The sequence below is a fragment of the Promicromonospora sp. MEB111 genome, assembly GCF_030209445.1.
Classification (GTDB): Bacteria; Actinomycetota; Actinomycetes; order Actinomycetales; family Cellulomonadaceae; genus Promicromonospora.
The window spans coordinates 172507-230177 of record NZ_JARVSD010000001.1 but is presented as its reverse complement, the minus strand read 5'-3'; the positions used below and the strand labels follow the sequence as shown (position 1 = coordinate 230177).

Annotated in this window: 50 protein-coding genes and 3 tRNA genes (1 of these 53 running past the window's edge); 22 read left to right on the top strand and 31 right to left on the bottom strand. The window is 69.9% G+C overall.

All coding sequences use genetic code 11. The annotated features are described in order from the left end of the window. The first annotated feature begins 22 nt into the window (after nt 1-22). On the top strand, nt 23-685 hold the full coding sequence (locus QRN56_RS00990) for a DnaJ family domain-containing protein (RefSeq protein WP_285100593.1): 663 nt from the start codon (nt 23-25) through the stop codon (nt 683-685). A gap of 7 nt (nt 686-692) precedes the next feature. Here QRN56_RS00990 and QRN56_RS00985 read toward each other — a convergent pair whose 3' ends face one another. The 4 genes from QRN56_RS00985 to QRN56_RS00970 all read right to left on the bottom strand — a co-directional run bounded on the left by QRN56_RS00985 (nt 693) and on the right by QRN56_RS00970 (nt 3808). Further along, a complete protein-coding gene (locus QRN56_RS00985) occupies nt 693-986 on the bottom strand; it encodes a hypothetical protein (RefSeq protein ID WP_285100592.1) in 294 nt (97 codons plus the stop codon). Nucleotides 987-1075: 89 nt separating this feature from the next. Next, nucleotides 1076-2320, bottom strand: a complete 1245-nt coding sequence (locus QRN56_RS00980) for an alpha/beta hydrolase (RefSeq protein WP_285100591.1) — start codon at nt 2318-2320, stop codon at nt 1076-1078. After that, the gene (locus QRN56_RS00975) at nt 2317-3252 is read right to left on the bottom strand and encodes an NAD(P)H-binding protein (protein ID WP_285100590.1); all 936 of its coding nucleotides are present in this window, start codon (nt 3250-3252) and stop codon (nt 2317-2319) included. Before QRN56_RS00975 ends, QRN56_RS00980 begins: the two co-directional genes overlap by 4 nt. Before the next feature lie 58 nt (nt 3253-3310). Then, on the bottom strand, nt 3311-3808 hold the full coding sequence (locus tag QRN56_RS00970; protein ID WP_285100652.1) for a low molecular weight protein-tyrosine-phosphatase: 498 nt from the start codon (nt 3806-3808) through the stop codon (nt 3311-3313). 420 nt (nt 3809-4228) lie between these two features. Here QRN56_RS00970 and QRN56_RS00965 point away from each other — a divergent pair, with 420 nt between their 5' ends. After that, nucleotides 4229-5059, top strand: a complete 831-nt coding sequence (locus QRN56_RS00965) for an alpha/beta fold hydrolase (protein WP_285100589.1) — start codon at nt 4229-4231, stop codon at nt 5057-5059. Here the strand turns inward: QRN56_RS00965 and QRN56_RS00960 are convergent. Further along, nucleotides 5049-7055 (bottom strand): hypothetical protein, encoded by a 2007-nt coding sequence (locus tag QRN56_RS00960; protein ID WP_285100588.1) that lies wholly within the window; start codon nt 7053-7055, stop codon nt 5049-5051. The two genes, QRN56_RS00965 and QRN56_RS00960, sit on opposite strands and share 11 nt — an antisense overlap. 229 nt (nt 7056-7284) lie before the next feature. Further along, entirely contained in the window at nt 7285-8133 is an 849-nt protein-coding gene (locus QRN56_RS00955) for a class I SAM-dependent methyltransferase (protein ID WP_285100587.1), read from the bottom strand. 71 nt (nt 8134-8204) lie between these two features. Here QRN56_RS00955 and QRN56_RS00950 point away from each other — a divergent pair, with 71 nt between their 5' ends. Both QRN56_RS00950 and QRN56_RS00945 read left to right on the top strand, forming a co-directional pair. Further along, nucleotides 8205-9431 carry an anhydro-N-acetylmuramic acid kinase gene (locus tag QRN56_RS00950; RefSeq protein ID WP_285100586.1) on the top strand — a complete coding sequence of 409 codons (1227 nt, stop codon included), beginning with the start codon at nt 8205-8207 and terminating at the stop codon, nt 9429-9431. 633 nt (nt 9432-10064) lie between these two features. Beyond that, complete coding sequence (locus QRN56_RS00945; RefSeq protein ID WP_285100585.1) at nt 10065-12353, top strand: hypothetical protein; 2289 nt, start codon at nt 10065-10067, stop codon at nt 12351-12353. Between the two features lie 178 nt (nt 12354-12531). Here the strand turns inward: QRN56_RS00945 and QRN56_RS00940 are convergent. Continuing rightward, nucleotides 12532-12615: transfer RNA gene (locus QRN56_RS00940), tRNA-Leu, on the bottom strand. Nucleotides 12616-12855: 240 nt separating this feature from the next. Here QRN56_RS00940 and QRN56_RS00935 point away from each other — a divergent pair. Genes QRN56_RS00935 through pknB form a run of 7 tightly spaced genes read left to right on the top strand, consistent with a single transcriptional unit; the run spans nt 12856 to nt 22499 of the window. Further along, nucleotides 12856-13572, top strand: a complete 717-nt coding sequence (locus QRN56_RS00935) for an FHA domain-containing protein (protein ID WP_020017306.1) — start codon at nt 12856-12858, stop codon at nt 13570-13572. A 10-nt stretch (nt 13573-13582) separates the two neighbouring features. Beyond that, on the top strand, nt 13583-14074 hold the full coding sequence (locus QRN56_RS00930; protein WP_285100584.1) for an FHA domain-containing protein FhaB/FipA: 492 nt from the start codon (nt 13583-13585) through the stop codon (nt 14072-14074). Nucleotides 14075-14081: 7 nt separating this feature from the next. Then, the gene (locus QRN56_RS00925; protein ID WP_285100583.1) at nt 14082-15605 is read left to right on the top strand and encodes a PP2C family protein-serine/threonine phosphatase; all 1524 of its coding nucleotides are present in this window, start codon (nt 14082-14084) and stop codon (nt 15603-15605) included. Continuing rightward, nucleotides 15602-17107, top strand: a complete 1506-nt coding sequence (locus QRN56_RS00920) for an FtsW/RodA/SpoVE family cell cycle protein (RefSeq protein WP_285100582.1) — start codon at nt 15602-15604, stop codon at nt 17105-17107. Before QRN56_RS00925 ends, QRN56_RS00920 begins: the two co-directional genes overlap by 4 nt. Further along, nucleotides 17104-18639: a peptidoglycan D,D-transpeptidase FtsI family protein gene (locus QRN56_RS00915; RefSeq protein WP_285100581.1), complete on the top strand. Its 1536-nt coding sequence runs from the start codon at nt 17104-17106 to the stop codon at nt 18637-18639. Before QRN56_RS00920 ends, QRN56_RS00915 begins: the two co-directional genes overlap by 4 nt. Next, nucleotides 18636-20471: a serine/threonine-protein kinase gene (locus QRN56_RS00910; RefSeq protein WP_285100580.1), complete on the top strand. Its 1836-nt coding sequence runs from the start codon at nt 18636-18638 to the stop codon at nt 20469-20471. The genes QRN56_RS00915 and QRN56_RS00910 overlap by 4 nt, the downstream gene beginning before the upstream one ends. Then, nucleotides 20472-22499 carry a Stk1 family PASTA domain-containing Ser/Thr kinase gene (gene pknB, locus QRN56_RS00905; protein ID WP_285100579.1) on the top strand — a complete coding sequence of 676 codons (2028 nt, stop codon included), beginning with the start codon at nt 20472-20474 and terminating at the stop codon, nt 22497-22499. A gap of 60 nt (nt 22500-22559) precedes the next feature. Here pknB and QRN56_RS00900 read toward each other — a convergent pair whose 3' ends face one another. The 4 genes from QRN56_RS00900 to QRN56_RS00885 are packed head-to-tail and all read right to left on the bottom strand — an operon-like array spanning nt 22560 to nt 25035. Then, nucleotides 22560-23222 (bottom strand): aminodeoxychorismate/anthranilate synthase component II, encoded by a 663-nt coding sequence (locus tag QRN56_RS00900; RefSeq protein WP_285100578.1) that lies wholly within the window; start codon nt 23220-23222, stop codon nt 22560-22562. A gap of 9 nt (nt 23223-23231) precedes the next feature. Then, the gene (locus QRN56_RS00895) at nt 23232-23390 is read right to left on the bottom strand and encodes a hypothetical protein (RefSeq protein WP_285100577.1); all 159 of its coding nucleotides are present in this window, start codon (nt 23388-23390) and stop codon (nt 23232-23234) included. After that, nucleotides 23390-24223, bottom strand: a complete 834-nt coding sequence (locus tag QRN56_RS00890) for a class E sortase (protein WP_285100576.1) — start codon at nt 24221-24223, stop codon at nt 23390-23392. The genes QRN56_RS00895 and QRN56_RS00890 overlap by 1 nt, the downstream gene beginning before the upstream one ends. Next, nucleotides 24220-25035, bottom strand: coding sequence for a DUF881 domain-containing protein (locus QRN56_RS00885; RefSeq protein ID WP_285100575.1), 816 nt, complete (start codon nt 25033-25035; stop codon nt 24220-24222). Before QRN56_RS00885 ends, QRN56_RS00890 begins: the two co-directional genes overlap by 4 nt. Nucleotides 25036-25179: 144 nt before the next feature. Between QRN56_RS00885 and QRN56_RS00880 the strand changes: the two genes are divergently transcribed. Continuing rightward, nucleotides 25180-25452: a cell division protein CrgA gene (locus QRN56_RS00880; protein ID WP_285100574.1), complete on the top strand. Its 273-nt coding sequence runs from the start codon at nt 25180-25182 to the stop codon at nt 25450-25452. Nucleotides 25453-25575: 123 nt separating this feature from the next. Here the strand turns inward: QRN56_RS00880 and QRN56_RS00875 are convergent, their stop codons facing one another. Both QRN56_RS00875 and QRN56_RS00870 read right to left on the bottom strand, forming a co-directional pair. Further along, on the bottom strand, nt 25576-26457 hold the full coding sequence (locus tag QRN56_RS00875) for a rhomboid family intramembrane serine protease (RefSeq protein ID WP_285100573.1): 882 nt from the start codon (nt 26455-26457) through the stop codon (nt 25576-25578). 82 nt (nt 26458-26539) lie between these two features. After that, nucleotides 26540-27079, bottom strand: coding sequence for a peptidylprolyl isomerase (locus QRN56_RS00870; RefSeq protein ID WP_285100572.1), 540 nt, complete (start codon nt 27077-27079; stop codon nt 26540-26542). 122 nt (nt 27080-27201) lie between these two features. Here QRN56_RS00870 and QRN56_RS00865 point away from each other — a divergent pair, with 122 nt between their 5' ends. Then, nucleotides 27202-28206 (top strand): prolipoprotein diacylglyceryl transferase, encoded by a 1005-nt coding sequence (locus QRN56_RS00865; protein ID WP_285100571.1) that lies wholly within the window; start codon nt 27202-27204, stop codon nt 28204-28206. A gap of 91 nt (nt 28207-28297) precedes the next feature. On the opposite strand, the gene QRN56_RS00860 is transcribed toward QRN56_RS00865, so the two are convergent. From QRN56_RS00860 to gyrB, 7 genes are all read right to left on the bottom strand, one after another. Further along, complete coding sequence (locus QRN56_RS00860; RefSeq protein ID WP_285100570.1) at nt 28298-29500, bottom strand: beta-1,3-glucanase family protein; 1203 nt, start codon at nt 29498-29500, stop codon at nt 28298-28300. Between the two features lie 261 nt (nt 29501-29761). Further along, nucleotides 29762-29834: transfer RNA gene (locus tag QRN56_RS00855), tRNA-Ala, on the bottom strand. Nucleotides 29835-29845: 11 nt separating this feature from the next. After that, nucleotides 29846-29965, bottom strand: coding sequence for a DLW-39 family protein (locus tag QRN56_RS00850; RefSeq protein ID WP_285100569.1), 120 nt, complete (start codon nt 29963-29965; stop codon nt 29846-29848). A gap of 35 nt (nt 29966-30000) precedes the next feature. Then, nucleotides 30001-30074: transfer RNA gene (locus QRN56_RS00845), tRNA-Ile, on the bottom strand. Between the two features lie 138 nt (nt 30075-30212). After that, nucleotides 30213-31463, bottom strand: a complete 1251-nt coding sequence (locus tag QRN56_RS00840) for a DUF3566 domain-containing protein (RefSeq protein WP_285100568.1) — start codon at nt 31461-31463, stop codon at nt 30213-30215. Further along, complete coding sequence (gene gyrA, locus QRN56_RS00835) at nt 31463-34123, bottom strand: DNA gyrase subunit A (protein WP_502928734.1); 2661 nt, start codon at nt 34121-34123, stop codon at nt 31463-31465. Before gyrA ends, QRN56_RS00840 begins: the two co-directional genes overlap by 1 nt. A gap of 110 nt (nt 34124-34233) precedes the next feature. Beyond that, the gene (gyrB, locus tag QRN56_RS00830; protein ID WP_285100567.1) at nt 34234-36324 is read right to left on the bottom strand and encodes a DNA topoisomerase (ATP-hydrolyzing) subunit B; all 2091 of its coding nucleotides are present in this window, start codon (nt 36322-36324) and stop codon (nt 34234-34236) included. 586 nt (nt 36325-36910) lie between these two features. Here gyrB and QRN56_RS00825 point away from each other — a divergent pair. Further along, the gene (locus tag QRN56_RS00825) at nt 36911-37711 is read left to right on the top strand and encodes a hypothetical protein (protein WP_285100566.1); all 801 of its coding nucleotides are present in this window, start codon (nt 36911-36913) and stop codon (nt 37709-37711) included. A gap of 159 nt (nt 37712-37870) precedes the next feature. Here the strand turns inward: QRN56_RS00825 and QRN56_RS00820 are convergent, their stop codons facing one another. From QRN56_RS00820 to dnaA, 5 genes are all read right to left on the bottom strand, one after another. After that, a complete protein-coding gene (locus tag QRN56_RS00820) occupies nt 37871-38386 on the bottom strand; it encodes a DciA family protein (protein ID WP_285100565.1) in 516 nt (171 codons plus the stop codon). Between the two features lie 19 nt (nt 38387-38405). Next, on the bottom strand, nt 38406-39644 hold the full coding sequence (gene recF, locus QRN56_RS00815; protein ID WP_285100564.1) for a DNA replication/repair protein RecF: 1239 nt from the start codon (nt 39642-39644) through the stop codon (nt 38406-38408). 26 nt (nt 39645-39670) lie between these two features. Further along, nucleotides 39671-40624 (bottom strand): phosphogluconate dehydrogenase (NAD(+)-dependent, decarboxylating), encoded by a 954-nt coding sequence (gene gnd / locus QRN56_RS00810; protein WP_350224547.1) that lies wholly within the window; start codon nt 40622-40624, stop codon nt 39671-39673. Between the two features lie 58 nt (nt 40625-40682). Then, the gene (gene dnaN / locus QRN56_RS00805; RefSeq protein ID WP_020017328.1) at nt 40683-41816 is read right to left on the bottom strand and encodes a DNA polymerase III subunit beta; all 1134 of its coding nucleotides are present in this window, start codon (nt 41814-41816) and stop codon (nt 40683-40685) included. Nucleotides 41817-42475: 659 nt separating this feature from the next. Next, entirely contained in the window at nt 42476-43912 is a 1437-nt protein-coding gene (gene dnaA, locus QRN56_RS00800; RefSeq protein WP_285100562.1) for a chromosomal replication initiator protein DnaA, read from the bottom strand. A 432-nt stretch (nt 43913-44344) separates the two neighbouring features. On the opposite strand from dnaA, the gene rpmH reads away from it, so the two are divergent. From rpmH to rsmG, 6 genes are all read left to right on the top strand, one after another. Further along, nucleotides 44345-44482, top strand: coding sequence for a 50S ribosomal protein L34 (rpmH, locus tag QRN56_RS00795; protein WP_010849920.1), 138 nt, complete (start codon nt 44345-44347; stop codon nt 44480-44482). Between the two features lie 3 nt (nt 44483-44485). Next, nucleotides 44486-44863: a ribonuclease P protein component gene (rnpA, locus tag QRN56_RS00790; protein ID WP_285100561.1), complete on the top strand. Its 378-nt coding sequence runs from the start codon at nt 44486-44488 to the stop codon at nt 44861-44863. Beyond that, a complete protein-coding gene (gene yidD / locus QRN56_RS00785; RefSeq protein ID WP_285100560.1) occupies nt 44860-45168 on the top strand; it encodes a membrane protein insertion efficiency factor YidD in 309 nt (102 codons plus the stop codon). Before rnpA ends, yidD begins: the two co-directional genes overlap by 4 nt. 83 nt (nt 45169-45251) lie before the next feature. Beyond that, entirely contained in the window at nt 45252-46484 is a 1233-nt protein-coding gene (gene yidC, locus QRN56_RS00780) for a membrane protein insertase YidC (RefSeq protein ID WP_285100559.1), read from the top strand. An 11-nt stretch (nt 46485-46495) separates the two neighbouring features. Continuing rightward, nucleotides 46496-47050 carry a Jag family protein gene (locus QRN56_RS00775; protein ID WP_285100558.1) on the top strand — a complete coding sequence of 185 codons (555 nt, stop codon included), beginning with the start codon at nt 46496-46498 and terminating at the stop codon, nt 47048-47050. A 112-nt stretch (nt 47051-47162) separates the two neighbouring features. Further along, entirely contained in the window at nt 47163-47834 is a 672-nt protein-coding gene (rsmG, locus tag QRN56_RS00770; RefSeq protein ID WP_285100557.1) for a 16S rRNA (guanine(527)-N(7))-methyltransferase RsmG, read from the top strand. A 113-nt stretch (nt 47835-47947) separates the two neighbouring features. On the opposite strand, the gene QRN56_RS00765 is transcribed toward rsmG, so the two are convergent. Beyond that, complete coding sequence (locus QRN56_RS00765) at nt 47948-48445, bottom strand: hypothetical protein (RefSeq protein ID WP_285100556.1); 498 nt, start codon at nt 48443-48445, stop codon at nt 47948-47950. A 623-nt stretch (nt 48446-49068) separates the two neighbouring features. Here QRN56_RS00765 and QRN56_RS00760 point away from each other — a divergent pair. After that, nucleotides 49069-51138, top strand: coding sequence for an AAA family ATPase (locus tag QRN56_RS00760; RefSeq protein WP_285100555.1), 2070 nt, complete (start codon nt 49069-49071; stop codon nt 51136-51138). A 94-nt stretch (nt 51139-51232) separates the two neighbouring features. After that, the gene (locus tag QRN56_RS00755) at nt 51233-52513 is read left to right on the top strand and encodes a ParB/RepB/Spo0J family partition protein (protein WP_285100554.1); all 1281 of its coding nucleotides are present in this window, start codon (nt 51233-51235) and stop codon (nt 52511-52513) included. 106 nt (nt 52514-52619) lie between these two features. Here QRN56_RS00755 and QRN56_RS00750 read toward each other — a convergent pair whose 3' ends face one another. The 5 genes from QRN56_RS00750 to QRN56_RS00730 form a co-directional block, all read right to left on the bottom strand. Continuing rightward, nucleotides 52620-53645, bottom strand: coding sequence for a D-alanine--D-alanine ligase family protein (locus QRN56_RS00750; protein ID WP_285100553.1), 1026 nt, complete (start codon nt 53643-53645; stop codon nt 52620-52622). 97 nt (nt 53646-53742) lie between these two features. Beyond that, entirely contained in the window at nt 53743-55053 is a 1311-nt protein-coding gene (locus tag QRN56_RS00745; protein ID WP_350224546.1) for an aminotransferase-like domain-containing protein, read from the bottom strand. Between the two features lie 182 nt (nt 55054-55235). Further along, nucleotides 55236-55562 carry a thioredoxin gene (gene trxA / locus QRN56_RS00740; RefSeq protein ID WP_182619852.1) on the bottom strand — a complete coding sequence of 109 codons (327 nt, stop codon included), beginning with the start codon at nt 55560-55562 and terminating at the stop codon, nt 55236-55238. Between the two features lie 67 nt (nt 55563-55629). Then, entirely contained in the window at nt 55630-56625 is a 996-nt protein-coding gene (gene trxB / locus QRN56_RS00735) for a thioredoxin-disulfide reductase (RefSeq protein ID WP_285100552.1), read from the bottom strand. A 227-nt stretch (nt 56626-56852) separates the two neighbouring features. Beyond that, nucleotides 56853-57671: the end of a protein kinase family protein gene (locus tag QRN56_RS00730; RefSeq protein WP_285100551.1), read on the bottom strand. It continues 1053 nt past the right edge of the window; the window shows 819 of its 1872 coding nt (coding positions 1054-1872); the start codon falls outside the window, past its right edge; it ends in the stop codon at nt 56853-56855.

The window sequence follows — 57671 nt, the reverse complement described above, 5'->3', positions numbered from 1 at the left end:
TGAAAGTTGTAACATGCTTGCCATGGCGCCCGGATCGCGCGATGACGCAGACAACGACCCCCTCCGCCGAGCCGCGCAGTACCGCGTGGACCGGGAGGCAGCGGCCGAGCGCGCGGACGGTCCCGGGTCCCCGGTTCCGGACGACGACGAAGCCGGTGACGACAACGCCGGCGAGGGCGACGCCAACGAGTCAGAGGGCAAGCGGCCCGGCAGCATGACCGTCGAGGAGCGCTCGCGCTACGTCGACGTGGTGATCGACCAGGCGATGCGCCGCGGCGAGTTCGACAACCTGCCCCTGCACGGCAAGCCGATCCCGGGCATCAGCGGCAAGCACGACCCCGACTGGTGGGTCAAGGGCCTGATCGAGCGGGAGAACATCACCGGCGTCCTGCCGTCCGCGCAGCTCCGCAAGGACGACGCCGAGCTGGACGCCCGGCTCGACCTCGAGGCCATGGAGGAGCGCGTCCGCGAGATCGTCGCGGAGTTCAACGCGCGTGTCGTGGACGCCCGGCGTCAGCTCCAGGGCGGCCCGCCGATCGTCACGCCCACCCGCGACGTGGACGAGCAGGTGCGCAGGTGGCGGGAGCGCCGGGCGGCGCGCCGGGCCGCGGCGTCGGCACCCTCGACGTCCGCGGCGCGCACACCGCGGACGTCGGCCGACCGGCCGTGGTGGAAGTTCTGGTGACGGCGGGTCAGAACCCGTACGCCGTCACGATGACCACGGCGGTCATCAGCCAGTAGGGCACCGATCCGAGCGCGAACCCCAGTCCCGCGGCGATGGCCATGCGGCCTCGGTGCGCCCCGAACCGGCTGGACACGGCTCCCGCCGCCATCGTGAGACAACCCACGATCGTCACGCCCTCGGCGGCGCCCTGCGAGATGAGCATCCCGAGGATGAGCGCGACCACCCCGACGACGGCCTCGCCGCGCGCTAGGAACGGCCCGCCTCGACGAGCCCGCGGGTGAGTCTCCTGGTGCGTTGTCATGGCGCATCGCCCCTCGTGCCCGACGTCGGCGTGGGCACCTCTTTTCCAGGATCGCACCAGGACCCGTTCTTTGCCAGGGCCCGCCAGGATCAGGCGCGGGGCGCCCCGCCGTCGGCCGGCGCGAGCACGTAGCCGCGGAACCACCTCGCCGTCTCGCGCCAGACCTGCTCCCGGGCAGGCGCCGCCGAGAGGGTCGCGTCGTGCAGCCCGCCGTCGATCCGCACCAGGGTGGTGAGGGAGCCGACGTCGGGCACGCGGCGGGCGATCCCGACCACGTCCAGCACCGAGTCGGTGGACCGCATCTCCTCGGTCCACCGCGTCGGGATGCTGCTGCGGGCACTGAGCAGCACGAGGACCGGTACGTCGATGCCCAGGCCCCGCGCGACCTGGTCCTGTCCGCGGAAGATCGCGGCCAGCCACGCGGGCGTGGCGCGCCAGCCGGCGTCGGGCCGCCAGGCGACGTCGTATTCCCACTCGCCGTCGAACCGCGACGAGATCGAGCGCGCGTACAGGCCGCGGTCCAGGTTGACGAGCTGGCTGCGGGGCACGAGCACCGACTGCACGCGGATGCCGGGCTCCATGAGCTTGCGCCCCGCCTCGCGGGTCTGGAACTCCAGCCACGGCCCGTTCAGCACGAGACCCGCGACCCGTTCCTGGTTGCGCGCCGTCCACAGGCTGAGGGTGAGCCCGCCCGTGGAGTGGCCCATCAGCACGAGCCGGCGGTCGGGGCGGTCGTCGAGGCCGTGCCCCATGACGGCGAGCGCCGCCTCGATCTCCTCGTCGTAGGTGGTGAGGCTGCGGACGTACCCCGGGGTCTGACCCTCGCGCAGGCTGCGCCCGTAGCGCCGCAGGTCGAGCGCGTGGAACCGCACGCCGAGCGACTCCCAGAAGTCCGCGAGGTGGGTCTGGAAGAAGTAGTCGAGCCAGCCGTGCACGTAGAGCACGTCGACGCCGGCGTCGGGCGGTGCGGCTGGCGTCGCGGCCGGGTCCCCGTTCGTGTGCTGCCGTCCGGCGCCCGGCAGGCGCAGGCGGCGGCCGAGCTCCGACAGCTCGTCCCAGAGGCGCGCCACCTGCGGGTTCTCTGCTCCGACCCGCCGGTTCGCCCGGTGATGCTCGGCCCCGCCGGGTTCGGCGCGGCCGTCCTCCGTGGTGCCCGGTCCGGCCGGCTTCCCGGAGCCGGACCGGGCCCGGCGCACCAGCGTCGCCACCACCTCGGTCTCGTCCTCGTCGGGCTCCAGCGGCAGGGTCAGGCGTTCGAAGCCCGGCAGCACGTCGGGCTCCCAGACCGGCTCCGGCGCCGGCCCGTCGTCCAGACCGGGGGAGAGGCTCGTCATCTGACCGACGGTAACCGGAGGTGCGCCCACTCCGCCGGGTAGTCGTCGAGCCAGACCTCGAACGAGCGCGCGGCACGCCCGGCCAGGTGCGCGACGTCGGGGCTCACGTTCGCGAGCACACCCGCCTCGATCGCCTGGCACCGGGTGATCCAGTCCTCCACCTCGGTGGCGGTCGACCGGTAGAACTGGGCGCGCGCCTGCTCCACGGTCTGGGACACGTACCGGATGGTGCGGCCGACGGCCGCCGACAGCGTCGCCGCGATCTCGTCGAAGGTCAGTGCCTCGGGTCCCGTCAGGTGGTAGGCACGGCCCGCGTGCCGGCCCGGGTCCTCGTCGAGCAGGACCGCGGTGGCGACGTCGGCCACGTCGTCGTGCGACACGGTGGCGACCCGGCCGTGGCCGGCCGGCGCACGGAGCAGCGCCTGCTGCCCGGAGCCGGACGACTCGTCGTGCACGGCGAAGGTGAGGGTGCGGTGGAACATGCTGGTGCGCAGCATGGTCCACGTGAGGTCGGTGCCCCGCAGGTACTCCTCGGTCAGCCAGTCGTCGCGGGCGCTGGACGCGATCGCGTCTGGCGCGGCACCGATCGACGAGACGTAGACGACGTGCCGCACGCCCGCGAGCACGGCCGCGTCGATGGCCGCGCGGTGCCTGGAGAGGCGGCCGGGACGCTCCCGGCCCGGCACGAGGAACACGGCGTCCGCCTCGGCGAAAGCGCTGGTCAGTGCCCTGGTGTCCGCGTCAGTGGGGATCGCGACAACCTCCGACTCGGGCAGCGGGGCGCCGTCGGGCAGCCGGGGGGCGGCGCCCCTGCCGGCGACCAGCATGCGCTGGTGACCGCCTGCCGCGGCGACACGGAAGGCGAGCCTGGAACCCAGCCGGCCGTCGGCCCCGGTGAGGACGATCAGCCGGTCCGGCGACGCGGGCGTCATTCCCACACCGTAGACGGCGGACCGCCGACGAGCCGGTCGGGGCGGGGTGAAATGCCGATCAGGCGCCCGAGGGCACGCCCAGCTCCGCCCGGACAAAGTCGACCACGCCGTCCGCCGCCGCCTCGATCTCGGCGAGGCACTCCTCGAAGTCCTCGGGACCCCCGTACCAGGGGTCGGCGATGTCGAGCCGGTGCTCGGGAGCGCCCTCCGCGGCAGGGTCGAACGACCGGTACATCCGGATCGTCGTGTCGGCCCGCGCGCGGCCGGCGAGGTTCCGCAGGGCCTGCGCATGGCGCGTCGTCATCGCGAGGACCAGGTCGCGCGAGCCGACGTCGTCCCTGGTCACCTGGCGTGCGCGGTGGGCGTCGCCGGTGGGGTACCCGTGCTCCGCGAGGACGGCGCGGGCGCGCCGGTCCACCGGGTTGCCGTGCTCCTCGTCGCTCACGCCGGTCGAGTCGACCACCACGGCGTCGCCCAGGCCGGCGGCCTCGAAGCGGTCGCGCAGCACGATCTCGGCCATCGGGGACCTGCAGATGTTTCCGGTGCAGACGGTCATCACGCGGTAGGCAGTCACGCGCACATTCTCCCGTGCCGCTCTCCCCGGCTGTCTCCGGGCGCGGGAAAGCCCGCGGGGCGACATGTGTCAGCCGCGCTGGACGAGGGCACGGCACCCGCGGGCTCCGGTGGTCGCGAGGAAATCGCCACCAGTGTCCCGTTGCGCCTGAGCGATCAGGAAAGCCCCGTGCTGAGCCCCCCGACCGCCGTCGGCGCGAAACGCTTACGCGTCACGCGACTAGCGCGCGACCACCTCATGGGTCCGATGTGAAATCACTTCTCGGATCACCTCCCTTCTCATGTGCCACAGAACCTACGCCGCCCGGCGGCGTACGCACAGGCTTTTTCCTCGCGGCGAAATTCGTGGCCCAGGGCATTCGGCCGAGCGACGACTTTCGGGGGACCGGCCCGTCTGCCCTGCATGACCATCACCACCGTCGACGCGCTGACGACGTCGGCCGACGGCACGCGGATCGCCTTCGACGTCACCGGTCCGGCCCGTGGCCTGGCGCCGGCGGTCGTCGTGATCGACGGTGTCCTGGCCCACCGGGTGCCCGTCACGCTCGCCGTGGCGGCGGAGCTGGGCGACCGGGTGACCACGCTGCGGTACGACCGGCGCGGGCGCGGCGGGAGCGGCGACACCCCGCCGTACAGCGTGGACCGGGAGATCGACGACATCGCCGCGTTGTTGCAGGTCACGGGCCCGGCCGCGCTGCTGGGCATCTCCACGGGCGCGTTCCTGGCGCTGCGCGCGGCCGCCGACCTGGGCTCCGCGGTCACCGGGGTGCTCTGCTACGAGCCGGGCTACGACGTGGCCAGCGGCGAGCCGCCCGCCGATCCCCGGATGATCGCGGGGGTGGAGGCATGCGTGGAGGCGGGTGACCCGGGCAGCGCCGTCGAGCTGTTCCTCGACGTGGTGGGCATGCCGTGCCGGCTGGTGCCGCGGATGCGGGCGTCGGCGTCGTGGGCGGACCTCGAGTCGATGGCGCCGACCATCGCCTACGACGGCCGGGTGCTCGCGGCCGTCGCCCTGGGGCGGCGTGCCCTGATGTGCCGGTGGGACGTGATCACCCAGCCGGTGCTGGTGGCCCACGGCACCGCGAGCGCCGCAGCCGTCGCGGCGGCGGCCGACTCGCTGGTGGCCGTGCTTCCGGCGGCACGCCGGGTGACCGTTCCCGGTCACGGGGCGGACGTGCCGCCGGAAGCGATGGCGGAGACCGTCGCAGGCCTCCTGGGTGTCGTCAGTCCGTGAGCGAGGCGCGGGAGCCGACGACGGGGGACGAGCCGATCAGACTGCCGAGCTGGGACGCACCGGAGCCCGAGCCTGCGAGCGTACGGGCGGACATCGTCCCCTCGTAGCTGTCGTACTTCACGTACTGGTGGTAGACCTGGCCGTCCGACCGGTCGGTGATACGCCAGCGGCCACCCACCCAGACGGACCGCGGGGCCTCGGTGTAGGCACGGAAGAAGCCGCACCCGTCACTGTCGAGCGGGACGCCCCAGGAGATGTGGTCGGGCTGCTCCTGGCCGGCACCGGCGTAGACGTGCCCGTTGCTGCCGACGAACTGCACGGAGATGTCACCGGTGGGGTAGTAGCCCGGCGCGGCGCAGACGCCGACGTCGGCCGTCAGGTAACCGGCGTACTCGTAGGACTCGCTGATCGCGGCGTTGTAGTTCCACAGGCTGAACCACTGGTAGGCCGCGAAGGGCGACGACAGCGAGGACCGGACCCAGAGGTAGGTCCGGTTGCTGGTGTCCTTGCCGGCCATGTTCGACACGACCACGCGGAACTGGTTGAGCTCGTGCGCGGGAGCGGCGGTGAACCGGTACGTCGAGCTGTTCGACCCGATGTTGGTCCAGGTGCCGCTCGCCGGGGTCCAGCGCTGCCACTGGTACTTGAGGCCGCCGCCCGTGGCGGAGACCTTGAGCGTCACGGTCTTGCCGACCGTCGTGTCCACGTAGCGCGTCGGCTGCGTGGTGACGTTCGGCGTGCTGATGCCGACGGGCCACTTCACGGTGACGGTCGCCGAGCTGAGGCGCTTGGCCGGCAGGTAGGCGTACTTGCGGCCGACGATCTCCACCGAGATCTTCTTGCCGTGCTCCTTGGTCGTGAGCTTGTAGGTGCGGCTGGTCGCACCGGCGATCGGCGTGCCGTTGGCGCGCCACTGGTACGTGACCACCGACGGCGTGGGCGACCAGGTGCCGCGGTTCGCGGTGAGGGTCTGGCCCACGCGGACGGTGCCGCTGATCGTCGGCGCGGACGTCCGGGCGAACGGCTTGGAGACGACGGCGGCGGCCGACGTCAGGCTCTTCGTCGTGTAGCCCGCCTTCGAGCCGGTCACCGTGACGGTGAGCTTGTCACCGTGGAGGCGGCTGGGGATCGTGTAGGTGCGGCTGGTGGCGCCGGAGATCGAGCTGCCGTTCGCCTTCCACTGGTACTTCAGTGTGGCCGTCGGGGAGAAGTGGCCGGTCGTGGCGCCGACCAGGCCGCCGACCTTGACCGTGCCGTTGATCTTCGGCGTCGTGGTGACGAAGCTGGCCTTCGCGACCGTCGAGAACGCGCTGTAGGCGGTCTTCGGGGCGTAGCCGGCCTTCGTGCCGGTCACGACGAGGCGCAGGGTCTTGCCCGCGTGCGCGGCCTGCGGGGTGAACGTCGTCGTGGTGGCGACCGTGGTGCCGCTGATCTTCCACTGGTAGGCGAGGGAGGTGCCCTCGGGCCAGGTGCCGGGCCGGGCGGTGAGCTTCGAGGCGACCTTGACCGTGCCGGAGACGGTCGGGGTGCCGGCGGCGAGGTCGCCGAGGGTCACAACACCGGAGGCCGCCGCGACGGGGTCGCTCGTCAGGCCGCCCGCGGTCGCCGCGACGGTGCCGATCAGGTACTGGTCGAGGTAGGCGGGCAGGACGTCGAGCGTCGGGTCGCCGGCACCCTCGACGAGGGTGTCCGTGGCGTCCAGGACCGCGTCGGCGCTGAGGTACCACGCGTAGGCGACGGACTCGGGCTCGGGCGCCCAGGTGCCGCCAGTCTGGTCGAGGGCGATCGTGGTGCCGACCACCGCTGCCCCGCTCACCGCGAGGGTTCCGGTGAAGACGGGCGCGTCGGCCTCCGCGGCGGACGCCGGCACAGCGGCGAACGGCCCGGCGACCAGGGCGAGCGTGGCGAGCGATGCGCCGGCGCGCCAGCGCCGGGCCGTTCTCGGGGTGGGGGCGGCGAGCGCGGGGTGGGCGTCGCCGAAGAGCTTCTGCTTCATAGGGGGTCCTTCGCGATCCGTGACAGGACGGGGCACCGGGGACCGCCGTCGGTCCCGGGCGTCGCGAACGTAACCTGCCTCGAATGCTGCCGGAAGCAACATTGAGCGAGAATCGGCTTAAAACCGTCGAAGTTCACCCCTGGATTCACCCCGCGGTGAATCCTGTCGCCGCCAGGGCCCGTCGAGACATGCGTCCCGACGGGCCCTGGCGATCTCAGGACGGGCGATCTCAGAACGGGCGGCGAGCCGTGACCAGGATCCGCGGCGCCTCGTCCACCAGCACGTTGCCCGTCGCGAAGTGCATGTGCAGCCCGCGCAGCGCCGCCTCGTGACGGGCGACGGCGGCCGGGGTGAGGTCGGCCAGGTCGGGCACCTGCCAGGCCGCGACCCGCAGGTACCACAGCACGGAGGAAAGGTCCTTGAACGTGCGCGTCCCCGCGTACTCCGTGGCCTCGACGATCTCGAGGCCGGAGGCGACGAGGCCGTCGGAGATCACGTCGATCGTCACGCCGTCCGGGTCCCAGCCCAGCGGCACCCGGAGCGCCTGGTTGAGGACGAAGCCGTCGCGCGTGTCCACCTGCTCGGTGAGGAACGTGCCGCCCGGCTCCAGCACGCGGCCCACCTCGTCGGGGTCGATGGTGCTGAACCGGCTGAGCACGGCGCTGTACTGACCGTCGAAGAAGGGCAGCAGCACGTCGCCCGTCCACGACGGCTCCACGCGGCGCACGTCGACTCCGAGCGGCTCCAGGCGCCGTCGGGCGGCGAGGAAGGCCGGGCCGAGCTCCGTGGCGGCCGAACCCTTGGGGAGCGGGCCGAGGCCCGCGAAGAAGTCACCGTCACCGGTGCCGATGTCGAGCACGGCACCTCGGGACTTGAGCACGATCTCGCGGGCCAGCGTGGGGTAGTCCCACTCCGGCGCGTCGATCGTGAGACGGTCGTCGACGGGAGCGTTGTCGAGACCACCCGTGAACAGCGCCGCGGGTGTAGCAGGTGTCGCAGGGGCGTTACGCGCCCATTCGACGTGGTCCTCGAACGGCGCGTCCGGCGCCGGAGCAGGGGCGATCGAGACGTCAAGCATGTGGGAGATTGTGACGCAAACGGGGAGTAAGGGCTAACACTGGTGCAAACACGACCGGAGGCATCGCCGTGATGGTGAATCCCATACCCGCGGCGCACATCTCACCGACGGAATCGCCGTTCTCACTGCGCGTGGTCGGCCTGATGTCCGGCACGTCCCATGACGGGGTCGACGCCGCGGCGTGCGATCTCCGGCTCACCGGCGACACGCTGACGCTCACGCCCCTCGGGCACCTCTCCGCGCCGTACCCGGAGGAGCTCCGGTCGTCGCTGGTGGCGGCGCTCCCGCCGGCCGCCAGCTCCGCGGAGGCAGTGTGCCGGCTCGACACAGGCATCGGCCAGGCCTTCGCCGACGTCGCCGCCCGTGCCGTGGCCGAGCTCTGCGACGGGCGAGCCGACCTCGTGGTCTCCCACGGCCAGACGCTCTTCCACTGGGCGCCCGCGGGCGGCGCCGTTCGGGGCACCCTGCAGATCGGCGAGCCCGCGTGGATCGCCGAGGCGACCGGGCTCCCCGTCGTCTCCGGCCTGCGCACGCGCGACGTCGCCGCGGGCGGGCAGGGCGCCCCGCTGGTCGGCCTGTTCGACGCGCTGTGGCTCGCCGGCCGCCCCGGCGCCGTCGCGCTCAACCTGGGCGGCATCGCGAACGTGACCGTGCTGTCCGAGGCGACGCAGGTCGCCTTCGACACGGGCCCCGCCTGCGCGCTGCTCGACGCCGCGACCCGGCACGTCACGGGCGGACGCCTCGCCTTCGACGCCGACGGCGCCCTCGCCGCCCGCGGCCGCGTGCTCCCCTCGCTGCTGGAGCGGCTGCTCGACGAGCCCTACTACGCACGACCGGCCCCGAAGTCGACGGGCAAGGAGCTGTTCCATCTCTCCTACCTGCTGGACCGCGTCGGACCCACGGAGCCGACGGCGGAGGACCTGCTCGCCACGCTCGTGGCACTCACCGCCCGCACGGTGGCCGACGTCGTGCGGCACACCGCCACCGAGGTCGTCGCCTCGGGCGGCGGGACTCGCAACCCGGTGCTCATGGCGGCGCTTAGGTCCGAACTGCCTGGCGTCGCCGTCCGGACTTCCGACGAGCTGGGCGTGCCGAGCCAGGCCAAGGAGGCGCTGGCGTTCGCGGTACTCGGTTGGCACACGTGGCACGGCCTGCCCGGCGTGCTGCCGGGGGCGACCGGGGCGCGGCACGCGAGCGTGCTGGGGTCGGTGACGGCGGGAGCAGACGGGCAGTACCCGCCGGGGCGGGGTTCGGGCGTGGGGCGGCCGGGGCGGTTGGAGATCTTGCCGCCGGCCTGAGTCGTCGGAACGTCACCGGGTGAAGATGCGCGGGACGCGCTCATTTCGGGGCAAACGCGGCTGCGCGGCGGATACAGTCACGCGACTTGTCGTTCCGCGCATGGATCATGCGCCTCTTTCCTGGAGCGCTCGATGCCGACATCAGATTCTCGGCGATTCCTTTCCTCAGCCCGGCGGGCCTGTGCGTCGCTGGTGACCACCGGGTTGGTGCTCGGGCTCGCCGTGACAACCGCTGGTGCAGCGCCTACTCAGGGTGCGCAGGCGGGCAGCACGGGCGCGATGGTCGAGACGGCCACCGATTCCCTGGACCCGACCTTTGTGCAGGAGGGAATGCCGAGCGCGCAGACTGGGCAGCTTGTCGGCTGGGGCGCCCAAGGTGGCGGGAGCACGACGCGGGCGCTTCCGGAAGGGGTGCACGCCACAGCAATGTCCACCGACGACAGCGAGCTGCTGGTACTTCGGAGCGACGGGCGGGTCGACCTGCATCAATACGACATTGCGCCTGTGCACACGAATCCCCTGCCCGATCCGCCGGAGGGCACCTGGTACACGGCGGTGTCGGCGGGCACAGCGGGCACAGGGCAAATACTTCGGTCCGACGGTGTCGTGGTGAGCGCGTCCGGTCGAGTCATCATGACGCCTCCCGACGGCCTGGCCTACACGGCGCTCTCCGGAGCGCTCGCGCTGCGCTCGGACGGTGTGCTCAGCGACGCCGGGGATCCGGACGCGTCGTGCTCCGACGTACGCGATCCCGGCGCCGGACCGCGTTACACCGCGGTCTCCGCCCGTTCCGGTCTGGGCAACTGGGCCGCGCTACGGAGCGACGGGGCCCTCGTGTACTGCCAGGACGAGGTCGACGGGTCCACAGCGACAGTCGTCGATCCGCCCGCGGACACGCGGTTCGTCGGTGTCGACATGGGGGTGAGCGAGGCGATCGGGGCCACTGCGGATGGTCGGGTCATCTCCACGAACGGCAGCCAGCTCGCGGTAGCGCCGACCGGACGATCGATCATCTCGCTCGCTGCGATGTCGAACGGCCAGGGTGCCGCTGCCCTCGACGACGGGACGATCATCAGCTGGGGTCTCAACAGTCGAGACTCAGAACCGCCCGTGGTCCCCGCCGGACGCGATGTCTTCTCGGCCGTCAGCGGCTACTCCGGCTACGGACAGCACTGGGCGATCGTGGTCGGTGATGCCATCCCGGTCGAAGTCTCCGTCGACATGTCCGTGCCCACCAACCCCTCGGGAGCGGAGCGCCCCACCAGGGTGACCGACGTGATCGCACTGAAGGTCTCGGCTGCGCTCGAAAGCGGGACGCCGGTTCCCGGCTGGGTGACCACGACGGTGACCGCGCCCGACGGGAAGACGCGCATGCTCGAGCCAGAGCGGACACATCAGGGCACGGCCGAGGTGGAGGTCTACCCCTGGGATCACGAGCTGACGGGTGCCTACACACTGAGCACGGCCTTCTCCGAATCGCCGTACGTCACGATCCCCGTCGAGACAACGGTCGACCTCGCGGAGCCGAGTCCCGTCGTAGTGACCACTTCCGGGCCCGCCACGTGGTACGAGAAGTCGACGAGGACGCTTTGCTTCGAGCTGTCCACCACGGACGGTTCGCCACTCTGGTTGCGGTCGACGGACCAGATCAAGATCACCGTGGACGGGCGTCCGGATCTCATCCAATTCGGCGAGTACAACAGGGAGTGCGTCGACCGCCTCGATCTTGACCCCGGGACCTACACGCTGCACTACGACTACGAGGGCTGGAGCGAGGTGGACTCGGTGGCCTGGAGCAGACAGGTGGTCGTCCTTCCTTCGGTCGCGACTCGCATCGAGAGCGACCTGCCGTCGTCGTGGCGCTATGGAGAGATGCCTGACTCCGTCGAGGTCGACGTGTTCTCCGATTCATCCGTGCCGGCCGGCATCACCACACTTGAGTTCGACCAGCTGACTTTCGGGTACGGTTCCCGGCTGGACGGGAGCGGTCACAGTCAGATCAGAATCGATGACGAGGACGAACTGGTTCCAGGCACCTATCCCATGCTCGTGAGGTTTCGGGCGGACGATGACTTCCTCGACTCCCACCTCGAGCGGACGGTCACCGTCAAGCCGGCACCGTTCACGACGGACACTCCGACGATCACCGGAACCCCGCAGGTCGGCTCGACACTGACCGCGACCCCCGGCGCCTGGTCGCCGACACCCACCAGCTTCCGCTACGCGTGGAAAGTCGACGGCGTCGCCGTCACGGGTGCGACGTCGAGCACCTTCAGCGTCCCCGCCTCGGCGGCGGGCAAGAAGGTCACCGTCACGGTCACCGGCCTCAAGCAGTACTACGAGTCGTCGGCGACCAGCGCCCTCACGACCGCCGTCGCCCCCGGGACGTTCACCGCCCCGAAGCCGACGATCAAGGGCACGGCGAAGGTCGGCGCGACGCTGACGGCGACCCGCGGGACGTGGTCGCCGACGCCGTCGTCCGTGAAGTACGTGTGGAAGGCGAACGGAACGACCATCTCCACGCGAACGTCGAGCACGTTCGTGGTGCCGGCGTCGGCGAAGGGGAAGCGGCTGACCGTCACGGTGATCGGCACGCGCACGGGCTACACGACGAGATCGGTCGCGAGCTCCACGACGTTGACGGTCGCCGCGGGGACCTTCACCGCGCCGCGGCCCACGATCACGGGGACCAAGCGGGTCGGGTCGACGCTCACGGTGAGCCGCGGGACGTGGTCGCCCGCGCCGTTGTCGGTGAAGTACGTGTGGAAGGCGGACGGGACGACCATCTCGACGCGGACGAGCAACCGGTTCGTGATCCCGGCGCGGGCCCGGGGCAAGCACCTGACGGTCACGGTGACCGGTTCGCGGGCCGGGTACACGGCCAAGTCGGTGACCAGCACCCGGAATGTGACCATCCGCTGAGCCGCGGGACGGCCCGGAGAGCCGGGGTGGCGGCGTCCTACGACGTCGCCACCCCGGCTTTTCGCGCGCGACCCCAGAAATATCGGGGGAGAAGTACCCATCTCGGACACGTGGCGCGGCCCTGAAGCCGGGAATGACGAAGGCCCCGACTCTCTGAGTCGGGGCCTTCGTAACAACGTGCGCGAGGGGGGAGTTGAACCCCCACGCCCTTTCGGGCACACGGACCTGAACCGTGCGCGTCTGCCTATTCCGCCACTCGCGCGCTGCGTGGATGAGGCTAGCACGGCTCAGAGGGCAGTTCCGAATCCAATAACAGTGAAGTGGTTCACGTCCCGCCGCAGGTCTAGTAGCGTGCGGATCCGCCCACGTCTCTCCTCGCCGCGCCACCTGAGGGAAGATCGGAGAAGATCCGCAGGACATCCACAGTATTGGAGTCTGCGGGGACCTACCGGTCTATACGATCTAGGTAGTCTGCCCGGCGCAGACCCTGGAAGGAGGTGGCATGGGCGCCCTGGACCGCTTCGAGAAGAGCGTGGAGCGCATGATGAACAACGCGTTCGCCAAGGTGGGACGTGGCGAAGTGAAGCCCGTCGAGCTGGCGAGCAGGCTGCGGCGTGAACTGGACGACCGTGCCGCGGTCGTCGGACGCGACCGTACCGTCGCACCGAACGAGTTCACGATCGAGCTCGCTCCCGACGACTTCGCCCAGATCGAGGCGTGGGGTGCACAGACCCTCGCCGACGAGCTCGCGTCCAACATCACGGCGTACGCCGCGACGCAGCACTACGCGTTCGTGGGCCCCGTCAGCGTGACGTTCGACGAGCAGTACGAGCTGGTGCCCGGCCGCTTCACCGTGCGGTCGCGCAGCGTGCAGGGAAGCGTCGCCCCGGCGACCTCCGGCGCGCCGACGGGACGGCACCCGCTCATCGACATCGATGGTCAGCGCTACCTGCTCACCGGACCGGTGACCGTCATCGGGCGCGACGCCGAGGCGGACATCGTGGTGGACGACCCGGGTGTCTCCCGGCGGCACCTCGAGATCCGCGTGACGCCGGACGGCGTCGTGGCGACCGACATGGGCTCCACCAACGGCCTGTACGTCGAGGGCCACCAGGTTCCGGCCGCGACCCTGCTCGATGGCAACACGATGACCATCGGCCGTACCCGCATCATGTTCTGGACCGGCAGTGCGTCCGGTGCGGACAACGAGGACTGGTGAATAAACCGAAATGAGTGAGCTGACGTTCACCCTGCTCCGGCTGGGCTATCTCGTGCTGCTGTGGGTGTTCGTGCTCTCCGCCGTCGCAGTGCTACGGCGCGACCTCGCGGGGCCACGCACGACCAGCGGCCGGCGGCGCCGGCCCGAGCTGGCGGGGCCGGCCCCGACGCCGACCCCCGGCGGCGGTGCGCCCCGCGCGCCCCAGCGCGGTGGCCCGTCGCGGCTCGTCGTGGTGGCCGGCCCGCTTACCGGGACGACCATTCCCCTCACCTCGTCCGGAGTGCTGATCGGGCGTGCGCCGAGCTGCACCCTCGTGCTCGACGACGACTACTCGTCCTCGCGCCACGCGCGGATCTTCCCCCAGGGCGGCCAGTGGTTCGTGGAGGACCTCGGTTCCACGAACGGCACCTACATCGGCGAGGAGCGGGTGCAGGGCGTGCTCCCGCTCGGCCTCGGTGTGGGCGTGCAGATCGGACAGTCCGTCGTCGAGCTCCAGGGATGACCACCACGTGACCGTGACCTTGCGGTATGCCGCGCGCTCCGACGTCGGCCTCGTCCGCTCCAACAACCAGGACTCCGCGTACGCGGGGCCCAACCTCCTCGTCGTGGCCGACGGGATGGGCGGACACGCAGGCGGCGACGTCGCGTCCGCGCTGACCATCGCGGCCCTGGTGGGCCTCGACCGGCCCGACCACAGCTCCGACCAGTCGATGTCCGAGCTGGAACGCTCGATCGACCGCGCCCGGCAGGACCTCGTCGACGCCACCACGGCCGACCCGGACCTGGCCGGCATGGGCACCACCGTCACCGCGCTGCTGAAGTCCGGCAACACGCTTGCCATGGCCCACCTGGGCGACTCGCGCGCGTACCTGCTGCGGGACGGCACCCTCGCGCAGGTCACGGTGGACCACACCTTCGTGCAGCACCTGGTCGACACCGGCCGCATCACGCCGGACGAGGCCGAGAGCCACCCGCAGCGCAACGTCGTCATGCGGGTCCTCGGCGACTTCGACCTGGACCTCACTCCCGACCTGTCGATCCGCGAGGCGGTGCCCGGCGACCGCTGGATGCTCTGCTCCGACGGCCTGTCCGGATTCGTGCCGGACAACGAGATCGCCGAGGTCCTCAGCACCGTCCCCGACCCGTATGACGCCGTCGAGCGGCTCGTCTCGATGTCCATGCGCGCGGGCAGCACCGACAACATCACCGTCGTCGTGGCCGACGTCCTGGACGACGCCGCCGCGGCGGGCACCACGGCCACCGTCACCCCGGAGATCGTCGGCTCGGCCGCCCTCGCGGGCGTGACCGCGGCCGGTGGCGGCGCGCCCTCCGCGAGCGCCACCCCGCACTCCGAGATCGACGGCGACACCGTGACCGGCTTCAGCCGCGGCGGCACGGCGCAGGGCGGACAGCCGGCGCCGGCCGCCGTCGCGGTGGGCGTGCTGTCCGACCCGGCGGCCCAGGACAGCCTGGCCGACACGCTCGAGCAGGCCATGATCGCGGGCGGCACCGACGAGGAGCAGTACCAGCCGGACATCCAGCCCGACGACGACCTGGCCGAGGAGGCCGACGAAGAGGCGCCGACGCGCAAGAAGCGCGTCTGGCTGACCGTGGTCGGTGCCCTGCTGCTCGTCGTGGGCCTCGTCCTGGCGGGCTGGGGCGGCTACCGCTGGACCCAGACCCAGTACTACGTGGGTGAGTCCGACGGCCAGGTCGCGGTGTTCCGCGGCATCCCAGCGACGGCCGGACCCCTGACCTTCTCGACGGCGGTCGAGCTCACGGGCACCCGCGTCGACGAGCTGCCTACCTTCGTCGCGGACCGGGTGAACGAAACCATTCGCGCCACGTCGCTCGAGGACGCCCGCGGGCGCGCCGAGCGGCTGATCGCCGAGGCGGCCGAGGAGACCGAGCCGTCTGCCTCGCCGTCGCCGTCGTCCACCCCGACGCCGACCACGAGCGAGCCGGCGAGCACCTCGTCGCCGAAGTCCACGCCCACCGCCTCCAAGGAGACCGGGACGGGAGGGAACGGATGAGCGTCCTCCAGCCCGAGGAGAAGGCACCGGCCCGCGCCGCCGAGGCGATCCTGCTGGTCGTCGCGCTGGCGCTCGGCATGGGCGGCATGTGGATGGTGGGCTACTCCCTCGAGGACGGCCTGCCCGAGGGGTTCTGGACCTACACGCTCGTCCTGGCCGCGCTGGCCTTCACGGCGCACATCGTGCTGCGGCTGCGTGCGCCCTACGCCGACCAGGTAATCCTGCCGGCCGTCGTGCTGCTGAACAGCGTCAGCATGGCGATGGTGCTCCGGCTCGACCTGTCGCCCAACATCGCCATGGCCGGCGCCAACGCGCCGCGGCACATCATGTGGTCCGCGATCGGCATCATCCTCGGCTGCATCGTCATCTTCGTGATCCGCGACCACCGCAGCCTGCGCCGCCTGACCTACACGGCGATGATCGTCGGCATCGTGCTGGTCGTCCTCCCCCTGGTCCCTGGCCTGGGCAAGGAGATCAACGGCGCGCAGATCTGGATCTTCATCGGCCCGTTCTCGCTGCAGCCGGCCGAGTTCGCCAAGATCGCGTTCGCCGTGTTCTTCGCGGGCTACCTGGTCGCGAACCGCGACACCCTGGCGCTGGCGGGCAAGAAGTTCCTGGGCCTGCAGCTCCCGCGCCTGCGCGACCTCGGCCCCATCCTCATCGTCTGGGCCGTCTCGCTGGCGGTCCTCGTCGGCGAGAAGGACCTCGGTACCTCGCTGCTGTTCTTCGGCCTCTTCGTCGGCATGCTCTACCTGGCCACCGACCGGGTCGGCTGGATCGTCATCGGCCTCACGATGTTCGCCGCGGGCGCCGTCGTCGCCTGGTCGATCTTCAGCCACGTGCAGGGTCGCGTCGATGTGTGGCTCGACCCACTGAACGCTGAGCTCTACGAGCGCGACTTCGGCGGGTCCTACCAGATCGTCCAGGGCATGTTCGGCATGGCGTACGGCGGCATGTTCGGCGCAGGCTGGGGCGAGGGGTTCCCGGACCGGGTGCCGTTCGCCTTCTCGGACTTCGTGTACGCCGCCCTCGGCGAGGAGCTCGGCCTCACCGGCCTGCTGGCGATCCTGCTGATCTACCTGGTGATCGTGCAGCGCGGCCTGCGCCACGCGATCGGCGTGCGTGACGGTTTCGGCAAGCTGCTCGCGGGCGGTCTCGCGTTCGTCATGGCGCTGCAGCTCTTCGTGGTCGTGGGTGGCATCACCCGCATCATCCCGCTCACCGGTCTGACCCTGCCGTTCATGGCCCAGGGCGGATCGTCCCTGCTCGCGAACTGGATAGTCATCGCCCTCATGCTGCGCATCTCCGACGCCGCCCGGCGACCGTCGGCCCTGCCGACCCGCGGCACCCTGGCCGACCCCGCGCCCGCCGTGGTGGGCGGCGGCGCGATCGAGGTGGGCGGGCCCGGCGCGACTCCGGTCCAGGCTGGGACCGACGCCGGTGCGGGCCGCGGGCCGACGCCCAACGAGGCGACCCAGATCGTGCGGGGGGTGGACCTGTGAACGCGACCCTGCGCCGCCTCTCGACGATCGTCATGGTGATGTTCCTGGCCCTCATGGTCTCGACCACCTGGATCCAGTTCGTCCAGGCACAGAGCCTGAACGACGACCCCCGGAACGTCCGCGGCATCTACAGCGCGCTCGGCCGGGACCGTGGACCCATCGTCGTGAGCAACGGCGACCCGATCGTCACGTCCGTCCCCGTGGACGACAACTTCAAGTACCAGCGCACCTACTCCGACGGCGACGGCGGTGCGGCCACCGTGTACGCGCCGGTCACCGGCTACTTCGCCATCAACGGCACGGTCACCGGGATGGAGCGCTACGCGAACAGCTACCTCGCGGGCGAGGACGACTCGCTGTGGCTCGACCGCCTCCAGAACCTCATCACGGGCGAGGAGGCGCAGGGCTCCTCGGTCGAGCTCACGATCGACCCCAAGGTGCAGAAGGCCGCGTGGGACGCGCTGGGCGACAACGTCGGTGCCGCCGTGGCCATCAACCCCAAGACGGGCGCCATCCTCGCGATGGTCTCCAAGCCGTCGTTCGACCCGAACACCCTCGCGGTGCACGACAATGCGGCCGTCACGGCCGCGTCGGAGGAGCTGTTCAACTACAAGCCGCAGGTCAACTCGATCGGCGGCGAGGAGCGGCTCAGCCCCTACGGCCCCACGATCAACCGCACGATCAACGCGATCTACCCGCCGGGCTCCACGTTCAAGCTGCTGACGTCGGCCGCCGCCATCGAGTACGAGGGCATGACCCCGGAGACCCCGATCCCGGCGAAGGACGTCTACCAGCTCCCCGGCACGACCGGTGACGGCGGCAGGGTGCAGAACTTCGACGGCGAGACCTGCAGCCCGACCGGTTCGATGACGCTCAAGGACGCCCTGCGGATCTCGTGCAACACCGCGTTCCTGGAGCTGGCCAACACGGTGGGCAAGGACGGCATGCAGCAGATGTTCCAGGACTTCGGCTTCACCGACTCGCTCGAGATCCCGATGACCACGTCGGTCGGTGTCTACCCGGGCCTCTCCGACACCGCGACGGACGACTCCGACGCCCGCATCGCGCTGTCCGGCATGGGCCAGGGCGACCTTCGCCTGACGCCGCTCCAGGTGGCCATGATGTCCGCGGCCATCGCGAACGACGGCGACCTCATGGAGCCGTACCTCATCCAGAGCGTGCGGGACAGCGACCTCGAGCTCGTGAGCCAGACCAAGCCGAACCGCTACAAGAGCCCGTTCTCCTCGTCCACGGCCGACGCGCTGACCGAGATGATGGTCGCGGTGGTCGAGGACGGCTCCGGCCAGGGCGCACAGATCCCGGGTGTTCAGGTGGCCGGCAAGACCGGTACCGCGGAGGACGACCCGCGGTCGCCCACGCTGTGGTTCACCTCGTTCGCGCCGGCCGACGACCCGCAGGTCGCCGTGGCCGTGGTGCTGGAGAACGAGGGCCAGTCCACCAACGAGACCACGGGTGGCGCCCTCGCCAGCCCGATCGCCGCGCAGATCATGCAGGCGGCGATCTCGAAATGAGACCGGTCGAGGGTCTGTCGCTGGGCGATCGCTACAAGCTGGTGCGGCGTATCGCCATGGGCGGCATGGGCGAGGTCTGGGTAGCGCGCGACGAGAAGCTCGCGCGCGAGATCGCCGTGAAGGTGCTCCGTGAGGAGTACACGGGCAACGAGGACTTCCTCCGCCGCCTGCGCACGGAGGCCCGGAACTCGTCGACCCTCGTCCACCCCAACATCGCGCAGATGTTCGACTACGGCGAGGAGAACGGCGCCGGCTACCTGGTCATGGAGCTGGTCCTGGGTGAGCCGCTCGCCGACCTGCTCGAACGGGAGCCGGTGCTGCAGCCGGCCCGGTTGCTGCCGATCCTGGCGCAGACCGCGCGCGGCCTGCACGCCGCCCACCTCGCCGGCGTGGTGCACCGTGACGTGAAGCCGGGCAACATCCTGCTGGAGCACTCGGGCACCGTGAAGATCACGGACTTCGGTGTCTCGGTGGCCCAGAACCAGGTGCCCATGACCGCCACGGGCATGGTCATGGGCACCGCGCAGTATCTGTCCCCCGAGCAGGCCGTGGGCCAGTCGGCCACGGGCGCCTCGGACATCTACGCGCTCGGCGTGGTCGCCTACGAGGCGACGGCGGGCCGCCGTCCCTTCACCGGCCGGACGCCGGTCGACATCGCGATCGCGCACGTCAACGCGCCGATGCCGCTGCTTCCGACCTCGGTGCACCCCGGGCTGGCCGAGACCATCACGCAGATGCTGGAGAAGGACCCGGCGCAGCGCATCGCCTCGGCCGACCAGCTCGCGCGGCACCTCGACATGCTCGCCGCGGAGATCGCCGAGGACCCGTTCGGCAGCTCGCGCTACGCGCGCCGCTCGCGTCGCGACGGCCAGGCGTCCTCCACGCAGCGCTCCGGCAACGGCCGGTCGAGCGCGCCGCAGCCCGGCCCCTCGCACGCCCGCAGGCAGTCCCCGTTCGGCCCGACCAGCGGCGGGCGGCACACGACCGTGGCCAACGCCCAGTCCGCGCCGCCCCAGCCGTCCCCCGGCCCGGGGGCTCCGGCCGGCGGATTCGGTTCGGGCACGGCGGCCGGCGGCTACGGTTCCGGGAACCCCGCGGGCGGTTACGGCCCGGGCACCCCGGCCGGCGGCTACGGTTCCGGGCCGTTCGGCTCCGGTTCCTACGGTTCCGACTCCGCCGGGTACGGCACGACGTCGGGCACCTACGGGACGGACGCCTACGGACGCCCGTACTCACCGGCTCCGGGCAACCCCGCAGGCGGGCCCGCCTCCGGGGGATACGGCTCGGACTCGGCCGGGTACGGCACCGACTCCGCCGGCTACGGGTCCGACTCGGCCGGGTACGGCACGACGTCGGGCGCCTACGGCTCCGACTCCTACGGCAGGCCGGCCGCACCCGGGTACGTCCCGCCGCCGGCGGGCTCGGCGAACGGGGCCGCACGGGCCTATCCGTCGCGCCGCGACCTGCACTCGACACGCCAGGACGGACGGCGGGTCCCCCAGCAAGGGCGTTCGGGAGGGCACCCTGGGAAGGGACGACGCAGCCTGTCGTCCGACATCCAGGGCTGGGTGAACGGGATCGAGGATCGCCTGGGGATCCGCGTGTCCTGGCCGCTCGTCGCACTGGTCGGGCTGCTGCTCGTGGTCATCCTCATCATGCTGGTCACCGGGGGCGGCGACGACGGCGCTCTGCGGGAGCCGTTGGGTTCCTCCGAAATCTACGCCGAAACGCTGAATCCCCCGGCAGCGGCCGGACTGGCCGCTTCTGGGATGATGCTCCTCAACGAGTCGTATGCCCTGAGGCAGACGGCCACGACATCAAAGGACCTATGAGTGGTGGAGAACACGCCCCGCGTACTCGCCGGCCGTTATGAGGTCGGCGAGCTCGTCGGCCGTGGCGGCATGGCCGAGGTGCACATCGGCCACGACACCCGTCTCGGTCGTACCGTCGCGATCAAGGTGCTCCGTTCCGACCTCGCCCGTGACCCGTCGTTCCTCACCCGGTTCCGGCGCGAGGCGCAGTCGGCTGCCGCGCTGAACCATCCCGCGGTCGTGGCCGTGTACGACACCGGCGAGGACATCCACCAGAACGCCGCCGGCGAGGACGTGCACGTGCCGTTCATCGTCATGGAGTACGTCGAGGGACACACCGTCCGCGACATCCTGACCGACGGCGCGGCGGTGCCGATCGAGGAGGCCGTCGAGATCACGGTCGGCGTGCTGAGCGCGCTGGAGTACTCGCACCACGCGGGCATCGTGCACCGCGACATCAAGCCCGCGAACGTGATGATCACGCCCACGGGCGCGGTCAAGGTGATGGACTTCGGCATCGCCCGGGCCATGGCCGACTCCGCCGCGACGATGACGCAGACCCACGCCGTGATCGGCACGGCGCAGTACCTCTCGCCCGAGCAGGCCCGCGGTGAGCAGGTCGACACCCGCTCCGACCTGTACTCCACCGGCTGCATGCTGTTCGAGCTGCTCACCGGACGCCCGCCGTTCCAGGGCGACTCGCCGGTCGCCGTGGCCTACCAGCACGTGGGCCAGGAGCCGCAGCGCCCGTCGGAGGTCGCCACCGACGTCCCCGAGGTGCTCGACCGCATCACCCTCAAGGCCCTGACCAAGGACCGCGACCACCGGTACAGCACCGCGGCGGAGTTCCGCCGCGACCTGGAGGCCGCGATGCGCGGCGGCCAGGTCACCGCACCCATGGTCGGCGCCGCGATGATGGGTGCGACCCAGGTCGCGGGCCAGCCCGCGTACGGGGCCACGCAGGTCATGACGCCGGGCAACGGCAACTGGGGTCCGGCGACGGCGCAGCAGAGCCCGATCACGCCGGGCAACGGCTACCCCGGCCCGCAGACCCGCAACGGTCAGCGCGAGCCCGAGAAGAAGAGCAAGGCCCTGATGTGGTGGCTGCTCGGGATCGCCCTCGCGGCGGTCGCGGCCATCATCATCGCCATGGTCATCAACGGCGGAGGCGAGGACGAGCCGACGACGGTCGCCGTGCCCACGATCTCGGAGGGGATCAGTGCCGAGGAGGCACGGTCGCAGATCGAGGCCGCCGGTCTGACGTTCCAGTCGGCCATCGACAAGGAGTCCGACCTCGACGAGGGTCAGACCACCGGCCAGACCGACCCGGGCGCCGGCGAGGAGGTCGAGCCGAACTCGACGGTCACCGTCTACGTGGCGGGTGCTCCGGGGCAGGTCACGCTGCCCGAGCTGAAGAACCTCTCCGAGGCTGACGCCCGGGCCAAGCTCGAGGAGCTGAACCTGACGGTCAGCAGCACGGAGTCCGAGAACAGCCCGGACGTCAGCCAGGGCCAGGTCACCAAGAGCGAGCCGGGCGCGGGCCAGACCGCGCAGGAGGGTTCGGACGTCGTCCTGTACCTCTCGACCGGCAACACCACGCTCCCGAACGTCGTCGGGCAGTCCAAGGAGGGCGCCGAGGCACAGCTCGCGAACCTCGGTCTCGGCACCATCCAGTGGGACACCGAGGAGAGCGACGACGTGACCCCGGGTACGGTGTCACGCACCGACCCCGAGGCCGGCGACGTGAAGCAGGGCACCTCGGTGACGGTCTACATCGCAGAGGCGCCGGCACCTACGGAGACGACCGTCCCCGCGGACCTCGTCGGCAAGACGCTCGACGAGGCCCAGGTCGCGTGCACGGGTGCGCAGATCACGTGCCAGCAGGCGTCCGAGGAGGCCTCGGACATCTTCGCCGCCGGCCAGGTGATCCGGTCCGACCCGGCTCCAGGCTCCACCGTCGACGTGGGCTCGTACATCAACCTCGTGATCTCCACCGGCCCGGAGGGCGGCGCGGGAGGCGAGGGCGACGGCGAGGACATCATCCCGTAACGCAGTCGGCCCCTGACCGGAGACCGGTCAGGGGCCGCACCGCGCACATGGCGCCGCAGGTCAGGAGATGACCAGCGGCGCCATTCCTCTTGCCCGCTCCACGGCGCCCTCGAGCCCGCAGGTCTCCAGCCAGTTCGCCAGCAGCCTGTGCCCGCCCTCGGTGAGCACGGACTCGGGGTGGAACTGCACGCCGTGCAGCGGCAGCTCGCGGTGCTGCAGCCCCATGACGATGCCCGACGCCGTCGAGCAGGTCACCTCCAGCTCGTCCGGCACGCTGTCCGGCGTCACCGCCAGCGAGTGGTAGCGGGTCGCGGTGAACGGCGCGGGGAGTCCGGCGAGGACGCCCTGGCCCGAGTGCTCCACGAGGCTCGTCTTGCCGTGCATGAGCTCCGGCGCGTGCGTCACCTTGCCGCCGAACACCTCGGCCAGCGCCTGGTGCCCGAGGCAGACGCCGAGCATCGGGGTACGCGACCGGGCGCAGTCTCGGATCACGTCCTCGGAGGCACCGGCTTCCGCCGGGGTCCCCGGGCCGGGGGAGACGAGCACGCCGTCGTAGGGCACGGGCGCGCCGTCGCCGCCGTCGTACCAGTAGCGGCCGTCGGCGTCGGGGGTGGGCACGGCGTCGTTCCGGACCACCACGGTCCGGGCGCCGATCTGGTCGAGATAACCGACGATCGTGTAGACGAACGAGTCGTAGTTGTCGACGACGAGGATGCGCGTCATGCAGGCATGCTACGCGCCGACGGTGGTGTCGTTGAACGGCATGTAGTCGCTGAGCCACGGGAAGAACTGCGTGAAGCACACCGCGATCACGCCGAACGCCAGCACGAGGCACACGAGGAACTTGAACCACCCGGGGCCGGGAATGGCCCGCCACAGCAGCGCGTACATCAGCTCACCAGCTCCTTCGGCATGCCCTCGCCCACCGGCGACCAGTACTCGAGCTCACCGTGCACGATGTACCGCTCGGTCGCGGAGAACATCGGGTGGCAGGAGGTCAGCGTGATGAACCGCTTGGTCAGCTCGGGCATCGGCTCGTCGGCGGTCACGCCGGGGACCGGGGCGATGACCTCGACGTTCTGCGGGTAGACGATCTGCGACTCGGTCACCTTGTACACGTACCAGGTGTCCTTGGTACGGACGACCAGCGGATCACCGGGCTTGAGCTCGGCGATCTGGTTGAACGGCTTGCCGTAGGTGGTGCGGTGCGCGGCGACCGCGAAGTTGCCGAGGTCGCCCGGCATGGCGGTGCCCACGTAGTGGCCGATGCCGATGGTGTCGAGCACCGTCGCCTTGTCCGTGCCCTCGGCGATCGGCTTGACGTAGTTGTCGCCGAACCGCGGGATGTACATCTGCGCGAAGAGCGTGCCGGCGTCCGGTGGCTCCGCCATGACCGGCGGCGGGCCGTGGTTCTCGGTAGCGGTCTCGGGACCGGTTGGAGCGGCCTCCCAGTCCATCTCGGCGATGATCTCGCTCTGGGCGCGCGCGCCCTCGACGTCCGTCCACCAGAGCTGCCACACCACGAACAGCCCGAGCACCAGACCCGCGGTCACGAGAAGCTCGCCCATCACGCCGATCAGCCAGGCGACGGGCCGCATGGGGGATCCCGCCGACTGGGGGCGCCGCGCGTTGCGCGGACCCATCCCGGACGGACCGCGCTGATACGCGATGGGGAACACCTCCTGCGGCAGGGGTACGTTGTGGCCGGCCTGCGCGTGGGTCATCCAAAGACCTCCGTACCATCGGGAACCGTCGCGTACTGCAGACCGCCGCCGTCGTACGCGGGGAGGTCCAGGTGGTCGCTACGTCGCACGTCCCAGCCCAGGTGTACCCAGTCCACGTACTCGAGGTACGTCTGCACACCCTCGGACTCGTCGAGCGACGCCTCCATCTTCTCCGGGTCTCCGACTGCCGTCACCTTGTACGGTGGTGAGAAGACCTTGCCGTGCAGCAGGAGGATGTTCCCGGAGCACCGGAACGCCGACGTCGACGTCACGCGCTCGCCCTGCAGGGTCATCGCCTCGGCCCCGCCGGCCCAGAGCGCGTTGATGACGTGCTGCAGGTCCTGCTGGTGCACCACGAGGTCGTCCGGCTGCGGCTCGGCGCCACCGGGACCCGCCCCGACCGCCGTCGACGGCGCGTCGTCGAGCGTCACGGTGAGACCACCGCCCTCGACCGGTTCGGATCCCGACACCACGCCCTCGCGGCGCACCAGGTCGTCGTCCAGCGTCGGGACGGTCGTGCCGGCACGCGCGCTCAGTGCCTCGATCTCGCGGTCCAGCTCGGTGCTGCGCTCGGTGAGGTCGGTGACGCGGTCGGTCTCGGTGTCCACGAGCTGCGCGAGGTCCTGCGGGTCGCGGTTGCCGGCGCCGCCGCCGTCGGCCAGCCGGGCGCTGGCGCTGAACATCAGGCCGGCCAGCACGGCGACCGCCCCCACGCTGAGCCACGAACGCCACCGTGCGTGGGTCAGGGCACCAAGAAAGCCTCCGGCACCGCCCTTGGACGACGGCGCGGGCGTCGGCTCCGGTCCGGTCACATGCGTCCCTCCTGCAACATTCGACCAACCCGCGGACGCGTCTGGTCACGACTCGGGCTGTCGACCACTACGCTAGTCCACGAGCAAGCAGACGTCGGCTCGGCACACCCGTCGGGCAGACCCCCCAGGACAGGAGCCCGCCTCGTGCCCGAGTCGAAGTCCCGCAACAAGAAGAAGGCCACGCCCAAGGCTGACAAGGCCGAGGCCAAGGTCGCGCTGCCCGGTGAGGCGGTCAACCCGCGTTGGCTCGCCCCCGTCATGGTCGGCCTCATGGTCCTCGGCCTCGCCTGGATCGTGACGTACTACCTGACCAGCGCAGACCTCGCCCTGCCGATCCCGCAGATCGGCCAGTGGAACCTCGCGGTCGGCTTCGGCCTGATCATCGTGGGCTTCGGGCTCACCACCCGCTGGCGCTGAGGAACGGTGGCTCCGCGGCCGCGCCGAGGCGGCCGCGGAGCTGTGTACCCATTTATCCACAGCTGTGGGTAAAGCTGGGGAAAAGAGTGTGGCGCTACACCACCAGCTAGCTCTTCCGCCTGTTCACAGGACGCCGACGGAGCTGTAGCGCCATACCGCCAGCGCGGTCAGGACGGCGATACCGGCCACCGGGACGACCCACGCGACGAGCGCGCGCCGGTCCTTGGGCGCGTACGCATAGGCGGTCGCCACCAGCGCACCTGTGACGAGACCGCCGAGGTGTGCCTGCCACGAGATGTTCGGCACGAAGAACCCGATGGCGCCGTTGATCGCGAGCAGGACGAGCACCTGACCCATGCTGCGGCCCAGGCGGCGCATCACGGGGAGCATCGCCCCGAACAGCCCGAACACCATGCCGGACGCGCCGACGACCGGCGTCACCCAGGCGTCCGACGTGAACGGGTCGCCGGCCAGGAGCAGCACGCCGACCGACCCGCCCACGGCGGACAGCAGGCACAGGACCGCGAACCGGGCCCGGCCGAGCAGCGGCTCGAGGAACTGGCCCGTGATCCACAGCGCGTACATGTTGAACAGGATGTGCAGCGGCGACGTGGAGTGCAGGAACGATGCCGTGAGGAACCGCCACGGTTCCATCGCGCCGCCCCAGGGCCAGAACCACAGCGCCTGCGTCCACTCACCCCTCGTCACCAGCTGCAGCAGCCAGCTCACGACGCAGATGCCGATGATCGTCAGCGTGACGACCGGCCGACCGTGGGTGGAGGCGGCCGTCGCCGTGCCACCGAAGACCGTCCGGACACGCGGCGCGGCACGACTCGACTCCCGGACGCAGTCGACGCACTGGATGCCGACCGCGGCCGGCCGCTGGCATTCCGGGCACGCCGGCCGACCACAGCGCTGGCAGCGCACGTAGCTCACCCGGTCCGGGTGACGCGGGCAGACGGGAGCCTCGGCCTCGGTCGGCTCCTCGGCGGCCGGGTCGTTCATCGCGATACGTCCTCAGTCCCCTCGGTCCTCAGTGCTCAGGTCGTACGTGTCCGGTCCAGGGCGGCGCGGGCGCCGCGGCGGGTCAGGGCTCGATGGTGACGGACTCGATGACGATGTCCTCGACGGGACGGTCGCCGGGACGCGTGCGCGTCTTGCCGACCTTGTCGACGACCTCGCGCGACGCGTCGTCCGCGACCTTGCCGAAGATCGTGTGCTTGCCGTTCAGCCACGGGGTCTCCGCGGTGGTGAGGAAGAACTGGGAGCCGTTGGTGCCCTCGATCTCGCCGGTGACCGGGTTCCGGCGCTTGCCGGCGTTGGCCATCGCGAGGATGTACTTCTCGTTGAACTGGAGCTCAGGGTGGATCTCGTCGTTGAACGTGTACCCCGGGCCGCCGGTTCCCGTCCCGAGCGGGCAGCCGCCCTGGATCATGAAGTCGTCGATGACGCGGTGGAAGATCAGGCCGTCGTAGAACGGGTCCTTGCGCTCCTCGCCCGTGCGCGGGTCCGTCCAGGCCTTCTCACCCGTCGCCAGGCCGACGAAGTTCTCGACAGTCTTGGGCGCGTGGTTCGGGAAGAGCTCGATGCGGATGTCACCGGAGGTGGTGTGCAGGATTGCGAACATGCATCAATCCTCCCACGGAGCGGCCCGTAGATGCTGCACCGGCGCCTCCCGCCCTCGCCAGTAACGGCAGGCGATGGCAGAGTGGCACCTTGAGGAGTATTGAACAGTTCGGGGGGAGTTACATGACCCGCAAGAAGGTGACCGACTACGTGGACACGAGCAAGATCGACACCGAGAAGGTCAAGGAGAGGGCCGCGGAGGCCACAGCTCTGCTTTCCGACGTCAGCTCCAAGGCCGCGTCGCAGGCCGGGTCCATCGCGGCCCAGGCCAAGGACCGGGCCTCGAACGCGAAGGACTGGGCCCAGCCCCGCGTGAACGACTTCATCGCGTGGCTCACACCGCGCGCCGAGAAGGCCTGGCAGGACAGCCTGCAGGCGGCCGCGCCCCAGGTCGAGAAGGTGGCGGGCAAGGCCGCGCCCCTCATCGACTCCGCGCACGACAAGCTCGTGGACGACCTGCTCCCGAAGATGGTCTCCGCGTTCAACGCCGCGGCGGCCAATGCCGCGGCGGCTCAGGGCAAGACCTCGCTCGCCGAGACCGTCACGGACGCGGCGGACAAGGCCAGCAGGAAGAGCTCCAAGAAGGGCTGGCTCATCGCGCTGGCCGCGGGCGGCGCGGCCGTCGCGGGCTACGTCTTCTGGAAGCGCGCGCAGCCGCAGACCGACCCGTGGGCCGAGCCCTGGGAGCAGAGCTCGGGAGCCGACTACTCCGACGGCGCCGCCAAGCACTCCTCCGGCGTCGGCTCGGCGGCAGGCTCCGCGCTCGCCAAGGGCAAGGAGGCGGGGGCCAAGGCCGCACAGACGGCCAAGGACCTCGGCGCCCGGGCCTACTCGGCCGCGAGCCCCGCGTTCGAGGCAGCGAAGGAGAAGGCCGGTCCGGTGCTCGAGAAGGCCGCCCCGGTGATCGACGCCGCCAAGGAGAAGGCTGCTCCCGTCATCGACGCCGCGAAGTCCACGGCACAGAAGGCGAGCGGCGCGGTGTCCGACGCCGCGCAGAAGGCCGGCTCCGACAGCCCCGAGAAGCCGGCCAAGGCAGCGGAACCGAAGGACGCCAAGCCGGCTCCGCCCGCCAAGGACGAGCCGATCGTGGACCAGGTTCCGCCGGGGGAGAGCAAGCAGGGCAGCTGACCCCAGCCCGTCTCACGGACACCAGGAGGGCCCGGCCGACACGGCCGGGCCCTCCTGTCCTGTTGTGGATGCCGCGACCAGCGTGCCGGGCTCAGCCGCCGATCGGCGTGGCGGCCCCCGCGAACGGGTCGAGCTGGATGAAAGCCTCGGTCGGGTCACCGTCGTGCACCAGCGATTCCTGCGCAACGACGTCGTCGAACGCGAACGCGTACGCCTTGCCGTCCGCCATCTGCTCGTGGATGTACTTGGCGTAGTAGTTCGTCACCGAGTCCTGGTAGAAGCCGGCCGGATCCTGGGTCGGCTGGGTGCTGCTGTCGAGCAGCGAGGACCGGTTGAACCCTGCGCACAGCGTGCGCGCGATGGCGCCGATGTCGTTGTTCGGCGCGGCCAGGTCGCCCGCGCAGCCGAAGATCGACTCGCCCGAGGGCTTCGGGAACGTGGTGACGACGGCGCCCGACGTGTCGGTGAACGTCATCGTGTCGCCCGAGACGGTCCCGAGGAACTTCTTGTCCGGCTGGTCGCCGTACGGCACGACGGTGAGGGTCTCGCTCGAGTACTTGCTCCAGACCCGGTCGACGTAGTCGGACAGGATGTTCGCGTCGATCTGGCCCGTGCCGACGCCGTGGCCGGGGGAGAGCACCCGGAGCACGGATCCGTCAGGGCCGGTCTGCGCGAGACCGTCCCAGCCGTCCTGCTGCGAGAGCGACGAGACGACGTGGTCCCAGCCGTCAGGCTTGAGCATCCCCGTATGCAGCAGCTCGCCGCTCGAGGAGCGCAGGCCCGTCTGGTACGGCGCGGAGAAGAAGTCCACCTGGGTGCTGTTGATCCACAGGCCGGAGTCGTTGAGCGTGTACTCCGTCCAGTTGAACAGGATGTCGCGGTTGGGGTCGCTCGGGTTCTGCACGGCCGGCTGCACGAGCTGCCCGTCGTTGACGATCTTGAGGTCGAGCTTGCTCCCGTAGGAGAAGTACACGCGGCCCGACAGCTTGGGCATCTGGATGGTGACGTCCTGCCCGTTCGCCGGACCCGCGATCGACGCGTCCGGCGCCGGCTCGGGGACGCTCCCGGCGTCCGGCCACGGGTGGAACGTCCCCTGGGCGTCGGCGTAGCCGAGCTGGCCGCCGGTCTCGCCCAGGACGTAGACGAACACCTGGTCACCACGACCTGAGTCGTTGGTGATGGTGAGCGGGATGGTGTCGGGTACTGCGGTGGCTGTCGGCGTGGCGACCACGGCAGCCGACAGGGCTGCTGTCACTGCGGCGGCGGTGCCGATGAGCTTCCTGGTCAGGGACACGCTGTCCTCCTCGGATCACGAGGGGCCGAACAGGTGGGTGGTGCTGCCCCTCGCGCTCGACGATATGGAAGGAGTCCTGCCATGTCAGTAGCCGGAGGCGGATCGGGGGTGAAAAAATCACCGGACCGGCCGAACGTACGGGTATCCCACAAGGCGCGCGTACGTGATCCCTCGGACGTGCGGCGCCCGACCACGGAGCGCGGGCCTGACCGACCCCGGGAACGACAAAAGCCCGGACGAATCCGGGCTTCGGTCATGGGGTGGAGCCAGGGGGACTCGAACCCCCAACCCCCTGCTTGCAAAGCAGGTGCGCTACCAATTGCGCCATGGCCCCGTGAGGGCCGCTCAGTCGATCGAGTCGGTGACCTCGGACCAGAGATCGCGGCCGGCCGCGTCCTCACTCAGCTTGCGCCAGAGGATGTAGCCGGCGCCGGCCGCCAGCAGCACTATCAGCAGCTTCTTCACGAGTTCCTCCTGAGGAGCCTCTGCAGGTCCGGGAGTGGGGCTAGGAGGACTTGAACCTCCGACCTCTTCCTTATCAGGGAAGCGCTCTAACCGTCTGAGCTATAGCCCCGGAGAGCGTTGCGCACGCTCTTGCGACACTGGAGATTACCCCAGGTAGGGACGATGTCCCAAACCGAAATGATGGTCCGCGGTGTGACGTGCGCCGAGTCGTGCGCGATGACGCACGAGAACGCTCCGGCAGCGCTGGTCAGTCGTCGGTCAGCGTCATGTGCACGCCGCCGACGAGTGCTGCCGTGATGTTGTACAGGAACGCCATGATCGTCGCGATCGCCGTCAGCAGCACGATGTTGCAGATGCTGATCAGGGTCGCCAGGGAGATGACGCGGGGGAACTCCACGAACTGCGTGAGGTTCACGTTGCTCTGCGGGCCCACGGCGTCCTCCACGAAGCTCTGCACCGTGGTGAAGACACCGAGGCTGTTGAGCACCGACCAGAACACCGCCGTGGCCACCACGGTCATGATCGCGACCGCGACGGCCAGCAGGAACGCCAGCTTCATGACGGACCACGGGTCGACCCGGGAGATCGCGAGCCGCACGCGGCGCGGGCCGGCCGGGGCCGGACGCGGCACCTCGGGCGTGGGGGCCGACGCCGGCTGTGCGGGCTGGCCCTGCGCCCCCTCGGCGGGTGTACCGACCGGAGCGGCGGTGCCGCGCACGCCGCCCGCGGTGTAGTGCATCTCGGGCCGCGGCTTGGGCTCGTTCTGAGCCGCCGTCTGCCCCTCGTCGTCAGGCATGATCGAGGACACCTTCTTCGCCGCGCTACGGGCCGCGTCGAGGGCGGCCTGGGCAGCCTTCATCGCGCCGGCCTTCACGCCGTCCGCCGCTCCCGTCGGAGCGGCCGCCGGGGCGCTCCCCGGCGTGCCGGGCGCCGGGACCCGGTTCCACGACTTCGCGTCCGGCTCAGCCGCGGGTGCGCTCTGCGACGCCGCGGTGTCGGTCTTCGTCGAGGCCCGCCCGATCGCCGAGACGAGGCCCGCGGAGTCCTTGGACCCGCCGTTCGACTCCGCGGCGGGCTTCTGCTCCTTGCCCTGCTTGCCCGCCTCGTAGGCGGACCGCCAGACCCCACCCGTGGTGGGGACGGCCGCGGCGGAGTCGTCCGCGGCGGCCGGCTTCGGCGTCTTGCTCTCCGGCGTGGGCTGGTCCGCCTTCGCCGCGGGGGAGGCGACCACGACGGGCTCGGACAGCTTCTCGCCGCCCGTGGCCTGACCGTTGCCGGCAGCGGCGCCGTTCGACGCGCTGCCGCCGTCGGCAGGCTTGTCCGCGGCCGAACCGTTCGACGCGGAGGTCGTCTCCGAGCCGGCCCCTGCCGGCTCCGCGCCGGAGGTCTCGGCCGCGGCCTTGTCCTCCGTCACGGCCTTACGGTCCCGGGTGATCTCCAGGTCCTCTTCGAGCGAAGGCGTCGCGATGCGCACGTGCCCGTTCTTGTCACTCGTCATCAGCTGTCCTCGCGTCCGGTGCTGTCCTGCTCAGGGGTGCTCGGAACTTCGTCGGGGGTCGGATTCGCTTCCACGGTAACCCGCTCGGCAGGTTCGCCGTCGGAGTTCTCGTCGGTGGCACCCACCGCATCGCCCGCGTCCTCACGCTCCGCGTTGCGCGCGACGGCGATGATCCTGTCCCCCTTGTCCGGCTTTGCGAAGGTTACCCCCTGGGTGTTCCGGCCGGTGAGGTTAACTTCCGCGACGGCCGAGCGCACGATCTTCCCGCGCTCCATGATGACCAGCACCTCGTCGTCCGCATGGGTCACGAGCGCACCCACGAGGTCGCCGCGCGCCTCCACCAGGTTGGCGACCTTGATGCCGAGGCCACCGCGGCCCTGGATCCGGTACTCCGAGATCCGGGTGCGCTTGGCGAACCCGCCCTCGGTGACGACGAACAGGTCGGCGCCGTCGATGACCACGTCGGCCGACAGCAGCTCGTCCTCCTCGCGGAACTTCATGCCGGTGACGCCGGACGTCGCGCGGCCGAGCGGACGGATCGACTCGTCGTCCGCGTGGAAGCGGATCGACTGGCCCTTGCGCGACACCAGGATGAGGTCGTCATCGGCGTTCACGAGGCGGGCCGAGACCAGCTCGTCCGCGGCGCCGTCGGCGTCCTCCCGCAGGTTGATCGCGATGAGACCGCCGGAACGCGGCGAGTTGTACTCGCTCAGGCGGGTCTTCTTCACCAGCCCGCGACGAGTGGCGAGCACCAGGTAGTCCGCGGCCTCGTAGTCGGGGATGTCGAGCACCTGGGCGATCTTCTCGCCCGGCTGGAAGGCCAGCAGGTTGGCGACGTGCTGCCCCTTCGCGTCCCGGCCGCCCTCGGGCAGCTCGTAGCCCTTGGCCCGGTAGACCCGGCCGAGGTTGGTGAAGAACAGCATCCAGTGGTGGGTCGTCGTCGTGAAGAAGTGGTCCACGATGTCGTCCTCGCGCAGCTGCGCGCCGCGCACCCCCTTGCCGCCGCGCTTCTGCGAGCGGTAGTTGTCCGTCCGCGTCCGCTTGGCGTAGCCGCCGCGCGTGATCGTGACGACCACGTCCTCCTCGGGGATGAGGTCCTCCATGGACATGTCGCCGTCGTACGGGAGGATCGTGGTGCGGCGCTCGTCGCCCCAGCGCTCGGTGACCTCGTCGAGCTCCTCGCCCACGATGGTCCGCTGACGCTCCGGCTTGGCGAGGATGTCGAGGTAGTCGTTGATCTCGGTCTGCAGCTTGGCGTGCTCGTCGAGGATCTTCTGCCGCTCGAGGGCGGCCAGACGGCGCAGCTGCATCGAGAGGATCGCGTTCGCCTGCTGCTCGTCGATGGTGAGCAGGTCCATCAGGCCGGTGCGCGCCTCGTCGACGTCGGGGGAGCGGCGGATCAGCGCGATGACCTCGTCGAGCGCGTCGAGGGCCTTGAGGTAGCCCTCGTAGATGTGGATCTGGTCCTGCGCCTCCTTGAGGAGGTACTCGGTGCGGCGGCGCACGACCTCGATCTGGTGCGTGGTCCAGTGCCGCACGAACGCGTCGATGCTGAGGGTGCGGGGCACCTCGTCGACCAGCGCAAGCATGTTCGCGCTGAAGTTCTCCTGCAGCGGCGTGTGCTTGTAGAGGTTGTTCAGCACGACCTTGGCCACGGCGTCGCGCTTGAGCACGATCACCAGGCGCTGGCCGGTGCGGCCCGACGTCTCGTCGCGGATGTCGGCGATGCCGTTGATGCGGCCGTCGTTGACGAGGTCCGCGATCTTCGACGCCAGGTTGTCCGGGTTGACCATGTACGGCAGCTCGGTGACGACCAGGCAGATCCGGTTCTGGATCTCCTCGACGCTCACCACCGCGCGCATCGTGATGGAGCCGCGGCCCGTGCGGTAGGCGTCCTCGATGCCCTTGTGGCCCAGGATCTGGGCTCCGGAGGGGAAGTCCGGGCCCTTGATGCGCTGCAGGAGCGCCTCGAGCAGCTCCTCGCGCGACGCGTCGGGGTGGGCGAGGTGCCACCGGACGCCCTCGGCCACCTCGCGCAGGTTGTGCGGCGGGATGTTGGTGGCCATGCCGACTGCGATGCCCGCCGAGCCGTTGACCAGCAGGTTCGGGATACGCGCCGGGAGGACGACGGGCTCCTGGGTGCGGCCGTCGTAGTTCGGCCTGAAGTCGACGGTGCCCTTCTCGATGTCGCGCACCATCTCCAGCGCGAGGGGCGCCATCTTGCACTCGGTGTACCGCGGGGCCGCCGCGGGGTCGTTGCCCGGCGAGCCGAAGTTGCCCTGCCCGGCGACCAGCGGGTAGCGCAGCACCCAGTCCTGCACCAGGCGCACCAGGGTGTCGTAGATCGCGGTGTCACCGTGCGGGTGGTACTTGCCCATGACGTCGCCCACGACGCGCGAGCACTTGGAGAACGCGCGGTCGGGCCGGTACCCGCCGTCGTACATCGCGTAGATGACGCGGCGGTGCACCGGCTTGAGGCCGTCCCGCACGTCGGGCAGCGCGCGGCCCACGATCACGCTCATCGCGTAGTCGAGGTACGACCGCTGCATCTCCAGCTGCAGGTCGACCTGCTCGACACGACCGTGGTGGACCGCTACGCGCGCGTCCTCCACCGGAATGCCGTCGTCGGAGTTCTCCACGCCGGGGGTCTCGTCCGTCACCGTCTGTACTTCCTTTCCACGCCGCTGGGCGTGTCACTTCGTCTCGTGGGCCACCGTCTCGACGCGGGACGCCGCAAGGCCCTCTCGGGCACTGCTGCGGCGACCCCAGGTCAGATGTCGAGGAACCGCACGTCCTTGGCGTTGCGCTGGATGAAGGTGCGGCGGGACTCGACGTCCTCGCCCATGAGCACCGAGAAGATCTCGTCGGCCGCGGCCGCGTCGTCCATGGTGACCTGCAGCAGCGTCCGGTGGTCCGGGTCCATCGTGGTGTCCCAGAGCTCGGAGTAGTCCATCTCGCCGAGACCCTTGTAGCGCTGGATGCCGTTGTCCTTGGGGATCCGCTTGCCCTGCGCGGCGCCGGCCTCCAGGAACGCGTCGCGCTCCCGGTCCGAGTACACGTAGTCGTGCGGGGCGTTGCTCCACTTGATCCGGTACAGCGGCGGCTGCGCGAGGTACACGTGGCCGTGCTCGATCAGGGGTCGCATGTACCGGAACAGCAGCGTGAGCAGCAGGGTGCAGATGTGCTGGCCGTCGACGTCGGCATCGGCCATGAGCACGATCTTGTGGTACTTCAGCTTCGAGATGTCGAAGTCCTCGCCGATGCCCGTGCCGAAGGACGTGATCAGCGCCTGGACCTCGGCGTTGGACAGCGCCTTGTCCAGGCGGGCCCGCTCGACGTTCAGGATCTTGCCGCGCAGCGGCAGGATCGCCTGGTTGTGCGGGTTGCGGCCACGCACCGCCGAGCCGCCGGCCGAGTCTCCCTCGACGATGTAGATCTCGCACTCGTCGGGGAACCGCGACTGGCAGTCCTTGAGCTTGCCCGGCATGCCGCCGCCGTTGAGGATGCCCTTGCGGCGGGTGGCCTCGCGCGCCTTGCGCGCCGCGATCCGTGCCTGCGAGGCCTGGATCGCCTTGCGGATGACGTCGCGGGCCTCGTTCGGGTGCGCGTCGAACCAGTCGACGAGCTGCTCGCGGACCACGCGCTGCACGAAGGTCTTGGCCTCCGTGTTCCCGAGCTTGGTCTTGGTCTGGCCCTCGAACTGGGGCTCGCCGAGCTTGACGGAGATGACGGCGGTCAGCCCCTCGCGGATGTCGTCACCCGTGAGGTTCTCGTCCTTCTCCTTGATGATCCCCTTGTCGCGCGCGTAGCTGTTGACCAGTGTGGTCATCGCCGCGCGGAAACCCTCCTCGTGCGTACCGCCCTCGGTGGTGGAGATCGTGTTGGCGAACGTGTGGACCGACTCGCTGTAGGCGCTGGTCCACTGGAGTGCGACCTCGACCGAGATCTTGCGCTCGGTGTCCTCGCTCTCGAACGAGATGACGTCGGGGTGGATCAGCTCCACCCGCTTCGCCGAGTTGAGGTGGTGCACGTAGTCCATGAGGCCGTCGTCGTACTTGAACGTGACGGTGCGCCAGGAGTCCGCGCCCTGGGCCGCGTCCTGGGACGTGCCCTCGGCGTCGGGCTGGCCGTCGGCTCCCGCGACCTCCTCGACGCCGTCGGCCGCCGCCTCGGGCTCCGCGCCCGTGACCTCGTCCGTCGCGGACGAGTGACCCGCCCGCTCGTCGGTGAGCGTGATCTTCAGGCCCTTGTTGAGGAAGGCGTACTGCTGGAACCGGGCACGCAGCGTCTCGAAGTCGTACTCGGTCGTCTCGAAGATCGACCCGTCGGCCCAGAACGTCTGCGTGGTTCCGGTGTGCTCGTCGGGGCCGAGCGGCTCGAGCTGCTCGACGCCGGTGATCGGGTTACCGCCGTCGGTGTACTCCTGACGCCAGTTGAACCCGTCGCGGCGTACCTCGGAGACGAACCGCGTGCTCAGCGCGTTCACCACGGACATGCCGACGCCGTGGAGGCCACCGGAGACGGCGTACCCGCCGCCGCCGAACTTGCCTCCGGCATGCAGGATCGTCATCACGACCTCAAGCGTTGGCTTGCCCTCGGTCGGGTGCATGGCGACCGGAATGCCTCGACCGTCGTCGGAGACTCGCACTCCGCCGTCGGCCAGAAGGTGCACGTCGATCTCGGTGGCGTGGCCTGCGAGGGCCTCGTCCACAGCGTTATCCACAATCTCGTACACAAGGTGGTGGAGCCCACGCTCACCGGTCGATCCGATATACATGCCCGGTCGCTTACGAACGGCCTCGAGACCTTCCAGGACTGTGATGTTCCCGGCGTCGTAGCCGCCGTCGATTCGCTCTGTCACGGGCGGGGTTGCTCCTCGTCTTTCAGGCACACGATGTGCACGACGACGGACGTACCAGCTGCTGCGCGAGCGGCTCGGACCAGGTGAGGTCCATGCCGTGCTCGGGTGCCAGGTACTGTCCGACGGCTCGTCGGTGCTCAGCGTTCCGGGCCCTCAGGACGTTCCTGGGAACCCGGCGCGGTTGACCCCCTCATACTACCTTCTGAGCGGCGAAAACCCGGGATCCTGGGGTGTTTGTAGCCACTCCTCCACAACCTTTCTCCACAGGGTGATTCCTGGGGCCCTGAAGGGGTTCCCGAACGGCCTCCGAAGCCTCGATCCGACCCTCGTCGGGGGTGCGGGCCGGGGGTCCGATCCGACCCTCGCGCGGTCGTCGTCGACGACCTCGACGACGCCGCTCCGGACGACTCGTCGAGAACGCACTCCGGCATGCGATTCCCCTTCGGTTCGTCATGTCGCCGTCTGTTGAAGGTCAGAAAATTTGCACGCAGAAGGTGACATTTCGTTGATTTGTCGTTTTCTGCTCTAATAGCGCCGACCGGTCACATGCGCGCGCACGCGCACTCTCACTTCGAAGGGCAACAGAGTGAAGAAGCTTCTCGCCGGCGGAACTCTCGCCATCCTGGCATTCGGCGGCATGATTGCCAGCGCCGCACCCGCCTCCGCACACACGCCGAGCGTCTCCGCCGACTGCGGTTTCGTGAACGTTGATCTCAAGTACTACAACGGGGCCAAGGTCACCGTCGTTATCGACGGCCAGACGGTCGAGGACACCGAGTTCTCCAACGGCTTCCAGAAGCTCTACCCGGACCTCGCGCTCGACAAGGCGCACGAGTGGACCGTCACCGTCGACGCCTATGACGGCCAGGGCGGCACGCAGTACGACTGGACGGAGTCCGGTTCGATCGGTGTCTGCCAGACGCCCCCGCCCGCCGAGGTCGTCACCCCCGTGATCCCCGAGGCCGTGGCCGGTTGCGCCGCCAGCCTGGACGACGTGGTCATCCCGGAGAGCACCGAGGCGATCACCTACACCAAGACCGAGGCCGGCATCGTCGCCACGCTCACCTCGGAGGAGTACACGTTCCCCGAGGAGCTCGGTGCCTACCAGCTCCAGGAGGACGGTTCGGCCCTGCTGCCGACCGAGCTCATCGTGATCGAGGAAGAGTGCGCCGAGCCGGAGCCCTCGCCGTCCGTCGAGCCCAGCGAGGAGGCCTCCGTGCCGCCCGCCGCCGAGCCCTCCGCCTCGCCCAGCCCCGCGGCTGAGGAGCCCGCGGAGCTCGCCGCGACCGGTGCGACCGTCGGTGGCGCCATCGCGTTCGCCGCGCTGCTCGCCATCGGTGGCGTCGCCCTGGTCTGGGCCCGCAAGCGCATGCAGCAGAACGCGTGAGCAGGTAGCTCCTGGCTGACGCTGCGGCGCAGCTGAGCGACGAAGGGCTCCCCGGCTTCGGCCGGGGAGCCCTTCGTGCGTGTACGGCCGTTCTGGACCGTGTACGAGCCGTGTGCGGAGTACTGCCGGCGGGCGCATGCCCCTGTGGACCGTGGGTCGTCAGCCCCAGGTGTCCCGGGGGCCGGGGCCGCGCACGGACCGAGGGCCGCGCCGGAATCCGGGTCCGGCCGGGCCGAGCACCGTGACCTCCTCGACGACGCCCTCCCCGATCTCCTCCGCCATGCGCCGGATCAGGGTCGGTACCAGCAGCCGGAGCTGGGTCGCCCAGGCCGTCGAGTCGGCGCGCACCACGAGAACCTTGTCCTCGAACGTCTCGGGCGTGCAGTGGTCGGCGATCTCCGAGCCCACCACCTCGCGCCAGCGGCCCACGACGCCGCCCACCGACACCTCCTCGGTCCAGCCCTTCTCGCGCAGCAGGCGGCCGACGACCGCCCCGAGTAGCTGTGGGTCCCGTGCACCGGGCCCTGAACCGCTCGACCGGGGCTCGGCCAGGGGAGACCGGCGCGAGGGGGATCCGGGCCGCAGTCCGCGGGCTCGGGCCGCGGCCTTGGCACGGTTGAGGGCGGCCCGAGCGACCTCCGACGGCGGCGTCAGAGGGGGCTCGGAGTTATCCACAGGCCCCTGTGGAGATTCGTCAGTCACGGGTCACCGTCCCGGGTTCCACGTGAAACCGTACGCCGTCCAGAGCCGGCGGGATGTCCTCCGGCACGGCCGCCGTGACGAGCACCTGACGGGCGGGGAGCACCAGGTCCGCGAGTCGTTCCCGGCGCCGGACGTCGAGCTCCGCGAACACGTCGTCGAGGATGAGCACCGGATCGGCGTCGGTGCCCAGATCGGGGTCCCAGAAAGCGGGTGAATCCGCCGAATTCTGCGGATCCCCGCCCAGCAGACGGAACGATGCGAGTCGCAGCGCGAGCGCGAAGGACCACGACTCGCCATGGCTTGCGTACCCCTTGGCGGGCAGTCCGCCGAGCGTCAGCACGAGGTCGTCCCGGTGCGGGCCGACCAGGCTGACACCGCGCTCCAGCTCCTGCGGCCGGGCCTCGACGAGGGCCTCGAGGAGCAGGTCACGGAGGCGGCCGACGTCCGAAAAGTTATCCCCAGAGGCTGTGGACAACTCCGGTGGATTGTCCGTCGAGAGGGCCGGCAGCGATGACCGGTAGGCGATCTCCGCGTCGCCGTCGGCATCACTCACCTGCTCGTACGCGGCAGCGACCGCGGGACGCAGCGCGTCCACCAGCTGCACCCGCAGGGAGAGGATCTCCGCGCCGAGCTCGGCCAGTCGTGCGTCCCACACGTCGAGCGTCGCCAGCTCGGCGGCCGCCGAGCTCTCGGACCGCGCCGAACCGCCGGAGCGTCGTGCCGACCGCGCCGACTTGAGCAGGGCCGAACGCTGCCGCAGGACCCGTTCGTAGTCGGACAGCACGGCCGACACCCGCGGCATCATCAGGACAAGAAGCTGGTCCATGAACCGCCGCCGACCGTCCGGGTCGCCCTTCACCAGGGCAAGGTCCTCGGGTGCGAAGAGCACCGTTCGCAGGATCCCCAGCACGTCCCGCGCCCGCACCGGCTGGCCCCGGTTGATCCGGGCGCGGTTCGCCTTGCCCTGGGTGATCTCCAGCTCGATCGTGCTGGCGCGGTCGCCCCGTACGATCCGCGTCCGCACCACGGCTCGCTCGGCGCCCGACCGCACCAGCGGCGCGTCCGTGGCGACCCGGTGCGAACCGAGGGTCGCGACATAGCCGATGGCCTCGACCAGGTTGGTCTTGCCGCGGCCGTTGCGCCCGACGAACGCGTTGACCCCGGGTTCGAGCTCCAGGTCGGCCGACGCGTACGACCGGAAGTCCAGCAGGGAGAGGTGGGAGACGTACATCGGTAGGAGATCGTACGTCCCGGCCGCTACTCCGCCGACTTCACCGCGTGCCCGCCGAACTGCTGGCGGAGCGCGGCCACGGCCTTCATGGCCGGCGACTGCTCCTGGCGCGAGGCGAACCGCGCGAACAGGGCGGCGGAGATCACGGGGAGCGGCACGGCGAGGTCGATGCCCTCGTCCACGGTCCACCGGCCCTCGCCGGAGTCGTCGACCCAGTCGTCCAGCAGCGCGAGCTTCGGGTCCTCCTCCAGCGCCTTGACCATGAGGTCCAGCAGCCAGGAGCGCACCACGGTGCCGCGGCTCCAGGCCCGCACCGTGCCGTGCACATCGGTGATGAGGTCGGACTTGGCCGCGAGCAGCTCGTAGCCCTCGGCGTAGGCCTGCATCAGGCCGTACTCGATGCCGTTGTGGACCATCTTGGCGTAGTGGCCGGCGCCGACGCCGCCGGCGTGCACGAAGCCCTCCTCGCGCGGTCCCTCGGGGCGCAGCGCGTCGAAGACGGGCAGCACGCTCTCCACGTCCGCGGCCGCGCCGCCGACCATCAGGCCGTACCCGTTCTCCAGGCCCCAGACGCCGCCGCTCACGCCGACGTCGAGGTAGCCGATCCCGTTCTTCGCGAGCTCCGCGGCCCGCTCCTGGTCCTCGACGTAGTGCGAGTTGCCGCCCTCGATGACGATGTCGCCCTCGGACAGGATCTCGCCCAGCTGGTCGAGCACGCCACGGGTGGGCTCACCCGCGGGAACCATCACCCAGACGACACGCTTGTCCTCGGGGAGCGCGGCGGCGAGGTCGGCGAGCGTCGCGACGTCGGACACCTCGGGACGCGGGTCGAACCCGGTGACCTCGATGCCCCCCTTGCGCAGACGGGCCCGCATGTTGTTGCCCATCTTCCCCAGGCCGACCAGGCCGATGTGGGTAACCATGTGCGTGAAATCCTCCTGGGTCGTTCGACGGGGTCGCTCGTGGCGGCCGTCCTTGATGCGAGCTGACGATGGGTTGCGGGCGTGCGCCGTCGATCAGGACGGAGCGTCGAACCCGTCAGCCGGTGAAGCGGATCGGTACCAGCAGGTACCGGTAGGCGGAGTCGTCCTCGCCGTCCAGGCTGCCCTGACCGGTGAACTCGACCGGCTTGTTCGGGTGCGTGAAGGACAGCCGGACGAAGTCCGTGCCCAGCGCGCCCAGGCCGTCGAGCAGGAACTGCGGGTTGAACGCCACCGCGATGTCCTCGCCGACCAGGACTGCCTCCAGCGCCTCGGACGCCTGCGCGTCGTCGCCCTGGCCGGCGTCGAGCACGACCTGGCCCTCGCTGAACGAGAGCCGGATCGGCGTGTTGCGCTCCGCGACCAGGCTCACGCGCTTCGCCGCCTCGATCAGCGGGGCGGTGGCGACGACGGCGTGGATGGGCGTGCTGTCCGGGAACAGGCGCCGGACGGCGGGGTAGTCGCCGTCGACGAGCTGGGAGGTGGTCTGCCGGCCGCCGGCCTCGAAGCCGACGAGGTCGAGGCCCTGGCCTGTGGACAGACCGACGTTCACGAGACCGCCGCCCGAGCCGAGCGACTTGGCGACGTCGTTGAGCGTGCGTGCCCGCACGAGCGCGACGGCGGAGAAGCCCGGCGTGGCCGGGGTCCACGTCAGCTCGCGGAGCGCGAGGCGGTAGCGGTCCGTGGACAGGAGGGTGATGCGCTCGCCCTCGATCTCGACCCGCACGCCGGTCAGCAGGGGGAGCGTGTCGTCGCGGCTGGCGGCGACGGTCACCTGGGCGACGGCGTGGGTGAACGCGTCACCCGACACGGTGCCGCTCACCTCGGGCAGCCCGGGCAGCGCCGGGTACTCGTCCACAGGCATGGTGAGGAGTGTGAATCGGCTGGCGCCACAGGTGACGATGACCTTGTTGCCCTCGAGCGCCACGTCCACAGGCTTGTTCGGCAGCGCTCGCGAGATCTCGGCGAGCAGTCGGCCGGAGACCAGCACTGTGCCCGGCTCCGCTACCTCGGCGGGGATCTCGGAGCGCGCGGAGGTCTCGTAGTCGAAGCTCGCGAGGTTGATGACGCCCTGCGCGTCGGCCTCGATCCGGACTCCGGCAAGCACCGGTGCCGGCGGGCGCGTGGGGAGCGTACGAGCGGTCCATGTCACGGCATCGGCGAGAACGTCGCGCTCGACCCTGAACTTCATGCCGTTACATCTCCTCTTGTTCCTGGGCTGTCGAGGGAAACCCTACGCGAGTTGGAGACCTCACGGCACTCGATAGGTCCTGGCTGTGGATGGACTTCTCGGAGAGTCTCGTACTAGTGTTCGAACGGGCAGTCGAAGCGCTCGACCGGCTTATGAAGGCGTGTGGATTCCCCCTGATAGATAACTGTCGTAGTAGTAGTCGGTGTTGTGGAAACTGGGGAAATCGTGTCTTTCCGCAGGTCAGAGGCCATTTCCTCCTGTGGAGGAGCTGTGGGGTGATCTGTGTATGAACTGGGGACCGCTGTGGACGGCCAGTTTTTACACACAGGCTGTCCACCGATCGGGGTCTCGTCGCCCACAGAAAACAGGCCTTCGTCCACACCCGTCCACAGGCTTGTCCCCAGGTGTGTATCGGCTGGTCAGCGCAGCGCACTAGGTTCTGCACAGGTTGTGTCCACAGCGCTGGGGACAAGCGAAGCAGAGTCAAGGGAATCAGCCGATCTTCATGTGGACAGTCCTGTGGAGGTGCGTATACGCAACACCCCTGTGCACCGGTTCGGCTGTGCACAGGGGTGTTGAAAGGTGTGGAAGTGGGATCTATGCCCGGATTTTCGGGCTGCACGAGGGTGGGGAGGACGGCACGTGTGAGGTGCGGCTCGTCAGCCGCGCTGCTGCTGCTTGATCCGGCTCGTGAGCTCGGTGACCTGGTTGTAGGTCGAGCGGCGCTCCGCCATCTGGCCGGCGATCTTCTTGTTCGCGTGCATGACCGTGGTGTGGTCACGGCCGCCGAACTGCTGGCCGATCTTGGGCAGCGACAGGTCGGTGAGCTCGCGGCAGAGGTACATGGCGATCTGCCGGGCGGTGACGAGCACGCGCGAGCGTGACGAGCCGCACAGGTCGTCGATGGTGAGGCCGAAGTAGGCAGCCGTCTGCGCGATCACGACGGCGGGGGTGATCTCCGCGGTGTCGTCGTCGTCGGTGATGAGGTCCTTGAGGACGATCTCGGCGAGTGCCAGGTCGACCTGCTGCCGGTTGAGGTTGGCGAACGCGGTGACGCGGATGAGCGCCCCCTCGAGCTCACGGATGTTCGTCGAGATCCGGGAACCGATGTAGGAGAGGACGTCGGCCGGGACGTCGAGGTGCTCGCTCGCGGCCTTCTTGCGCATGATGGCGATACGCGTCTCGAGGTCCGGAGGCTGGACGTCGGTGATGAGGCCCCACTCGAAGCGGGAGCGCAGCCGGTCCTCGAACCCGTTGAGCTGCTTGGGCGGGACGTCGGACGTGATCACGACCTGCTTGTTCGCGTTGTGGAGCGCGTTGAAGGTGTGGAAGAACTCCTCCATCGTCTGTTCCTTGCCCTGCAGGAACTGGATGTCGTCGATGAGGAGCACGTCGACGTCGCGGTACCGGCGCTGGAACGCGCCTGCCTTGCCCTCGCCGATGCTGTTGATGAAGTCGTTGGTGAACTCCTCGGAGTTCACGTACCGCACGCGGATGTGTGGATAGAGGTTGTGGACGTAGTGCCCGATGGCGTGCAGCAGGTGGGTCTTGCCCAGTCCCGAGTCGCCGTAGATGAAGAGCGGGTTGTACGCCTTGGCCGGAGCCTCGGCCACGGCGACGGCCGCGGCGTGCGCGAACCGGTTGGACGAGCCGATGACGAACGTCTCGAAGATGTACTTCGGGTTCAGCCGGGTGGGCTCGGCCGACGGCTTGGGCGCGGGCTGCGGCGCGATCGGCATCTGTGCCTGCTCGGGCTCCGGGGGCTCGTGCTCGAGGGAGAGGGCCGCCGGGCCGGAGATCTGGGACGGGCCGGCGAGCGCGCTGCTGCTCAGCTCGGGGTCCACGGTGATGCCGAAGCGGACGTCGCGCCCCAGGACCGACGACATCGCGGAGACCAGGTCGTCGCGGACCGCCGTCTCCAGATAGGTCCGCGTCTGCTCGTGGGGGACGGCGATGAAGACCATGTCGTCCAGCACTGCCATCGGCTTGGCGAGACGGATGAAGGCGAGCTGCCGGGGGCTCATGTCGGGCCGGGCCTCGAGCGCTGTCAGGGTCTGCGCCCAGACATCGCCGATGTTCTCGTCCGGGTTGGCCACTGGCTTTCCTTAGTCTCGTGCGTGGGGTGGTGCGCGACGCTGGGGGTGTGTTGGAGTCTGCCATGATGAGGCACCGTCCACACAGTTGTCCACAGGTTGTGGATGGCGCGGATCATGCCTGGGTAAGTGGTACGTAGCCAGGCAGGACGGCCCGGCGGGGAAGGTCGGCGAGGCGCGCGGTGTGGCGCGTCCGACACGCATGATCCTGCCGTTCTGGTTTGACCCGGGGGCTCCCGGCGGCGTAACGTCAGACAGCCGTTCCAGGTATTTCTGCGCGCCCATACACGGATTCGAGCCACGTCCTCCGACGTCGGCCAGGACCAGTGGGCCAGGCCCCGGGTCGGCTCGGTCGATCGAAGTACTGAACGGCCACCTTTCACTGCATCGTCGAGGACAGACGGTGTGCCTACCCCGACGTTCTTGGAGTACCTCGTGAGCAAGCGGACCTTCCAGCCGAACAACCGCCGTCGTGCGAAGACCCACGGCTTCCGGCTGCGCATGCGCACCCGTGCCGGCCGCGCCATCCTGGCAGCTCGCCGGCGTAAGGGTCGCGCCGAGCTCTCAGCCTGAGCCATGTTGCCCGCGGCGCACCGTTTGCGCCGTTCCGTCGACTTCGAGCGGACGGTGCGCCGCGGCACGCGCGCAGGTCGATCGACCTTGGTGGTTCACCTCCTGGTCCAGGACGAAAACGTCCCGGACCAAGGATCGGGAACTCCACAGGTCGGTTTTGTCGTTTCCAAGGCTGTGGGTAACTCCGTGCAGCGCAACCTGGTGAAGCGTCGGCTCCGTGCCGCCGCGTTCGGCCAGCTCTCCATGCTGCCCAGCTCCGCTCGTGCGGTGGTGCGCGCGCTGCCGCCGTCGGCAGACGCGACCTACGCGGACCTCGACCGCGACCTCGACTCGTGCTTGCGGCGTGCTGTCGCGCGCGTTTCCGGAGACGGGAAGAGATGACCACCATCCCCGCACCCGAGGGTGAGGCGCCGACGCGTGAGCCTTCGCTGATCGGCCGGCTCCCGGTGACCCTCCTTGTGGGGATGGTCCGGTTCTACCAGGCGTTCATCAGCCCGATGAGCCCCCCGAGCTGCAAGTACTACCCGTCCTGCTCGCAGTACGCCCTGATCGCGCTGCGTCGCCACGGTGCGCTGCGCGGGCTCGGTCTCGCGCTGTGGCGCCTGCTGCGGTGCAACCCGTGGAGTCTCGGCGGCGTCGACGACGTGCCGCCCGCGCGCGGCACGCACACTCACGCCGAGAGCTGACCTGCCTCGGCTCGTGCCGCCGTACACGACCCCCTCGCACCTACCGCAGACTTCGCGTCACCAACTCTGGAGCTTCTTGACCGATGGACTTCTTCGCCTTCCTCTACCCCATCGAGTGGGTCGTGGCCTGGATCATGTACGGGTCACACTGGCTGTTCACCTCTCTCGGGATGTCCAGCGGCCCCGGGACCGCGTGGGTGCTGTCGATCGTCGCGCTGGTGATCGTGATCCGTGTGGCACTGATCCCGCTCTTCTTCAAGCAGATCAAGGCCTCGCGCGGGATGCAGATGATCCAGCCAGAGCTGCAGGCGATCCAGAAGAAGTACAAGGGCAAGACGGACCCGGCGTCCCGCGAGAACATGACGCGCGAGACCATGGAGCTGTACCGGAAGCACGGGACCAACCCGTTCGCCTCCTGCATGCCGATCCTGCTGCAGTCGCCGATCTTCTTCGCCCTGTTCCGGGTGCTCAACGGCCTGGAGCCGATCTCGACCGGTGCCCAGGACCCGATCGGCCCCATCACGCGTGAGGTCGCCAGCGACATCGAGTCGTCGACACTGTTCGGCGCCCAGCTCAGCGACGTCTTCCTGCAGACGGACTCGATGACCTCGCGCATCGTGGTCATCGTGCTGATCGTCGCGATGAGCGTCACGACGTTCACCACGCAGCGCCAGCTGACGATGAAGAACATGCCGCCGTCGGCGCTCGAGGGCCCGATGGCGCAGACGCAGAAGCTGATGCTCTACATGCTGCCGATCGTCTTCGCGATCTCCGGCGTGAACTTCCCGGTCGGTGTGCTGATCTACTGGACCGTGACGAACCTCTGGTCCATGGGCCAGCAGTACTACACGATCAAGCGGATGCCGACGCCTGGTTCCGTCGCGGAGAAGCAGATGAAGGAGCGGCAGGCTGCGAAGGCCGCGCGCAAGGCTGCTCGGAACGGCGGGGTCATCGAGGAGGACGTCCCGGTGGTCGAGGAGCCGAAGAGCGGTCAGCGCGTCCAGCCCAAGCGGAAGAACCGGCAGAAGGGCGGGGCCCGTCCGGAGCCCACGCGGCCGGCGCTCGCTCAGTCCGCTCCGCAGGACGCGGCCGACGCCCCGGCCGATGCGCCGACCGACGGATCGACCGATGGATCGACCGGCAAGCAGCAGGCCGCCACGCCGAAGCAGTCGAGCACGTCCAAGCAGTCCGGTACGCCGAAGCAGTCCGGATCGCCCAAGCAGTCCAGCACTCAGCCCGGATCGAAGCCCAAGCAGTCCGGCACCGCGCCCGGGGCGACCCCGGCGTCGTCGGGCAAGCGCAAGCAGAAGAAGTAGGAGGAGACGCGATGAACGCGAGCACAGGTACGGCCGCACCCGATCCCGCGGCCACGGTCGCGGATCCGGAGGACCGCACCAAGCGCCTCGAGGAGGAGGGCGAGATCGCCGCCGACTACCTCGAGGAGTTCCTCGACATCGCCGACCTCGACGGCGACATCGACCTGGACATCAAGCACGACCGCGCGGCGGTCGAGGTGGTCGCCGACGACCCCGAGTCGCTCGCGCACCTGATCGGTCGTGAGGGCGAGGTGCTCGACGCGATGCAGGAGCTCACCCGCCTGGCGGTGCAGACCCGGACGGGGGACCGGAGCCGGCTGATGCTCGACATCGGCGGCTACCGGGCGGCACGTCGTGTCGAGCTCACCCGAATCGCCGAGCGGGCCGTCGAGCAGGTGCAGGAGTCCGGTGCCGAGGTCGAGCTCGAGCCGCTGAACGCGTTCGAGCGCAAGGTCGTGCACGACGCCGTCGCCGCGGCGGGCCTGGTGAGCGACTCACGCGGAGTCGAGCCGGAGCGGTACGTCGTGGTCCAGCCGGCGGGGGCGGCGGCCGCGGTCACCGACTGAGCCGGTGGGTTTCGGCCGAGGGCCGGTGTGCGTCCCGAGGACGTGCACCGGCCCTCGGTGTGTTTGGCTTCTTTCGACAGCAAGTGGAGGACGGGACGTGGAAGGTTCTGACGTGGCAGGGGATGCCGGCGCGACCGATGCCGAGGTGTTCGACGGCGAGACGCTCGGCGCCAGTGAGGCGGTCAAGACGTACCTGGGCGACGCCTACGACGGTGTGGTGCGCTTCGCGGAGCTGCTCCGTGACCAGGGAGAGCTGCGCGGACTGATCGGACCCCGTGAGGTACCGCGCATCTGGGAGCGGCACATCCTCAACTCCGCGGCGGTCGTCCCGTACCTTCCCGCAACCGGATCGGTCGCCGACATCGGGTCGGGGGCCGGGCTGCCCGGCATCGTGATCGCGGTGATGCGGCCCGAGCTCCAGGTGATCCTGGTCGAGCCGATGGAGCGACGGACGACGTGGCTGGCCGAGGTCGTCGCCGAGCTCGGACTGACGAACGTCGAGATCAAGCGTGGGCGAGCCGAGGAGTACCACGATGCCTTCGAGGCGGACGCCGTCACCTCGCGGGCTGTCGCCGCACTGTCGAAGCTGGTCCGGATGAGCATGCCTCTCGTCCGGGTGGGTGGCGAGCTGGTGATCCTCAAGGGGCGCAACGTAGCTCAGGAGGTCGAGCCTGCGCGAAAGGTGCTGAGGAGGTACGCCACGTGGGATCCGGAGATTCTCGAGGGGACCACCGTGGAGGGCGTCGAGTCCACGACGATCGTCCGGGTGCGTCGCGGGAAGTAGATCTCCCGGCATTCATGTTTCACGTGGAACGGGAGCGATCGCCACTGGCGATCGCTCCCGTTCCTGGTTCTCGGATGCCCCCGCGCTCAGCGCGTCGGGCTGGCCGGCGGGTCTCAGCAGCCGCCACAGTTGTAGTAGAGGATGTCCCAGTGGTTGCCCTCGTCGGTGTAGAGGTTCCCGGCGCCGGAGCGGTACTGGTAGCCCCAGCCGGAGATGTACCCGACGTACGTGAAGTTGTTGCTGATGTAGCTGTCAATGCAGGTGCTCTGCCGGGTGTCGAGCTTGTAGCCGTTCCAGTGGCTGTAGGTGCCGCTCGAGTGTCCGGTCTCGGTGCCGCCGGTGATCGTGATGGCACATCCGCTGGCCGAGCGGAACGTCTTGATCCCGTCGATCGTGGTCTGCCGGACCTGCTCGAAGGAAGTACAGGTGGCAACGTTGCGGTTGCTGCATCCGCCGCTCGACGTCCAGGAGATGCCAGCCGCGCTGAGCTGGGCGGTCGCCTGTGCATGAGTGAGGAACGTCGCGGCGCTGGCGGGGGCCGCGAAGGCGAGTACGAGCGCCGCTGTGAACGCGGTGATCAGTGCGGTGGCTCGGGTGATGGGTCCGGACAAGACGCCTCCCTGCGTGGAGTCAGACGTACCTGGGCGATTCGAGGATAGATGGAGACGGGACCGGTCTGGGCATACCAGTTCTGACATAGCGGCGACGGGTCGGCGGGGATGGCGACCCGGGTGGACGCCGTTCTTGGGGTGGGCCCGTTTCACGTGAAACAGGGGAACCGATGTGGAACGGAGCGAAGCGCGTGCCGTTCTCGGCAGAGGAAGTTGCCATGGCGTCGGACGCGTTTCACGTGAAACCGAGCTGTAGCGATCCGGGCGACAGCGAGCCCGCCATGGGCGGTACGCGGGGGCGCCGACTGTCGCATCGATGCCCGGATGTATCGGGCTCTCAACCTGACGTGGCGCACCATGCGCAATGCGGCCGGTCGACCACGATCTGATCCCGCCCGCGACGGCGTTTCGGCACGCTCGAACAGGCACCCGACCGTAGCGTTACACGGGTGTGCTTCTTCAGACGAAAGTCCAAGCGAGCGGCGGCGGCTGCGGCTCTGGCGGCGTCCGCCGCCAAGGCAGATACGCCCGACTCGTCCGCTTCGGAATCGGCGGTGGCGGTCCCGGACGACGCCACGCCGGTGGACTCCGTGTCGCGAGCGGCGCCGTCAGCTTCGCCCTCTGTGGCAGGGCTGACCGATGGGCCGCCGGTCGGGTTTGAACCGGCGGCGGAACATGCACCCGACACGATGTCCGCCGAGCACCCGGCCGAGGACCCGGCGGTTGTTGGAGCGGCCGTCGCGGGAGATGCTCCCGGCCGGGTCGCGGACGAGTCTCCGGAAGGATCGCCAGGCGTCGCCGCCCCGACCGGGACTGCGAGTGCAGACCTGGACAGCGCCGGGAGCGATGCCCCGGACGCCCGCGCAGAAGCTGCATCGGAGGCAGCGACAGAGGCACACCCCGCGGCGCAGGTCTCGACCACCACCGCGGCCGGCGACGGAGCTTCGTCAGACACCTCCAGTACATCGGTCGAAGAAGTGCGGGACAGGCAGGCCGGCGCCGAGCCGTCCAGCGAGGCGATTCGTGCTCCGGCGGCTTCGACGTCCACCGTGGACGAGCTGGAAGAACGCCCGGGGGAGGGCACGAGCGTGCCGTCGTCCCAGGACATGGCACCGCCGCCGGCCGAGATCGTGAGCGGTCGTCCGCGCGACGAGGTCTGGGGGCAGGACAAGCCAGACCCCGAGGGAAAGAACGTGGCTGAGCTCAGCCAGCTGATCGAGTCCGTAACGAGGTCGGCCTTGGCCGGCGACGAAAAAGCCACCGAGGTGGCAGAGGTTCTGGAGATCCACGAGATGACGGAAGTGCTGGAGCCGACGCCGGATCACATCGACGGGCGGCCCTTGTCGGAGGTGGCGGCCGACGATCCTGATCTGATGGAGGAGCTGCCCTCGCGCCGCCCGATCCCGGCAGATGCGATCAAGCGGGCAACTGAGGCACTCGACGCGGCAGTGAATGCCGCCCCGGCGGTGATCAGCTCGACCACCATGACCGTCGACGACGAGATGGTGGACTTCGTCGATGCCGAATTCACACATTTCGACGGAGAAACCGCCCCGGAGGCCAAGCCAGAAGCCGGGGCCAGCGATTACAGTGTCCGCGTGACGGATCCGATTCCTGTGCAGAGCCTCTCCGCTCCCGGTGTTTCACGTGAAACGACCGGGTCCGTGCAGACGCCCAATGGCACTCAGCAGCCCACGGGCGGCCCGCACGGTGGCGATGACGAGCGGCGATCGGCCCTCATCGCGACCGTCCCGGCCGTTGACGATACGACTCCTGTCGCCGCCGAGCTCGCAATGGACGCTCGCCGACGCATCGAGCTCCAGGGGCGGAAGTTCCCGCGCCCGCCGAAGACCCGCATCATCACGGTCGCCAACCAGAAGGGTGGCGTCGGCAAGACGACCACCACGGTCAACATCGCGGCCGGGCTCGCGCAGTCCGGCCTGAACGTCCTCGTGATCGACAACGACCCCCAGGGCAACGCCTCGACGGCGCTCGGGATCGAGCACCGGGCGGGGACGCCCTCGGTCTACGAGATCCTCGTCGAGGGCGAGCCCCTCGCGAACACGATTCAGCAGTGCCCGGACATCCCCAACCTCTGGGGCGTCCCCGCGACGATCGACCTGTCGGGTTCCGAGATCGAGCTGATCTCCCTTGTTTCACGTGAAACGCGACTCCGCAAGGCGCTCGACAAGTACCTGGCCGACAGGGTCGCCGCGGGAGAGGAGCGCATCGACTACGTGCTCATCGACTGCCCGCCGAGCCTTGGTCTCCTGACCGTGAACGCGTTCGTCGCGGGCCGCGAGGTCTTCATCCCCGTACAGTGCGAGTACTACGCGCTCGAGGGCCTGAGCCAGCTGCTGAAGACGATCGACCTGATTCGCTCCCACCTCAACCCGGAGCTCCGGGTCTCGTCCATCCTGCTGACGATGTATGACGGACGGACCAACCTGGCGCAGCAGGTGGCGGGGGAGGTGCGGTCGCACTTTCCTGCCGAGACATTCAAGACGACGATCCCGCGTTCGGTCCGGATCTCCGAGGCGCCGAGCTACGGCCAGACGGTGATGACCTACGACGCGACATCCACGGGGGCACTCGCGTATCTTCAGGCGTCCCGAGAACTGGCCGAGCGCGGTCAGGGCGGATCGAGCCCGCGCCGTGCGATGAAGGCGGAGCCGGTCGGAGCGCAGGACTGATGCTCGGCAGTGACGAACGAGATGCGTTGCATCCCGTGTATGAGATGAAGCCCGTCCGAGCTCAGCGCCGGACCGGAACCGACGAGGAGACATGATGACTGCGAAGCGACGCGGGCTCGGGCGGGGCCTGGGCGCCCTGATCCCGACGGGTCCGGAGCTGGACGAGCGGGCTTCCGCAGCTGGGGAGTCGGACGGCGCGGACAGCGTGCTGGGCGGCTCGGTCGCAACCGTCGTCGAGGAGCGTCCTGCTCCTGATGTGGCTCTGACGGACGATGTGTCGGTGAGCACCGCCTCGGCCGACACGATCACGGAGCAGGCTCCCGAGCAGGTCACGGACAAGAAGTCCGCGCCCAAGAACACGGGGCCTCGTCCTAGCACGGTGAAGTGGGACTCCGCGATCGCCAGCGGGCGGCTGTCGGTCGCCAACGAGGCGAGTGAGGGCAGCGGGGCGTCGGCACTGGACGACGCGTTCTTCAGCCGGGAGGAGAGCGCACCCGAAGCCGTTTCACGTGAAACACCGGATCTGGTCCCAGTGCCGGGTGCGCGGTTCGCAGAGCTCCCCGTCACCGCTATCCGGCCCAACACCTGGCAGCCGCGCACGGTCTTCGACGAGGGCGACCTCGACGAGCTGGTCGACTCGATCAAGGAGATCGGTGTTCTCCAGCCGATCGTCGTCCGCCCGGACAAGGACCACCCGGGCGAGTACGAGCTCATCATGGGCGAGCGCCGCTGGCGTGCGACGCAGGCCGCTGAGCTGGAGACCATCCCGGCGATCGTTCGCGACACCGACGACGGCGACATGCTCCGGGACGCGCTGCTGGAGAACCTGCACCGCTCGAACCTGAACCCGCTCGAGGAGGCCGCCGCCTACCGGCAGCTGCTCGACGACTTCGACTGCACGCACGAGGAGCTGGCGAATCGGATCGCGCGCAGTCGCCCGCAGATCTCCAACACCCTGCGCCTCCTGCGGCTGCCCCCGCTGGTGCAGCGCCGCGTTGCCGCGGGCGTGCTCTCGGCCGGCCATGCGCGTGCCCTTCTCGGCCTGAGCGACGGCGCAGAGATCGAGCGGCTCGCACAGCGGATCGTGTCGGAAGGTCTCTCGGTCCGGGCGACCGAGGAGATCGTGATGCTCACGGAGTCTGACGGCAACGGCACCAAGGCGCGCAAGGCGCCGCGGGCCGGGACGCGCAGCGAGGCGGTGGACGAGCTGGCGACCCGGCTCTCCGACCGCTTCGAGACGCGGGTCAAGGTGGCGCTCGGCAAGAACAAGGGCCGTATGACCGTCGAGTTCGCCTCGGTCGAGGACCTCAACCGCATCCTCAACGTCATGGCGCCCGAGGAGCGCGGTCTGCTCCGGCCGTCGTCCGACGACTGAAACGGACGCGAACCGCAGGCGAACGGCTCCGGGCCGGCACCCCACGAGGGATGCCGGCCCGGAGCCGTTCGCGTCAGCACCGTGCACCGCGCGCGGTGTTCGCGATCTAGCGCGCCGCCACCAGAGCCCGGTCGACGATCGCTCGGTACAGCGCCGACAGTTCGTGCCCGCTCGCGGCGACCGCCTGGGGCAGAAGCGACATCTCCGTCATACCTGGCGCGACATTCACCTCGAGCACGTGCGCGGTGCCGGACCGGTCGAGAATCATGTCGGTGCGCGAGATATGCCGTAGGTGCAGAGCGCGGTGTGCGCGCACCGCGACGTCCGACACCAGCTCCGCCTGCTCCGGGGTGAGCCGGGCGGGCGCGAAGAACTCGGTCTCGCCGGCCACGTAGCGTGCGGCGTAGTCGTACCCGCCGTCGGCCACGATCTCCACCGCGGGGAGGGCTTCGGGACCGTCGGCACCCTCGATCACGCTGACCGCGAGCTCCACACCGTCGATCGCCCGCTCGACCAGCGCCGTCTCGCCGTACGCGAAGCACTCCACCATCGCCCGGGGCAGGTCCTCGGCGCGGGTCACGACGGTGACACCGAGCGCGGAGCCACCCTCGGTGGGCTTGACCACCAGGGGAAGACCGATGCGCCGCAGGATCGTGTCGAGCACCGGTCGCGCGCCGAGATCCCGGAACAGGCTCTGGGGGAGCGTCACGTAGTCGGGCGTCGCGAGCCCGGCGTCGAGCAGCGCGGCCTTGGAGATCGGCTTGTTCCAGACGACGCGGCTCGCGCGCGGGCCCGTGCCGACGTAGGGCAGTCCGGCCATGTCGAGCACGTCGCGAACGGAGCCGTCCTCACCGGAGGCGCCGTGCAGCAGCGGCCAGACGACGTCGGGCCGGGTCGTGCGCAGGAACGACAGGAGGTCGGCGTCGACGTCGTGCAGCAGGACCTCCAGGCCGGTGGCGCGCAGCGCCTCGGCGACCCGGCGCCCGGAGCGCAGGGAGACGTCCCGCTCGTGCGACAGTCCGCCGGCGAGGACGACCACCAGGGGCGAGCGGCGCCCGGCGTCGTGCGGCTCGGGGGCGAGCGGCGCGCCTGGCGCGGCCGGCTCGGTCGGGACAGGGGTGGGACTGGTCATCGAGGACTCACTCGGTCGGGAGGGGAGAACGGTCAGCTGCCATCGTGTCAGACCCCCAGATCACCGGGGTGACCTGCGGGTCTGACACGGGAGAGGCTCACGCCAGGTCGGGAGCGGGGCCTTCGACGTCGTCCGTGTCGGTGCCGGGCTGTGCGGCGGTGCCGAAGATCTGCACCAGCTCGGACTCGCCGTTGACGACGCCGGCCAGCCGCCGCACACCCTCCCGGATGCGTTCCGGGGTGGGGAAGCAGAACGACAGGCGCATGTGGTCGGAGCCGCTGCCGTCGTAGTAGAAGGCGGTGCCCGGGACGTACGCGACGCGGGCGGTGACGGCGCGGGGCAGCATCGCCCGCGCGTCGAGGCCCTCCGGGAGCCGCACCCACACGAAGAAACCGCCCTTCGGCACGTTCCACGACGCGCTGGGCAGGTACTCGCCGAGCGCCCCCACGAGGGCGTCGCGTCGTTCGCGGTACGTCTCGCGGTACGCCTTGATCTGGGCCTTCCAGTCGCACGTCTCCAGGTACGTCGCCACGGCGAGCTGGGAGGCGTTCGACGGGGACAGGACCGCGGACTCGCTGGCGAGCACGAGCTTGTCGCGTACCGCGTGCGGTGCGATGACGAAGCCGACGCGGTAACCCGGGGCGAAGGTCTTGGAGAACGAGCCGAGGTACAGCACGCCGTCGGTGTCGTAGGAGCGCAGCGCGGGCATCGGCTCGGTGTCGAACCCGAGCAGTCCGTACGGGTTGTCCTCCACCACGAGCACGCCGTGCCGGCGACAGATCTCCAGGATCTGAGGGCGTCGCTCGGCGGAGAGCGAGACGCCGGCCGGGTTCTGGAAGGTCGGGACGGTGTAGAGGAACTTCACGCGGCGGCCCTCGGCCGCCAGGCGGGTCAGCGTGGCGTCGAGCTCCGCCGGGACCAGGCCGTCCGCGTCGAGCGGCACCTGGACGACGTCGGCCTGGTACGACCGGAAGACCCCCAGCGCACCCACGTACGACGGCGCCTCCGCGATCACCACGTCGCCCGGGTCCACGAAGATGCGGGTCACGAGGTCGAGCGCGGACTGCGAGCCGGTGGTGACCACGACGTCGTCGGGATGGGCGGAGACGCCTTCGAGGGCGACGACCTGGGTGATGTGCTCGCGGAGCACCTCCTCGCCCTGGCCCGAGCCGTACTGGAGCGCCGTCGTGCCCTTGGTGGCGATGAGGCGCTGCATCGTGTCGGCGATGACGTCGAGCGGCAGGCCCTCGAGGTACGGCATCCCGCCCGCCAGTGACACGACCTCGGGGCGGTTGGCCACCGAGAAGAGCGCTCGGATCTCCGAGGCGCGCATGCCGTGCGCTCGCGCCGCGTACGAACCGAACCACGGGTCGAGGCGGTTACCGGCAGTCTCGGGAAGCTCGTTCACGCACGCCAGTCTCGCACGCACCGTGTGCTCGACCCAGTACCCGTTCGTAGCGAAACGGTGAGACTCCGCGGCCCCCCGGCGGGGGCCGGGCTTCGCACCAGGGTGAACGAAGAGCGCGTGCCCGGTGCCGCACCCGGTTTCGGGTGGGCCGGACACGCGCTCGGTGATGCGGCGGCGGGCGGTCAGCCCGCGAGGACCTCGTCGATCTCCTCGGTCAGCGCGCGCTTCGGACGGGCGCCGATGATCGACTTCACGACCTCGCCGCCCTTGTAGACGTTGAGCGTCGGGATCGAGACGATGCCGTAGTCCATCGCGGTCTGACGGTTCTCGTCGGTGTCGATCTTGACGATCTTGATCTTGCCCTCGTACTCGTCGGAAAGCTCCTCGAGGATGGGCGCGACCATGCGACACGGGCCGCACCAGGTAGCCCAGAAGTCGACGAAGACAGGAATGTCAGAGTCGAGGACCTCGGTCTTGAAGGTGTCGTCGGTGACCTTGATGGTGCTCATCCAGCATCTCCTTGTTCATGGCCCCGCGGGGGCCGAGTGGGGCGGGCCGGTGGTAGCCGGCCGGAGATCAGTCGTTCAGCGAGTCGAGGAACGCCTGGGCGTCGAGCGCCGCGGAGCAGCCCGAGCCGGCGGCCGTGATCGCCTGGCGGTAGGTGTGGTCGACGGCGTCGCCGCAGGCGAAGACGCCGGAAAGGTTGGTGCGGGTGCTCCGGCCCTCCACGAGGATGTAGCCGTTCTCGTCGAGGTCGACCTGGCCCTTGACCAGGTCGGTGCGGGGCTCGTGACCGATCGCGACAAACAGGCCCGTCGCGTCCAGGTCCCGGACCTCGCCGGTGACGGTGTCGCGCAGGCTGAGCCCGGAGACCTTGTTGTCACCCGTGATGCCGGCGATCTCGCTGTTCCACGCGAACTCGATCTTCGGGTCCGCGGTGGCGCGCTCCGCCATGATCTTCGAGGCGCGCAGGTCGTCGCGGCGGTGCACCACGGTCACCTTCGAGGCGAACCGGGTCAGGAACGTCGCCTCCTCCATCGCGGAGTCGCCACCGCCGACGACGGCGATGTCCTGGTCGCGGAAGAAGAAACCGTCACAGGTGGCGCACCACGAGACGCCGCGGCCGGAGAGCCGCTTCTCGTCGGGCAGGCCCAGCTCGCGGTACGCCGAACCGGTCGACAGGATCACGGAGCGGGCGCGGTAGGTGTCGCCGCCGCCCGTCACGATCGTCTTGACGTCGCCGGTCAGCTCGACCTGCTCCGCGTCGTCCCAGACGACCTTGGCGCCGAACTTCTCGGCCTGCTCCCGCATGGCCTCCATCAGGTCAGGGCCCTGGATGCCGGCGGGGAAGCCGGGGAAGTTCTCGACCTCGGTGGTGTTCATCAGCGCGCCGCCCGCGGTGACCGAACCCGCGATGACCACGGGCGCGAAGCCGGCACGAGCCGCGTAGATGGCCGCGGTGTAGCCCGCGGGGCCGGACCCGACGATGACGACGTCGAGCACGGGGGCGTCGGTCGTGCCGGCGGCCGGAGCGGTGGTCTGTTCGGTCAAGGTGTTCTCCTCGAGTTCCATGGGCACACGCAACAACACGCGAGCGGGTCCCAGTGTTCCAGCCCGCGCCCGGCACGGCTCGGTCGTGGACGTGAATCTCACCACACTGCATCGACATTCGTCGATGCGTCCGGTATCCGAGCCGATCCTGTCACGAAAGAACGCCGGCGGGAACGAACCATCGACATGATGTGGTTCGGACCCGCCGGCGTTCCGTAGTGCTCGTGGTCGTCGGTGACGACCGTTGGTCAGCTCAGCACGACCTCGCTCAGCTCGAGCCGGAAACCGTCGGAGACCTGCGGCAGCTCGGTGACCCAGATCGTGAACGAGTCGCTCACGACGGGCTCCGGGAGCTCGAAGGTGGTGGTCTCCGCGAAGGTGCCCTCGGCGAGCACCTCGCCGCCCTCGCCGCCCTTGAGGATCTGCACCTTGCCACCGGGGGTGTTGGTGAGCAGCTCGATCTTGGAGACCGACGCCGGCTCGCGGAGCCGCAGCTCCATGCCGAGGAAGTCCTTGAACCCACCGAACGCCGCCCGCTGGTAGGTCGTCGTGAAGTAGAACGTCGCCGGGTCAGTGTCGAAGGCCCGCTCGACCGCCTCGGGGTGGTCCAGCGTGCTGCCCTCCCAGTCGAGCTCACCCAGGAGCGTCCCGGAGTCGATCACCGGACGCGCCTCGGTCTCGGTGGGCGCCGACGGCTCGCTGCTGCCTCCGTCCGCGCCCGCGGAGGTGGAGACCGTCGGCGACGGCGTCGCGTCGGCGATCACGTCCGGGGTCGGCGAGAGGACGGCGTTGATGGCCCAGATGAGGCCCGCCACGACGGCCACGCCGACGAGGCCGAGCACGATCGGCGTCGGGTTGACGCCGCCGCGCTTGGGCGCGGGCTGGGTGGCGAACCCGCCGTCCTGCTCGTAGTAGCCGCCGGTGTTGGGGTCGTAGCCGCCCGGCGCGTAGGACTGCGGGGGGTATTGCTGCGGCTGCTGCTGCGCGTACTGCGCCTGGTCGTAGCCGGGCTGGGCCTGTGCGACGGGCTGGCCGTACTGGTCGTAGCCCGCCGGCGGGTAGCCGGC

Excerpts from the sequence above, each read along its gene's own strand:
- QRN56_RS00900 (WP_285100578.1), bottom strand. The coding sequence starts at position 23,222 with ATGACGCGCATCCTCGTCGTCGACAACTACGACTCGTTCGTCTACACG.
- QRN56_RS00945 (WP_285100585.1), top strand. The coding sequence starts at position 10,065 with ATGACGCCTCCCGACGGCCTGGCCTACACGGCGCTCTCCGGAGCGCTC.
- QRN56_RS00970 (WP_285100652.1), bottom strand. The coding sequence starts at position 3,808 with ATGACCGTCTGCACCGGAAACATCTGCAGGTCCCCGATGGCCGAGATC.
- QRN56_RS00985 (WP_285100592.1), bottom strand. The coding sequence starts at position 986 with ATGACAACGCACCAGGAGACTCACCCGCGGGCTCGTCGAGGCGGGCCG.
- QRN56_RS00750 (WP_285100553.1), bottom strand. The coding sequence starts at position 53,645 with ATGACCAGTCCCACCCCTGTCCCGACCGAGCCGGCCGCGCCAGGCGCG.
- QRN56_RS00930 (WP_285100584.1), top strand. The coding sequence starts at position 13,583 with ATGAGTGAGCTGACGTTCACCCTGCTCCGGCTGGGCTATCTCGTGCTG.
- QRN56_RS00890 (WP_285100576.1), bottom strand. The coding sequence starts at position 24,223 with ATGACCCACGCGCAGGCCGGCCACAACGTACCCCTGCCGCAGGAGGTG.
- recF (WP_285100564.1), bottom strand. The coding sequence starts at position 39,644 with ATGTACGTCTCCCACCTCTCCCTGCTGGACTTCCGGTCGTACGCGTCG.
- QRN56_RS00895 (WP_285100577.1), bottom strand. The coding sequence starts at position 23,390 with ATGTACGCGCTGCTGTGGCGGGCCATTCCCGGCCCCGGGTGGTTCAAG.
- QRN56_RS00865 (WP_285100571.1), top strand. The coding sequence starts at position 27,202 with ATGACCCGCAAGAAGGTGACCGACTACGTGGACACGAGCAAGATCGAC.
- QRN56_RS00955 (WP_285100587.1), bottom strand. The coding sequence starts at position 8,133 with ATGCTTGACGTCTCGATCGCCCCTGCTCCGGCGCCGGACGCGCCGTTC.
- rnpA (WP_285100561.1), top strand. The coding sequence starts at position 44,486 with ATGTTGCCCGCGGCGCACCGTTTGCGCCGTTCCGTCGACTTCGAGCGG.
- trxA (WP_182619852.1), bottom strand. The coding sequence starts at position 55,562 with ATGAGCACCATCAAGGTCACCGACGACACCTTCAAGACCGAGGTCCTC.
- QRN56_RS00950 (WP_285100586.1), top strand. The coding sequence starts at position 8,205 with ATGGTGAATCCCATACCCGCGGCGCACATCTCACCGACGGAATCGCCG.
- yidC (WP_285100559.1), top strand. The coding sequence starts at position 45,252 with ATGGACTTCTTCGCCTTCCTCTACCCCATCGAGTGGGTCGTGGCCTGG.
- trxB (WP_285100552.1), bottom strand. The coding sequence starts at position 56,625 with ATGGAACTCGAGGAGAACACCTTGACCGAACAGACCACCGCTCCGGCC.
- QRN56_RS00975 (WP_285100590.1), bottom strand. The coding sequence starts at position 3,252 with ATGACGCCCGCGTCGCCGGACCGGCTGATCGTCCTCACCGGGGCCGAC.
- QRN56_RS00990 (WP_285100593.1), top strand. The coding sequence starts at position 23 with ATGGCGCCCGGATCGCGCGATGACGCAGACAACGACCCCCTCCGCCGA.
- yidD (WP_285100560.1), top strand. The coding sequence starts at position 44,860 with ATGACCACCATCCCCGCACCCGAGGGTGAGGCGCCGACGCGTGAGCCT.
- QRN56_RS00980 (WP_285100591.1), bottom strand. The coding sequence starts at position 2,320 with ATGACGAGCCTCTCCCCCGGTCTGGACGACGGGCCGGCGCCGGAGCCG.
- dnaN (WP_020017328.1), bottom strand. The coding sequence starts at position 41,816 with ATGAAGTTCAGGGTCGAGCGCGACGTTCTCGCCGATGCCGTGACATGG.
- QRN56_RS00910 (WP_285100580.1), top strand. The coding sequence starts at position 18,636 with ATGAGACCGGTCGAGGGTCTGTCGCTGGGCGATCGCTACAAGCTGGTG.
- QRN56_RS00935 (WP_020017306.1), top strand. The coding sequence starts at position 12,856 with ATGGGCGCCCTGGACCGCTTCGAGAAGAGCGTGGAGCGCATGATGAAC.
- QRN56_RS00755 (WP_285100554.1), top strand. The coding sequence starts at position 51,233 with ATGACTGCGAAGCGACGCGGGCTCGGGCGGGGCCTGGGCGCCCTGATC.
- QRN56_RS00840 (WP_285100568.1), bottom strand. The coding sequence starts at position 31,463 with ATGACGAGTGACAAGAACGGGCACGTGCGCATCGCGACGCCTTCGCTC.
- QRN56_RS00960 (WP_285100588.1), bottom strand. The coding sequence starts at position 7,055 with ATGAAGCAGAAGCTCTTCGGCGACGCCCACCCCGCGCTCGCCGCCCCC.
- QRN56_RS00775 (WP_285100558.1), top strand. The coding sequence starts at position 46,496 with ATGAACGCGAGCACAGGTACGGCCGCACCCGATCCCGCGGCCACGGTC.
- QRN56_RS00965 (WP_285100589.1), top strand. The coding sequence starts at position 4,229 with ATGACCATCACCACCGTCGACGCGCTGACGACGTCGGCCGACGGCACG.
- QRN56_RS00920 (WP_285100582.1), top strand. The coding sequence starts at position 15,602 with ATGAGCGTCCTCCAGCCCGAGGAGAAGGCACCGGCCCGCGCCGCCGAG.
- QRN56_RS00875 (WP_285100573.1), bottom strand. The coding sequence starts at position 26,457 with ATGAACGACCCGGCCGCCGAGGAGCCGACCGAGGCCGAGGCTCCCGTC.
- QRN56_RS00870 (WP_285100572.1), bottom strand. The coding sequence starts at position 27,079 with ATGTTCGCAATCCTGCACACCACCTCCGGTGACATCCGCATCGAGCTC.